The sequence below is a fragment of the Streptosporangium sp. NPDC051022 genome (genome assembly GCF_040683035.1).
In the GTDB taxonomy this organism is placed as follows: domain Bacteria; phylum Actinomycetota; class Actinomycetes; order Streptosporangiales; family Streptosporangiaceae; genus Streptosporangium.
On sequence record NZ_JBFBCF010000020.1, the window covers coordinates 74,345 to 132,015 of the forward strand.

48 protein-coding genes and 1 tRNA gene (2 of these 49 running past the window's edge) are annotated in these 57,671 nt (G+C 68.8%); 25 read left to right on the plus strand and 24 right to left on the minus strand.

Going from position 1 to position 57,671, the window contains the following annotated elements; genetic code table 11:
• Positions 1-641 carry the end of a sensor histidine kinase gene (locus AB0N02_RS28650; RefSeq protein ID WP_363952721.1) on the plus strand. It extends 733 nt beyond the left edge of the window, so only the last 641 of its 1,374 coding nucleotides appear in the window; the start codon falls outside the window, past its left edge; it ends in the stop codon at positions 639-641.
• A complete protein-coding gene (locus AB0N02_RS28655) occupies positions 638-1,336 on the plus strand; it encodes a response regulator transcription factor (protein ID WP_363952723.1) in 699 nt (232 codons plus the stop codon). The genes AB0N02_RS28650 and AB0N02_RS28655 overlap by 4 nt, the downstream gene beginning before the upstream one ends.
• A 154-nt stretch (positions 1,337-1,490) precedes the next feature.
• Here the strand turns inward: AB0N02_RS28655 and AB0N02_RS28660 are convergent, their stop codons facing one another.
• Both AB0N02_RS28660 and AB0N02_RS28665 read right to left on the minus strand, forming a co-directional pair.
• Complete coding sequence (locus AB0N02_RS28660) at positions 1,491-1,616, minus strand: hypothetical protein (protein WP_363952725.1); 126 nt, start codon at positions 1,614-1,616, stop codon at positions 1,491-1,493.
• A gap of 487 nt (positions 1,617-2,103) precedes the next feature.
• Positions 2,104-3,930 carry an alpha/beta hydrolase gene (locus tag AB0N02_RS28665; protein ID WP_363952727.1) on the minus strand — a complete coding sequence of 609 codons (1,827 nt, stop codon included), beginning with the start codon at positions 3,928-3,930 and terminating at the stop codon, positions 2,104-2,106.
• A gap of 518 nt (positions 3,931-4,448) precedes the next feature.
• On the opposite strand from AB0N02_RS28665, the gene AB0N02_RS28670 reads away from it, so the two are divergent.
• Together AB0N02_RS28670 and AB0N02_RS28675 are read left to right on the plus strand one after the other, a co-directional pair.
• Positions 4,449-4,805, plus strand: coding sequence for a nucleotide pyrophosphohydrolase (locus AB0N02_RS28670; protein ID WP_363952729.1), 357 nt, complete (start codon positions 4,449-4,451; stop codon positions 4,803-4,805).
• Between the two features lie 426 nt (positions 4,806-5,231).
• Positions 5,232-9,974 carry a histone-like nucleoid-structuring protein Lsr2 gene (locus tag AB0N02_RS28675; RefSeq protein WP_363952731.1) on the plus strand — a complete coding sequence of 1,581 codons (4,743 nt, stop codon included), beginning with the start codon at positions 5,232-5,234 and terminating at the stop codon, positions 9,972-9,974.
• Positions 9,975-10,044: 70 nt separating this feature from the next.
• Here AB0N02_RS28675 and AB0N02_RS28680 read toward each other — a convergent pair whose 3' ends face one another.
• The 3 genes from AB0N02_RS28680 to AB0N02_RS28690 form a co-directional block, all read right to left on the minus strand.
• Entirely contained in the window at positions 10,045-12,429 is a 2,385-nt protein-coding gene (locus tag AB0N02_RS28680; protein ID WP_363952733.1) for a DUF4132 domain-containing protein, read from the minus strand.
• 68 nt (positions 12,430-12,497) lie between these two features.
• The gene (locus AB0N02_RS28685; RefSeq protein WP_363952735.1) at positions 12,498-12,890 is read right to left on the minus strand and encodes a hypothetical protein; all 393 of its coding nucleotides are present in this window, start codon (positions 12,888-12,890) and stop codon (positions 12,498-12,500) included.
• A 271-nt stretch (positions 12,891-13,161) separates the two neighbouring features.
• On the minus strand, positions 13,162-13,785 hold the full coding sequence (locus tag AB0N02_RS28690) for a hypothetical protein (protein ID WP_363952737.1): 624 nt from the start codon (positions 13,783-13,785) through the stop codon (positions 13,162-13,164).
• 186 nt (positions 13,786-13,971) lie between these two features.
• Between AB0N02_RS28690 and AB0N02_RS28695 the strand changes: the two genes are divergently transcribed.
• Positions 13,972-14,937 (plus strand): D-isomer specific 2-hydroxyacid dehydrogenase family protein, encoded by a 966-nt coding sequence (locus tag AB0N02_RS28695; protein WP_363952739.1) that lies wholly within the window; start codon positions 13,972-13,974, stop codon positions 14,935-14,937.
• Positions 14,938-15,266: 329 nt separating this feature from the next.
• Here AB0N02_RS28695 and AB0N02_RS28700 read toward each other — a convergent pair whose 3' ends face one another.
• Together AB0N02_RS28700 and AB0N02_RS28705 are read right to left on the minus strand one after the other, a co-directional pair.
• Positions 15,267-15,773, minus strand: coding sequence for a hypothetical protein (locus AB0N02_RS28700; protein WP_363952741.1), 507 nt, complete (start codon positions 15,771-15,773; stop codon positions 15,267-15,269).
• A 37-nt stretch (positions 15,774-15,810) separates the two neighbouring features.
• The gene (locus tag AB0N02_RS28705; protein WP_363952743.1) at positions 15,811-17,610 is read right to left on the minus strand and encodes an alpha/beta hydrolase; all 1,800 of its coding nucleotides are present in this window, start codon (positions 17,608-17,610) and stop codon (positions 15,811-15,813) included.
• A 586-nt stretch (positions 17,611-18,196) separates the two neighbouring features.
• Here AB0N02_RS28705 and AB0N02_RS28710 point away from each other — a divergent pair.
• The 4 genes from AB0N02_RS28710 to AB0N02_RS28725 all read left to right on the plus strand — a co-directional run bounded on the left by AB0N02_RS28710 (position 18,197) and on the right by AB0N02_RS28725 (position 22,640).
• Positions 18,197-18,553, plus strand: coding sequence for a nucleotide pyrophosphohydrolase (locus AB0N02_RS28710; RefSeq protein WP_363952745.1), 357 nt, complete (start codon positions 18,197-18,199; stop codon positions 18,551-18,553).
• 126 nt (positions 18,554-18,679) lie between these two features.
• Positions 18,680-20,569, plus strand: a complete 1,890-nt coding sequence (locus AB0N02_RS28715; RefSeq protein WP_363952747.1) for a DUF2075 domain-containing protein — start codon at positions 18,680-18,682, stop codon at positions 20,567-20,569.
• A gap of 276 nt (positions 20,570-20,845) precedes the next feature.
• Positions 20,846-21,613 carry a hypothetical protein gene (locus AB0N02_RS28720; RefSeq protein ID WP_363952749.1) on the plus strand — a complete coding sequence of 256 codons (768 nt, stop codon included), beginning with the start codon at positions 20,846-20,848 and terminating at the stop codon, positions 21,611-21,613.
• 109 nt (positions 21,614-21,722) lie between these two features.
• Positions 21,723-22,640 (plus strand): D-isomer specific 2-hydroxyacid dehydrogenase family protein, encoded by a 918-nt coding sequence (locus AB0N02_RS28725; RefSeq protein ID WP_363952751.1) that lies wholly within the window; start codon positions 21,723-21,725, stop codon positions 22,638-22,640.
• Between the two features lie 50 nt (positions 22,641-22,690).
• Here the strand turns inward: AB0N02_RS28725 and AB0N02_RS28730 are convergent, their stop codons facing one another.
• Positions 22,691-24,484: a DUF2075 domain-containing protein gene (locus AB0N02_RS28730; protein WP_363952753.1), complete on the minus strand. Its 1,794-nt coding sequence runs from the start codon at positions 24,482-24,484 to the stop codon at positions 22,691-22,693.
• Positions 24,485-24,801: 317 nt separating this feature from the next.
• On the minus strand, positions 24,802-24,945 hold the full coding sequence (locus tag AB0N02_RS28735) for a hypothetical protein (RefSeq protein ID WP_363952755.1): 144 nt from the start codon (positions 24,943-24,945) through the stop codon (positions 24,802-24,804).
• A 542-nt stretch (positions 24,946-25,487) separates the two neighbouring features.
• Between AB0N02_RS28735 and AB0N02_RS28740 the strand changes: the two genes are divergently transcribed.
• The 5 genes from AB0N02_RS28740 to AB0N02_RS28760 all read left to right on the plus strand — a co-directional run bounded on the left by AB0N02_RS28740 (position 25,488) and on the right by AB0N02_RS28760 (position 32,380).
• On the plus strand, positions 25,488-26,255 hold the full coding sequence (locus AB0N02_RS28740) for a DeoR/GlpR family DNA-binding transcription regulator (RefSeq protein ID WP_363952757.1): 768 nt from the start codon (positions 25,488-25,490) through the stop codon (positions 26,253-26,255).
• Positions 26,256-26,479: 224 nt separating this feature from the next.
• The gene (locus AB0N02_RS28745) at positions 26,480-28,042 is read left to right on the plus strand and encodes an amino acid permease (protein WP_363952759.1); all 1,563 of its coding nucleotides are present in this window, start codon (positions 26,480-26,482) and stop codon (positions 28,040-28,042) included.
• The gene (locus tag AB0N02_RS28750) at positions 28,039-29,499 is read left to right on the plus strand and encodes an FGGY family carbohydrate kinase (protein ID WP_363952761.1); all 1,461 of its coding nucleotides are present in this window, start codon (positions 28,039-28,041) and stop codon (positions 29,497-29,499) included. Before AB0N02_RS28745 ends, AB0N02_RS28750 begins: the two co-directional genes overlap by 4 nt.
• Positions 29,496-30,977 carry an NAD(P)/FAD-dependent oxidoreductase gene (locus tag AB0N02_RS28755; RefSeq protein WP_363952763.1) on the plus strand — a complete coding sequence of 494 codons (1,482 nt, stop codon included), beginning with the start codon at positions 29,496-29,498 and terminating at the stop codon, positions 30,975-30,977. Before AB0N02_RS28750 ends, AB0N02_RS28755 begins: the two co-directional genes overlap by 4 nt.
• Complete coding sequence (locus tag AB0N02_RS28760) at positions 30,974-32,380, plus strand: FAD-dependent oxidoreductase (protein ID WP_363952765.1); 1,407 nt, start codon at positions 30,974-30,976, stop codon at positions 32,378-32,380. Before AB0N02_RS28755 ends, AB0N02_RS28760 begins: the two co-directional genes overlap by 4 nt.
• Before the next feature lie 326 nt (positions 32,381-32,706).
• Here the strand turns inward: AB0N02_RS28760 and AB0N02_RS28765 are convergent, their stop codons facing one another.
• A complete protein-coding gene (locus AB0N02_RS28765) occupies positions 32,707-33,915 on the minus strand; it encodes an amidohydrolase family protein (protein WP_363952767.1) in 1,209 nt (402 codons plus the stop codon).
• 376 nt (positions 33,916-34,291) lie between these two features.
• Between AB0N02_RS28765 and AB0N02_RS28770 the strand changes: the two genes are divergently transcribed.
• On the plus strand, positions 34,292-34,918 hold the full coding sequence (locus tag AB0N02_RS28770; protein WP_363952769.1) for a hypothetical protein: 627 nt from the start codon (positions 34,292-34,294) through the stop codon (positions 34,916-34,918).
• A gap of 296 nt (positions 34,919-35,214) precedes the next feature.
• Positions 35,215-36,615 (plus strand): dihydrolipoyl dehydrogenase, encoded by a 1,401-nt coding sequence (gene lpdA, locus AB0N02_RS28775; RefSeq protein ID WP_363952771.1) that lies wholly within the window; start codon positions 35,215-35,217, stop codon positions 36,613-36,615.
• Between the two features lie 143 nt (positions 36,616-36,758).
• On the opposite strand, the gene AB0N02_RS28780 is transcribed toward lpdA, so the two are convergent.
• Positions 36,759-37,847 (minus strand): hypothetical protein, encoded by a 1,089-nt coding sequence (locus AB0N02_RS28780; protein WP_363952773.1) that lies wholly within the window; start codon positions 37,845-37,847, stop codon positions 36,759-36,761.
• 561 nt (positions 37,848-38,408) lie between these two features.
• A complete protein-coding gene (locus AB0N02_RS28785) occupies positions 38,409-38,789 on the minus strand; it encodes an STAS domain-containing protein (protein ID WP_363952775.1) in 381 nt (126 codons plus the stop codon).
• A gap of 289 nt (positions 38,790-39,078) precedes the next feature.
• Between AB0N02_RS28785 and AB0N02_RS28790 the strand changes: the two genes are divergently transcribed.
• On the plus strand, positions 39,079-39,432 hold the full coding sequence (locus tag AB0N02_RS28790) for a hypothetical protein (RefSeq protein WP_363952777.1): 354 nt from the start codon (positions 39,079-39,081) through the stop codon (positions 39,430-39,432).
• Between the two features lie 191 nt (positions 39,433-39,623).
• Entirely contained in the window at positions 39,624-41,567 is a 1,944-nt protein-coding gene (locus tag AB0N02_RS28795; RefSeq protein WP_363952779.1) for a potassium transporter TrkA, read from the plus strand.
• Positions 41,568-41,660: 93 nt separating this feature from the next.
• On the opposite strand, the gene AB0N02_RS28800 is transcribed toward AB0N02_RS28795, so the two are convergent.
• Complete coding sequence (locus AB0N02_RS28800; RefSeq protein ID WP_363952781.1) at positions 41,661-41,876, minus strand: DUF2277 domain-containing protein; 216 nt, start codon at positions 41,874-41,876, stop codon at positions 41,661-41,663.
• A gap of 118 nt (positions 41,877-41,994) precedes the next feature.
• A tRNA-Lys gene (locus AB0N02_RS28805) sits at positions 41,995-42,068 on the minus strand.
• Between the two features lie 294 nt (positions 42,069-42,362).
• On the opposite strand from AB0N02_RS28805, the gene AB0N02_RS28810 reads away from it, so the two are divergent.
• Positions 42,363-42,734, plus strand: coding sequence for a PRC-barrel domain containing protein (locus tag AB0N02_RS28810; RefSeq protein WP_363952783.1), 372 nt, complete (start codon positions 42,363-42,365; stop codon positions 42,732-42,734).
• A 243-nt stretch (positions 42,735-42,977) separates the two neighbouring features.
• On the opposite strand, the gene AB0N02_RS28815 is transcribed toward AB0N02_RS28810, so the two are convergent.
• Positions 42,978-43,574: a hypothetical protein gene (locus AB0N02_RS28815; RefSeq protein ID WP_363952785.1), complete on the minus strand. Its 597-nt coding sequence runs from the start codon at positions 43,572-43,574 to the stop codon at positions 42,978-42,980.
• Between the two features lie 66 nt (positions 43,575-43,640).
• Between AB0N02_RS28815 and AB0N02_RS28820 the strand changes: the two genes are divergently transcribed.
• Both AB0N02_RS28820 and AB0N02_RS28825 read left to right on the plus strand, forming a co-directional pair.
• A complete protein-coding gene (locus AB0N02_RS28820) occupies positions 43,641-44,144 on the plus strand; it encodes a DUF6328 family protein (protein WP_363952787.1) in 504 nt (167 codons plus the stop codon).
• 22 nt (positions 44,145-44,166) lie between these two features.
• Positions 44,167-44,316, plus strand: a complete 150-nt coding sequence (locus AB0N02_RS28825) for a GPGG-motif small membrane protein (RefSeq protein ID WP_363952789.1) — start codon at positions 44,167-44,169, stop codon at positions 44,314-44,316.
• 211 nt (positions 44,317-44,527) lie between these two features.
• On the opposite strand, the gene AB0N02_RS28830 is transcribed toward AB0N02_RS28825, so the two are convergent.
• Positions 44,528-45,241, minus strand: a complete 714-nt coding sequence (locus AB0N02_RS28830; protein WP_363952791.1) for a metallophosphoesterase — start codon at positions 45,239-45,241, stop codon at positions 44,528-44,530.
• Positions 45,238-45,483: a BON domain-containing protein gene (locus tag AB0N02_RS28835; protein WP_363952793.1), complete on the minus strand. Its 246-nt coding sequence runs from the start codon at positions 45,481-45,483 to the stop codon at positions 45,238-45,240. The genes AB0N02_RS28830 and AB0N02_RS28835 overlap by 4 nt, the downstream gene beginning before the upstream one ends.
• Positions 45,484-45,718: 235 nt before the next feature.
• Here AB0N02_RS28835 and AB0N02_RS28840 point away from each other — a divergent pair, with 235 nt between their 5' ends.
• Positions 45,719-46,714 (plus strand): SDR family oxidoreductase, encoded by a 996-nt coding sequence (locus AB0N02_RS28840; RefSeq protein WP_363952795.1) that lies wholly within the window; start codon positions 45,719-45,721, stop codon positions 46,712-46,714.
• Positions 46,715-46,874: 160 nt separating this feature from the next.
• Here AB0N02_RS28840 and AB0N02_RS28845 read toward each other — a convergent pair whose 3' ends face one another.
• From AB0N02_RS28845 to AB0N02_RS28875, 7 genes are all read right to left on the minus strand, one after another.
• Positions 46,875-47,093, minus strand: coding sequence for a DUF4235 domain-containing protein (locus AB0N02_RS28845; protein ID WP_363952797.1), 219 nt, complete (start codon positions 47,091-47,093; stop codon positions 46,875-46,877).
• 187 nt (positions 47,094-47,280) lie between these two features.
• The gene (locus tag AB0N02_RS28850; protein ID WP_363952799.1) at positions 47,281-47,571 is read right to left on the minus strand and encodes a DUF6458 family protein; all 291 of its coding nucleotides are present in this window, start codon (positions 47,569-47,571) and stop codon (positions 47,281-47,283) included.
• 204 nt (positions 47,572-47,775) lie between these two features.
• Complete coding sequence (locus AB0N02_RS28855) at positions 47,776-48,612, minus strand: MetQ/NlpA family ABC transporter substrate-binding protein (RefSeq protein ID WP_363952801.1); 837 nt, start codon at positions 48,610-48,612, stop codon at positions 47,776-47,778.
• Between the two features lie 68 nt (positions 48,613-48,680).
• Complete coding sequence (locus AB0N02_RS28860; RefSeq protein ID WP_363952803.1) at positions 48,681-49,289, minus strand: DUF305 domain-containing protein; 609 nt, start codon at positions 49,287-49,289, stop codon at positions 48,681-48,683.
• A 61-nt stretch (positions 49,290-49,350) separates the two neighbouring features.
• Positions 49,351-50,259 (minus strand): lytic polysaccharide monooxygenase, encoded by a 909-nt coding sequence (locus tag AB0N02_RS28865; protein ID WP_363952805.1) that lies wholly within the window; start codon positions 50,257-50,259, stop codon positions 49,351-49,353.
• A gap of 356 nt (positions 50,260-50,615) precedes the next feature.
• Positions 50,616-51,533 (minus strand): NADP-dependent oxidoreductase, encoded by a 918-nt coding sequence (locus tag AB0N02_RS28870; RefSeq protein WP_363952807.1) that lies wholly within the window; start codon positions 51,531-51,533, stop codon positions 50,616-50,618.
• A gap of 143 nt (positions 51,534-51,676) precedes the next feature.
• Positions 51,677-53,050, minus strand: a complete 1,374-nt coding sequence (locus tag AB0N02_RS28875; RefSeq protein ID WP_363952809.1) for an aminotransferase class I/II-fold pyridoxal phosphate-dependent enzyme — start codon at positions 53,048-53,050, stop codon at positions 51,677-51,679.
• Between the two features lie 196 nt (positions 53,051-53,246).
• Between AB0N02_RS28875 and AB0N02_RS28880 the strand changes: the two genes are divergently transcribed.
• The 3 genes in view from AB0N02_RS28880 to AB0N02_RS28890 are tightly spaced (at most 52 nt apart) and all read left to right on the plus strand, a layout consistent with a single transcriptional unit that may run on beyond the window.
• Positions 53,247-54,965, plus strand: a complete 1,719-nt coding sequence (locus AB0N02_RS28880) for an ABC transporter family substrate-binding protein (protein ID WP_363952811.1) — start codon at positions 53,247-53,249, stop codon at positions 54,963-54,965.
• Positions 54,955-56,457 carry an ABC transporter substrate-binding protein gene (locus AB0N02_RS28885; protein ID WP_363952813.1) on the plus strand — a complete coding sequence of 501 codons (1,503 nt, stop codon included), beginning with the start codon at positions 54,955-54,957 and terminating at the stop codon, positions 56,455-56,457. The genes AB0N02_RS28880 and AB0N02_RS28885 overlap by 11 nt, the downstream gene beginning before the upstream one ends.
• A gap of 52 nt (positions 56,458-56,509) precedes the next feature.
• On the plus strand, positions 56,510-57,671 hold the 5' portion of the coding sequence (locus tag AB0N02_RS28890; RefSeq protein ID WP_363952815.1) for an ABC transporter substrate-binding protein. Its footprint extends 329 nt past the window's final position; the window shows 1,162 of its 1,491 coding nt (coding positions 1-1,162); it begins with the start codon at positions 56,510-56,512; the stop codon falls past the right edge of the window.

The window sequence follows — 57,671 nt, forward strand, 5'->3', positions numbered from 1 at the left end:
ATGCCCGCGACGATCCGCCGGAGTGGCACAGACATGTCACGGCGGCTACCAGGCTGGCGAAGGAGAGCCTCTCCGAGGCACGGCGCTCGGTGCACGAGCTGCGTCCGGAGCCCCTGCGGACGGCACGGCTGGGCGAGGCCCTGACCGATGTCGCCGGACGCTGGTCGGCGCTGCACGGAATCCCGGTCCAGGTCACGACGACCGGTACGGCGCGGCCGATGCGGCCGGAAACCGAGGTCGCGCTGCTGCGGACCGCGCAGGAGGCGCTGGCCAACGTGGCCAGGCACGCCCATGCGACCAGGGTCGGGGTGACACTGTCCTATATGGAACACGAGGTCGCTCTGGACGTGCGCGACGACGGCACAGGCTTCGATCCGGCCCGGCTCAGTGACGGCATCATCGGGAACATCACCGCCGCCCCAGGTGGTGACGGCAGTACCGAGAGCGGTACCGCCACCTGGGCCGATGACGGCAGCACCAGGAGCACCACCGCCGCCCCGGACGGTGGCGGCTTCGGTCTTGTCGCGATGCGGCAGCGGATCGAGGGCCTGTCGGGAACACTGCAGATCGAATCGGAACCGGGCCTCGGCACGGGGATCTCGGCCTGCGTCCCGACCCCGCCCGCGAAGGACCACGTGTGAGCCGCCCCGAGAGCGCCCCGGAGAGCGGCGGCCAGGGCGGCGAGGCCGACACCCCGATCAGGCTGCTGATCACCGATGATCACCCCGTCGTCAGGGACGGCCTCAGCAGCATGTTCGCGCGCGATCCGGGGTTCGAGGTGCTCGGCGAGGCCGCCGACGGCGCCGAGGCGGTCCGGCTCGCCCAGGAGTTGCGGCCGGATGTGATCCTGATGGACCTGCGGATGCCCGGCATGGACGGTGTGACCGCGACACGCGAGCTGGCGAGGCGAGGTATCACCGCACGCGTGCTGGTGCTGACCACCTACGACACCGACGGCCACGTACTGCCCGCGATCGAGGCGGGCGCCACCGGCTACCTGCTCAAGGACGCTCCCCGTGCCGAACTCCTGCGGGCGGTCCGGGCGGCGGCCCGAGGCGAGGCCGTACTGTCGCCGTCGGTCGCGGCCACGCTGATGGGCCGGGTCCGTACCCTCAGCGCGGGGCCGCTCAGCCGCCGAGAGCTGGAGGTCCTCGAACTGGTGGCGGCGGGGAACACCAACCGGGAGGTCGCGGCCAGACTGTTCATCACCGAGGCCACGGTCAAGACCCACCTTCTGAACATCTACGCCAAGCTCGGCGTCGGTGACCGCGCCGCCGCCGTCGCCGAGGCGTTCAACCGCGGACTGCTCACCCCGGGAACACCGGAACGACGATGACACCGGAACGGCGACGGCAGGTGCCTCGGATCAGGCCGTTACGCCGGAGGTGGAGGAGTCGTCCGCCTCTCTATCCGGCCATCGTCGCGACTCTTTCCTGGCCGCCCGGGAACCATCCGTCGAAGCCGTAAGTGGTTCCCCGGTTCTCGCGCGCTCAGGCGGCGGGCTCGGTTCTCAGGTGGTCGCGGAACTCGCGGATCGCCACGATGCCGCCGTACGGTGCCGGAACACCGGTCATGGAGAGGCCGAAGGCGAAGGCGAGGCACTGGGACGGAAGCACGGCGACTGCACCAGCAGGAGAAGTTCCATAGTGGTCGTGGTGTCAAGGGCAAGGCCGAAACCATCACTCGTCTCTCCAGAAAGACGTGGTTCCCCAGCCTCGAATCTGTGAGTCATCGTGATCCTGTGGCCGGCGTTCTCCCAGTTGTCCCGAATCTTTTCCCCGGCCGAGGAAAGGTTATCTTTGGGCAGGCCTTTCAAATAATAGGATCGCACAACGTAAATCTCTCCCGTCAGAGAACTCCCCTCGTTCGGGATGCACGGATGCTCAGCCAAGCTCGTAGGAAGGAGATCCAGCCGAGGCTTGGGGGTGATTCCGGAAACCACCTGGCGGACCAGCTCCTCGACCCGAGCCGTAGCCTGCGCCTCTGTTATCCGGGGTCCGGCATCCGTCATGGCATCATCCTTCGCGCAACCACCGAGCACTACCAGCACGACAAATGCCGCCAATATTCGACACCATCTCATCTTTCCCCTTAACCAACAGATCACTCCGAAGGAACCGGCTGCTGTAGGTATCGCTGAAGAGCCAGGTCTGGCGTTGGAGACACCTGCACCGCCTCGTATTTACCTACTACAACAGAGCTGATGTTTCGCAAAGATTCTGATTTATCATACCAATAAGCGGAATGTCCACCGGGATCGACGACAAAACTCTTGGCGCCAAATTTGGGCGCGTAGGGGCTCTCGCCGAACCATCCGGCTTCCGCCACGAAGTCGTCAGGGGCCGCACCGACCCACACATGCGCCGGATCCACTCCCAGGTCACGGGCGTGATCGACGCCGAGGCCGGGGCTGCCGACGAACACCAGATCGTCGGCGAGCTTGCCGAAAGGGCGCCGCACAGCGGCCTGACCTGTGGTCAGTGAACCATAGCTGTGCCCGACCATGGTCAGGTTGGCCGGGACGTCGGGATCGTGGGAGGCGCGCAGTCCATCGACGAAGGAGGCCAGTTCCTTCGCGCCGTTCTCAGCGGCCCCCCTGAAGAGCACCGTATGACCAGGAGTGAAAGCCTGGTCGATCTGGGGAGCGTCGTAACCGAGCCAGGCGATGGAGGCGGTCCGCTTCCCACTGTCCAGTCCATTGGCCCGGTCCCAGGTGAACAGGGCGCGCTCAAAGTCGGCTTTGCCGTCTTCGATCTTGGTGGCGAGTCCGGGTACGTACGTCGTGACGTGGTGGGCCGTGTCGGGGTCACCGTACGAGACCACCGCCCGGCCCTGCCCTGTCGTATCAAAGCCCAGCAGCAGCGCCGGAGGCCGACCGTTGCGACCCCCTTCGGCGAGGGCGGCCTTCACCGCCTCGACCCGGGCCAGCATGGTGGAGTACTCCGCAAGCTTGGGCCCGAACACACTCCCCGCTCCGAATCCCATGAAACGACCGGGCTGTCGGCTGAGTTCGTCCCTCTTCTTGAGCAACTCGGCCCTCTCGTCGCGGAGCCGCTTCTCCTCAAGGGCGAGAAAGGCCCGGTTGGCCGAGTCGCGAGTGGCGGAGGGAATGCCGTTGAGGAAGCCGACCACGCCCGGCGCCTTGTTGATCAGCCCCTGGCGGGCGGCTGGGTCCAGCATCCGCCACCAGGCACTGACCCGCCCGGCCAGATCGGCATCCTTGCCCTGCCGTTGCAGTTCCAGCACCTTGCCCAGGGATTTGGTGTCGCCCGTCCGCGCCTGGGCCAGGAGGGACCCGGCTCCATTGCCGTCCGGGGCGAAGGCGCCGAACAGCCCGTACCCCACCAGTCCTGCGGCGGCCAGGTCCGCGCCCTTGCCTCCGGCCCCACCCGCGAAGGGGTCCGGGCCCGTCCGCTTGATGACCTCCATCCGCTTGCGCAGGTCACCGGCCTGAGCAGCGGCCCATGTACCAGCCTCCCCGACCGTACGGCCCGCCGCCGCTGCCACGCACACCGCCGAGCACTCGGCGTTCAGCCTCGACCCCGCCTCCGGCAGCGCGTGACCGGCACGGTCCAGTTCCGCCGCCAAGCGCTCCATCGCTTCGACGTCCATTCCGGCGAACGCCCCGCGGGAGGCGGCGGCGACCTCGATAGGTGAGAACAAGCGGGGTGGCCGGGGCGGGTTCTCCCCTCTCCTGGCGATCAGGTCGGCGATCTCGGTAAGCGCCTGCTCGAACGCCTTCTGTAATCGCCTGCGCCGTTCCATCAGCTCATCACCGAACCGGGGTGCCCCGCCCCCCACCCAGGCGCTCACCGCCATGGTCCGGGCGGCCGTGTCCAGTGCCGGGGCGTGAGTGCCGGCGAGTTCGGCGACCGTGCGATACGCGGCGAGCAACGGCGCCGCCGTGGAGGCCGTACCCGGAGTCGTCACCGAACCATTTCACCAAAAGAAGACTAGACGATCAATAATCTGCTAACGCAAAGACAGCCCGACGCGAAAAGATACAGCAATTCTGTCACCTTCGCCCTCTTTGTCCGCTTGAACGAGCACATGAGCCCTTTTCCTCGACCGGACGGATTCCGGCGGGAAAAGGGGTCGGCCCGCCTGTACGGGAAACCAACGAAACGGAGGGTCGAACACCGCCCATTCCCTCTGGTAACCACGGCTTGCAGGTGGATCGGCGACTTGCTGCGTTCGCCGTCAACGCCGGCTGCCGGGCCCGCAATGACATCGGGTGCTCACCAGGACGCGGTTCTCCTATCACGCCACCTGGCTCTCGGCGGGCAAACCGATCATCGCCGGTCGGGCGTTCTCCTGGCTGACCGGAGCGGAGCTGACGCTGACTCACGGACCGCTCCGTTGGACGTGATACGTCCGCCACGTGTCGTGCTTTCCCTGCCGGAGTCTCAACCGGACTCCGGCAGGCCCTCTCCCTGTACCGTGCTTTCATGACGGGGCTCGAAGAACTGACCGACCGACTGCGGCGGTTCGCGCAGGACAGGGACTGGGAGCAGTTCCACACACCGAAGAACCTGGCCATGGCCCTGGCCGGAGAGGTCGGCGAGCTGCTCGCCGAGTTGCAGTGGCTGACCCCCGAGGAAACCGCGACGGTCATGGAGGACGAGGCCTCCGCCGGGCGTGTGCGGTCGGAACTGGCGGACGTCATGACCTACCTGCTCCGCCTCGCCGACGTGCTTGAGGTCGACCTCGTCGAAGCGGCCCACGCCAAACTCGACGAGAACGACAAACGCTTCCCCGTGGAGACCTATCGCGGGTCGGCCAAGAAGGCCCCACCACTCGTCTGATTTCGCCGGGTGATCGCTGTAATGTTCCTGCCATAGTGATGCGGCCCGACGGGCTTTCGCTGATCGACTAATCACGGACACGTCCCCATACCGCACGAGTCTCTCGTGCTGCCTGGGGGCAGGTCCGTGACGGCGTTTCGGCATCCCGCCGAAGTTCTGGCCAAGCCGGCGACCGACGAAGAGCCGACGAGGGTGGCCCCCGGAGCGCTGGCTCTGGCGGTGCACCGGTTGCGTCAGGCCAGAGTGACCGGAGTTCTCCCCGCTGAGCGGTGGAACCGGAAATGGATCTCATTACGGGAACGGTCCACTCCCGCGGATCTTGTGGCCACTAGCATCTCGCCTGTCACAGGCAGGGGCCTTCGGAGTTCGCCGTCGAACGGCCTCTGTTCCGTGCGGATGACCAGCCAGAAGGAGAAAGAGAGCCGCGTGAGCACGCAGCAGTCCCGGGCCCGCGACCCCCGCCTCGTCGACTCCACCACGCGGCTGGTGGAGTTTCTCCGCGATCTGGCGACCGCCCGCCGCGTCCCGGTTCGAGATCTCCGCGACCACGGCCGGGTTCTCTGGCTGGTGGACCTGCCGGAGGCGGTCGAACCGCGCCGTGACGCAGGGCTCGGCGAGGTTCTCTTCTCCGTCGACCATGTCAGGAGCGCGCCGCCCCCGGCTCCGCCGGACGTGCTCCACGGCTGGCTGCGACAGCACGAACTCGAGGATCCGGAGCTGGAGGCTCCCGCCCTGTCCGAGACCGGCCCTGACCGTATCGAGGAGATCGACGAGGACGATCGTCCGGTGTCCCGCCGGGAGACCCGGCAGGACCGGCCGGATGTGGTCGAGGCGTACGGCAGGTGGCTTCCCCGCTGGCAGGCGTGGGCCGACCAGGAACGTGAGCGGGTGCGGCAGCAGCGCTGGCACCGCGATCTCTTCTCGATCTCCAACCAGCTCGGCCAGGTCGACGACGAGTGGGAACTGGTGCTGGCGACCGGTCTGCTCTCCTGGAGGGCCCCCGGCGTCCGTGTCCGCAATCATCTGCTCACGACGCGCCTTCATCTCCGGGTCGACCGGAAAACCGAACGGATCAACGTCGTGCTGGGCGAAACGGCGCCCGTGCTCCAGGACCGCGAACTGCTGGCCGACCTCCGCGGGTTCACCCCTCAACGGACCGACCGCCTCCGCCAGCGGGCCAGGGAGGGAGAGGGCATCGGCCTGCAGGACAGCGTGACCGACCTGCTGGAATCGTGGTGCGACCGCGGGCTGGAGACCGAGCCCCGGCCTCGCTACCTGCCGGACTGGGCTCCCGGCGACGCGTCCGTGAAGCTCGCGGAAGTACGGCCGGCGCCCGCGCTGGTGCTGCGCAGGCGGGACCACGGCTCCCTGATCTCCTACTACGACGAAATGATCTCCACGCTGACCGGGCCTGACGCCCAGACGCCCCTCGGACTGGCCCAGCTCGTCAGCCCCCTCGAACCGGCGGAGCGGATGGCCTTCCTCCGGGACGGAGGCGTCAAGGCGGGAGACGCCCTCGGCCAGGATCCGCTGTTCCCGCTTCCCGCCAACCCCGAGCAGCGCACGATCATGACACGCCTGGGCGCTGACAACGGCGTCGTCGTCCAGGGGCCGCCGGGAACGGGAAAGACCCACAGCATCGCCAACCTGCTGTCGGCGCTGCTCGCCCAGGGCCAGCGGGTACTGGTCACCAGCCAGAAGGCGCAGGCGCTCCGCGTCCTGCGGGACAAGCTGCCGCCGGAGATCGCCAAGCTGTGCGTGTCCATGACCGATCTCGGCCGCGGTGGCTCCGCGGAGCTCGAGGGCGGCGTGAAGGCGCTGTCGAACCGTTTCTCCTCCTTCGATCCCGCCCGGCAGGCCAGGAGCATCACCGAGAAACGCCACCAGCTCGACTCCGCGCGCCGCGCGACCGTCGAGCTGACCGAGCGCATCCGGGCGCTGCGCGAGTCCGAGACCTACCGCCACCCCGAGATCGCGACCGGCTACTCGGGCACCCTCTCCGACATGGTCCGGCGCCTGACACGGGAGGAGACCGAATGTTCGTGGATGCCGGTTCCGCTGCCGGCCTCGGCTCCCTCCTCACCCCCGATCACGGTGGGTGAGGCCGCCGAACTCGTCCCCCTGCTCGCCGGAGAGACCCCGAACCGCAGAGCGCGGCTCTCCCAGCGCATTCCCGACGTCGCCGGGCTGCCCGGTGTGGAGAGGCTCAAAGGGCTGATCGCGGCCGAGCTCGCCGCGCAGAACATGGCCCAGCGGGCCCAGACGTACGTCTCCGAACGGCTTGAGCATCTCTCGTCTCAGCTGATCGCCCAGCTGGAGGTGATCGCGGCCGACGTCGCCCTCCGCCTTCAGGAGCTCGGCGTCCCCGAGGACGCCTCAGCCGGGGATCCGGCCGACTGGACGGTCCGGGCGCTGGCGGACGGGCTCGGCGGCCGCGAGGTGGCCGTCTGGGACCAGCTCGCCGCGCACACCGACCGTCTCGTCACGGCGCAGAACGCGATCCGCTCCGTCGGCTTCCGTAAGATCGATCATCCGGCGCTGGACTCACCGGGCGCGACGGGTTCCTACATCCAGTCCATGCGAGCGCTGCGCGACCACTTCGCGGCCGGCAACCAGCTCAAACGCGGCCTGTTCAAGCCCGCCGTGCAGAAGCAGGCCGAGCCGTGGCTGGCCGGCACGTCGGTCGACGGAATCATCCCGTCCAACGCCGAGCTCCTGTCGTTGGTCATCACCGAGTTCGAGGGCCGGGCCGCGGTCGGCGAGCTCCTGCGCGGGTGGCAGCTGGTCGGAGTGGAGTTCCCGCCGGACCAGCCCCTCCAGCGCACCGTGGCGCAGCTCGGTGACGCCTTCGACCGGCTCCACAGGGTGCGTCAGATCATGCCCGCGGTGGCGGAGACGACACGGCTGCTCGCCGGAGCGGGAATGCACGTCGGGCTCCGGAGCCACGCGGAGTGGCTGTCGTACGTGACGGCTCTGCGGGCCGTACGGCTTCGCATCGAGGCCGAGCAGGCCACCGCGGCGCTGAACGAACTCTGCTCGGCGCTCCAGCACGAAGCCTGGCTGGGCGCTCCGGCTCCCGAGCTGGTCGAGGCCGGGCGGGCGGTGGCCCTGCGGGACGGCGCCGCCTATGAGCGCTGTCTCACCGGTCTCCTGGAAGCGCACCGTGAACAGGCCGAGCAGCGACGCTGTGACGAACTTTCGGGCCGGGTCCGCGACGCCCATCCCGGCCTGCTCGGTCTTCTCACCGAGGCACGGACATGGCAGCCCCGTTTCTCCGCCTGGGACCGTGCCTGGGCGTGGGGCGGGGCTCAGACGTTCTTCACCGAACAGCGCCAGCCGGGTCTCGAACAGCGGCTGGAGGCCGAGCTCGAGGCCGCGACCGCCCGGGAGATGCGGCTGACCGCCGAACTCGCCGCCGAACAGGCCTGGCAGGCCGCCCTGGGCAGGATGACCTCCCGCCAGACGACGGCGCTGCGGGCCTACCAGGACCACATCGGCAAGTTGGGGAAGGGCACCGGACGATACGCCGGCAGGTTCCAGTCGCTCGCGCGCGAGGCCATGGCGCACGCCCGCGACGCCGTACCCGCCTGGGTCATGCCGCTCCGGCAGGTGCTGGAGACGATCCCGCCCGTCCGCGACTCCTTCGACGTCGTCATCGTCGACGAGGCCAGCCAGGCGAGCATCGAGGCGCTCTTCCTGCTCTGGCTGGCGCCCCGCGTCATCGTCGTCGGCGACGACAAACAGTGTGCGCCCTCCACCGTGAGCCACGGTGAACTGGAGCCGATCTTCGCGAAACTGTCGACCTATCTCCCGGACATGCCCGCCTACTTGCGGGACGCGTTCACCCCCAAGTCGAGCCTGTTCGACCTGCTCGCGACGAGGTTCGGCTCGGTCCTGCGGCTCAAGGAGCACTTCCGGTGCATGCCGGAGATCATCGACTTCTCCTCGCGGCAGTTCTACGCCGACGAACCGCTGGTACCGCTGCGGCAGTTCGGCTCCGACCGCCTGCCTCCGCTCCAGGTGGTGCGCGTCCCCGGCGCGTCGAGTGAGGGGTCCGCGACCCGGCTGCGCAACAAGGTGGAGGCGCAGGCGATCGTGGAGCGGATCCTCTCCTGCGAGGAGGACCCCGCCTACAGGGACAAGACCTTCGGCGTCGTCGTGCTTCAGGGGTCGGCGCAGGTCCAGCTCATCCACAACATGCTGCTCGACCGACTGGATCCGAAGGACTGGGAGAGGCGGCGGCTGCGGGTCGGCACGCCTCCCGACTTCCAGGGCGACGAACGCGACGTGGTGTTCCTCTCGATGGTGATCGCCGAGAGACGCTCGGCGGTGACGAGCACCGAGTGGCAGCGCAGGTTCAACGTGGCCGCCTCGCGGGCCAAGGACCAGATGTGGCTGTTCCACTCGGTCAGCCCCGACCTCCTCTCCCCGGCGTGCCTGCGCCGGTCGTTGCTCACCTACATGCTGAATCCACCGGCGGCACCGCTCACGACTCCGCTGGACGACGTGACCGCCGACGACTCCCACCCGGAGTTCGACTCGCTCTTCGAGCAGCGGGTCTTCCTGCGCATCCGCGAGCGCGGGTACCACGTCGTCCCGCAGGTGGAGGTCAACGGCCGCCGGATCGACCTCGTGGTGAGCGGCGCCCAGGGACGCCTCGCGGTCGAATGCGACGGTGACTTCTGGCACGGCACGCCCGAGCAGCGGGAGGCGGACCTCGACCGGGAGCGCGAGCTCAAGCGCGCGGGGTGGCGGTTCTGGCGCATCCGCGAGAGCGAGTTCTATTTCGACCCCTCGGCGGCGATGGAGCCGCTCTGGGCCGAGCTTGAGCGCAGAGGAATCCTTCCCGGCCAGGTCTCCGTCGGAGAGGAGGACGGCGTGCCCTCATCGTGGAGCGCACTGCCCCTGTCGGGCGACGAAGGCTGGGACGGCCTCGAAGACGGTTACTCCGGCGACATGAACGAGTCTCCGATCGAGGCGACGGCCGCTGCCCGTCTCACTCCCCTTCTCCCTGCCGGGGCGACCGTCGCACAGGTCCGTGCCTGGGCCCGCGAGCACGGCCATGACGTCAGTGACCGGGGCCGCCTTCCCGAACACGTGGTCACGGCGTACCAGCACGCGCATGCTCCGGGCCGAGAGGCCGGCAGGGATCCGTCCCTCACACGATGAGGGCCCCGCCTCGGAGGACCGCCTCAAGCGGGCGCCGGGCCCCCGGCGGTCAGAGGAGGCCACGGCGCGTTCAGGCGCCGAGCTGGCGGGTGATCGACGGGTCGGTGATGGAGGTGTCGTCGGCGAGCAGGAACGCCTTGGACAGGATGACCGACAGCATGCCGCCGTTCTCCTCGAAGGGCAGGAAGACGGACGCGGCGTCGCGGTCGTGCCCGGGGACGATGCAGAGATAGGCGTCGTTGGGTTCCATCAGGATGTTCCCCGACCCCAGGTGGATCTTGTAGGTCCGCCGGTCTCCGCGCACCCGCAGGAACCGGTCGGTCAGCTCCGCCCTGCCGGCGATCCTCAACCGGGGCAGGAGTCGGGCGAGCGCGTCGCGCCGGGTCTTGGCGGTCTCGGTGAGTTCGCCGAACCCGTAGGAGTTCCAGTACTCCTCGTGCCCGTGGGCCGCCTGCTGGTCGAGGCCGACCGAGGTGACGCCCACGGCCAGATCGGCGTCACGCAGCGCCTCCGACAGCACCAGCGGTGGCACTTCGGCCAGCGGAACACCCTCATGGTAGGCGTAGCCGTAGTCGTCGGTGGCGTCCTGCCCGTCCCGGTGGAAACGAATCCGCTCGCCGGCGCAGAAGGAGGCGGTTCCCCACCCGTCGGCTTCCGGGTCGCCCGTTATGCGCATGCTCCAAAAGGCCCGCCAGCCGGACAGCTCCTTGACGGCGTCGCTCTGGCCGCCGGACTCGTAGTCCCAGTGGCCGATCGACAGATCGGTCCAGCCTCGCTGGTTCAGCAGCGCCTTGGCCTGGCCGTAGCGCAGCACGTGCCCGGCGAACCGGTTGGAGTAGGTGCGGGTCCGCTCCTCGGCCGGGGTCAGCAGGTAGACCTCACGGAAGGCCTGCTTGTACGGCTGACGCACCCCGCGCTCCAGCAGGTGGTCGCGCCAGGCCCGCACCTCCTCGGCCGTCTCGCGGATCGGGTGCCACAGCAGGACCGGCGTGTCGGGGTACGGCTGGATCCTGCGGCCCCGCGGGTCGGTCAGCTCCCAGCCGGCATCGGTCCTGACGGGGATCCCTGCCGGGCCCTGGAGGATCTGCCAGATCAGGTTCCGGGCGTACAGACCGGTGACCGGGTGGTCGAGGAAGAACTCCGTCACCTGGTGCCAGCGCCAGATCCGTTCCTCGACCAGTGCCCGCTCCAGCCGGAACCGCTCGGCGGGCAGCGCCTGCTTGAGGTCCTTCAGCGTGCTCTTGAGCTCGGCGAGCGCGGGATCCCTGCGGATGGCCTGCGGGGCCGACTTGATGGCTCTTCCGGCGGCGTTGACGAACCGGAGCGCGGGGCCGTCGGCGTGGAGCCGTACGAGACAGTCGCCGATCCTCTCCTCCCGCACTCCGTCCGGGCCGATCCCGAAGGTCGGCACGGTGCGGTCCAGCAGTTGCTCTCGGCTGAGCCCGGCCTGGGCGGCCACCGCGTCCAGCGTGCGCGCCACGTTGGCCAGCACGGTCTTCTTACGGACCTTGACCTGGACCTTGGCCAGCGCCGCGACCGTGTCCAGCCCGCCTCTGCGGGCCAGGACGTTCACGGCGGCGTTGGCGAGCCTCTCGCTGCGGCAGTTGGCGCCCGACCCGCCGATCCCGGTGCCGCAGGTCAGCGCGACGTCACCGAGGAGCGAGGCCACCCACGGCTCGTCGATCAGCTCGCAGGTCCACACCATGCCACGCACCGGTACGGCGGTGCGCTCGTGCAGGAAGACGTTCTCCCTCCACTCATAGCCGTTGGCGGCCACGTGATCGATCGTCTTCTCCCGGTGGGCCGCCACCAGGGCGAGGATCTCGCGGACGAGACCGACGGCCTCGGGCGTCACCAACGTCCGGGCGGTCTTGAGCCATCTGTCGCTGGGCTTGGCGGACCGGGCGGTGTTCCAGTGGTGCAGCAGGGGCAGGACGGCGGGGTCGGCCAGGCGCGCGCCGTACTCCTCGGCCAGCGTACGGGCGACGTCGTCGCAGTCCCAGATCAGATTACGCACCACACCGGCCGGGCCGTGCTCGAGAGATTCGGTCAGCAGCTCCTTCACCTGCTCGTGCAGGGCTTCCCAGACAGGCCTGTAGTAACGGTGGAACCAGGGCAGCGTGTCTCCCAGGATGCGACGGCGATCGGTGTAGCCCAGTCGCCGGGTCGCGGCGAGCGGGATCCGGTACAGCTCCGGATAGTTCGTGTGCCGCTGGGTCATCAGCACGTTTGCGACCACCCAGAGAAAGCGGACGTCCTCGGCCGTCCACGGGACGTCACCGTCAGCGGCGAGCCTGGTCACGCGCAGAACGCGCTCGTCGTAGTCGTGGCCTCCGCCCATTCCCTTGGTAAGCCGCATCTGCGCCCAGCGGCCGAACATCCGCGGATCATCGTCCTCACCGAAGGGCTCTCGCCCCGCGTCGAAGGCCGCGTCAAAATGGGTGAAGGCCTTCATGATCAATGGATCCGGATTGTCAATGAAATAGCTGTGATACTGGGAAAAGTCGGCGATGATGCCCATGCTCAGCCCCCGACCAGTGGAACGAGCTTGATGAACGACACGACCGGGTCGACGGTCAGGTCGATCACCTCGGACAGGTCGTCGATCTGACGCTCCCCGATCAGCAGCAGAAACCCGTTGCGCTGGAACGCCCGCTCGGCGGCGTCCGCCTGACGCTCCCAGTCGATCCGCCGTCTCGCGCCCATCCGGTAACCGTTCAGCTCCACCTCGGCGTCCACCGGACGGACCAGGCCGTTGAACCGGGCGGAGGGAGCGGCGTTGTACCGGGCGACCTCCTCACGGACACGAAGCCGTACGAGCTCCCGCGCCGAGATGCTTTCCGGCAGGTCGGGGAGTGTGAACTCCTCTATCGGTTTTCCCGTCGCGGTCTCATCCCGGAACGTGACCGTCGCCATGCCGCAGCTCCACAAATCATCGGAATCACTGTGGTGATCATCAGTAGCACCCGAAGCCGACAGAAACCCGCATCACCATCTCGTCGGTGGCCCGTCCGGCTCGGCCGAACTACCGCTCGTCTGATTTCGCCGGATGGGCGCCGTAAGGAGCCCGGCACGGTGACGCTCGACAGCCGCCCCGGCCGATGGCCACCCGGGCGCGTCGTCTCCGGGACCGGCGATCACCTGGGCGCCTTGTCCCCCGGGGCCGGTGTCGACAGCGCGCCCAGGATCATCCGGTGACCTCGGGCCACGCGTCACCGGGGATCAGGTAACGCAGGTGCGCCGCATCCAGCCACTCCCGGTCGACCTGCCGTCCGACCACCCGGCCGACGAGGGTGAGCATCGACGAGATGCCGACGTCCCACGGAGTGTCGGGCCCGAGGTCGAGGTCGAGGTCGAGGCGGTACCGGTCGAGCGCGGCCGGGTCGGAGCCGTCGGTGTATCCCCACCCGTCGACGACCGTGGTCACCTCGCCGCCGACGACGTGGATCAGGGTCCTGGATCCGTCGACCACGTTCCAGTGGAGGTGGAGTAGGCGCCCGCCGCCGACCGTGAGCGCGGCCTGTACCTCAAGGGCGGAGAGCAGGAATCCGGCGAGCGGCAGGACCTGTGTCCAGCCCGTCCCGGTCTCTCCTCCCCACACCGCTCCGGCCACCGGAAGGTCTCCCGGCGAGTCCCATTCGTAGACGGAGTGGTCGCCGAGGGCGCACTCCCGCGCCGAGCCGAGATCGGCGCGCAGGAGACGCGCGACCCGCTCCAGGTCTCCGCCCTCGATCCACACCATCTGGAACAGCGGGCCCCAGCCGTAGCCCTCCAGGAGGTCGTGGAGCCGTGTGGGCAGTCCGTGCGTCATGATCGCTCCCGTACGGCGAGGCCGTCGGCCCACGGATCACGGGCCGGTGGCCGTCGCTCGCCTGGTTGGTGACCTTCACCCAGAAACCGTTGCCGTCCATCACGCGGTAGCGCGAGTGAAAGGCCAGAAGATACCAGCCATGGTTCCTGTTCGGGGTTCCGTTGACCGGCCGGAAGAATGGCCGATATGGAAGCCCGTATCGCAATCGCCCCCGCCCCCGACGAAGCCCCGGCCTACGGCCGGGCCAACTCGCCCGATCTGGACCACCTGCGCTCCCAGATCATGGAGGCCGTCTCGCGTGGCGGCGGGGTCAATGTGCCGCTCGGGGAGGCGAACGGGCTGGTGTGGCTGGTGCCCGGGGAGCCGGAGCTGCTCGGGGCGGTGCTGGAGGAGCATCCCGGGATCGGGTGGGTGCAGTTTCCGTGGGCGGGGGTGGAGAGGTTCGCGTCGTCGGGGGTCTTCCGGCGGCCGGTGACCTTCACCTGCGCCAAGGGGTCCTTCGCCGGGCAGGTGAGCGAGCACGCGCTGATGCTGACGCTGGCCTGCCTGCGGAGTGTCTCGCTGCAGGCGCGGACACCTCACTGGCGGTCGGTGGATCCCCGGTCGCTGCACGGGCTGCGGGTGACGATCCTCGGCGGGGGCGGCATCGCCACCGAGCTGGTACGGCTGCTGCGGCCGTTCGAGTGCCGGGTGACGGTGATCCGGCGGCGGCCGGAGAAGGTGGAGGGGGCGAACGAGACGCTGCCCGCCTCGGCATTGCACGACGTGCTTCCCGAGACCGACGTCCTGGTGCTGGCACTGGCGTTGACACCGGAGACGAGGCACGTCGTGGGGGCTGCCGAGCTGGGGCTGCTGCCCGCGCACGCGGTCCTGGTCAACGTCGCGCGCGGCGCGCACGTCGACACCGGCGCGCTCGTCGAGGCTCTGCGCGACGGGGCGATCTCCGCGGCCGGGCTGGACGTGACGGATCCGGAGCCGCTGCCCGAGGGGCATCCGCTCTGGGACGACCCGAGGGTCCTCATCACCTCGCACTGCGCGGACTCGGCGGAGTATGTGATGCGGATGCTCTGTGAGCGGGTCGAGCGGAACGTCCGCAACCTGCGGACGGGCCTGCCGCTGGAGGGCTTGATCGATCCCTCCGCCGGATACTGACCTCACCCCGGGGGCAGGTCCCCGGGAATGGTCACCCGGTTACCCGCCGCTCATCCGCGCCGATCCGGCCTGTTCCACCACTCGCCGTACCGGCGCCTCGAACGACCGCGAGAACGTCCAAACACCGGACCGGTGCGCCCCTCGCCGAGCATGGAGAAGTCGTCCGTCTCCCTGCCCGGCCATCATCGCAGGTCTTTCCCGGCCGGCCGGGAACCATCCGTCAAAGCCGTAAGGGGGTTTCCTCGGTACTCTCGCGCTCAAGCGGCGAGCTCGGTCCTCAGGTGGTTGCGAAACTCGCCGATCGCCACGGTGCCACCGTACGGCGCCGGTCACGGAGTGGCCGAAGGCGAAGGCGACGTGCTGGGCCGGAAACACGGCGAGACCACTGCCAGAAGAAGTTCCATGGTGGTGGTGGTATCAAGGGAAAGGCCGAAACCATCGTCCGTATCTCCGGAGAGGCGCGGCTTTCCCGCATCGAATCTGTGGGTCATCGCGATCTTATGACCGGCGCTCTCCCAGTTACCCTGAATTATCAGAGCCGCCGAAGAAAGATCCTTTTCAGGCAGGCCCTTCAAGTAATAACTCCGCACAACATAGATCTTTCCTGTCGGAACGCTCCCCTCGTTCGGAAGGCACCGATGCTCGGCCAAGCTCGTGGGGAGAAGCTCCAGCCGAGGCTTGGGGGTGATCCCGGAGACCACCTGGTGGATCAGCTCCTCGACCCGGACGGTGGCCTGAGCCTCCGTCAACTGGGAATCACCGCTCGTCATGGCATCATCCTTCGCGCAACCCCCCAGTCCACCGAGCGCCACCAGCGCGACGAGCGCCACCGACATCCGAAACCATCTCATCTTTCCCCTTAAAGCCGACCTATCACTCCGAGGGAACCGGCTGCTGCAGGTAGCGCAGAAGAGCCAGGTCCGACCTCGGAGGCTCCTTCACTTCTCCATACTGGCCAGCCACAATAGAGCCAATGTTTCGCAAAGACTCCGATCTTTCATTCCAGTAGGCGGAGTGGCCCCCGGGATCGACAGCGAAATGCCTGGCACCGAATTTGGGGGCGTAGGGGTCCTCACCGAAGCGCCCAAGGGCTGCGACTTGGTCGTCAGAGGCTGCGCCGACCCACACGTGCTCTGGGTCCACCCCCAGATCGCGGGCGTGACCGACCCCGAGGCCGGGGCTGCCGACGAACACCAGATCGTCGGCGAGCTTACCGAAGGGGCGTTGCACGGCGGCCTTGGCCGTGGTCAGCGAGCCGTAGCTGTGCCCGACCATGGTCAGGTTGGCCGGAACACCGGGATCGTGAGAGGCGCGCAGCCCGTCGACGAAGGAGACCAACTCCTTCGCACCGTTCTCAGCCGCCCCCTCGAAGCCCACCGTATGACCGGGCGTGAGAACCTGACTGATCTGGGGAGCGTCGTAGCCAAGCCAGGCGATGGACGCGGTCCGCTTCTCGGAATCCAATCCATTGGCCCGGTCCCAGGTGAACAGGGCGCGGTCGAAGTCGACGCCATCCCCCTCAACCGTGGTGGTGAAACCGGGTACGTACGTCGTGACGTGGTGAGCCGTGTCCGGGTCACCGTACGAGACCACCGCCCGGCCCTGCCCTGTCACCTCGAAGCCCAGTAACAGTGCCGGAGGCCGGCCGTTGCGGCCTCCTTCGGCGAGGGCGGCCTTCACCGCCTCGACCCGGGCCAGCATGGTGGAGTACTCCGCAAGCTTGGGCCCGAACACACTCCCCGCCCCGAATCCCATGAAACGACCGGGCTGTCGGCTGAGTTCGTCCCGCTTCTTGAGCAACTCAGCCCTCTCGTCCCGGAGACGCTTCTCCTCAAGGGCGAGAAAGGCCCGGTTGGCCGAGTCGCGAGTGGCGGAGGGAATGCCGTTGAGGAAGCCGACCACGCCCGGCGCCTTGTTGATCAGCCCCTGGCGGGCGGCTGGGTCCAGCATCCGCCACCAGGCACTGACCCGCCCGGCCAGACCGGCATCCTTACCCTGCCGTTGCAGTTCCAGCACCTTGCTCAGCGACTTGGTGTCGCCCGTCCGCGCCTGGGCCAGGAGGGACCCGGCTCCATTGCCGTCCGGGGCGAAGGCGCCGAACAGCCCGTACCCCACCAGTCCGGCGGCGGCCAGGTCCGCGCCCTTGCCTCCGCCCCCGCCCGCGAAGGGGTCCGGGCCCGTCCGCTTGATGACCTCCATGCGCTTGCGCAGGTCACCGGCCTGAGCGGCGGCCCATGTACCCGTCTCCCCGACCGTACGGCCCGCCGCCGCGGCCACGCACACCGCCGAGCACTCGGCGTTCAGCCGCGATCCCGCCTCCGGCAGCGCGTGACCGGCGCGGTCCAGTTCCGCCGCCAAGCGCTCCATCGCTTCGACGTCCATTCCGGCGAACGCGCCGCGGGTGGCGGTGGCGACCTCGATCGGCGAGAACAAGCGAGGCGGCGGGGGCGGGTTCTCCCCTCTCCTGGCGATCAAGTCGGCGATCTCGGCAAGCGCCTGCTCGAACGCCGCCTGTAATCGCCTGCGCCGTTCCATCAGCTCATCACCGAACCGGGATGCCCCGCCGCCCACCCAGGCGCTCACCGCCATGGTCCGGGCGGCCGTGTCCAGTGCCGGGGCGTGAATGCCGGCGAGTTCGGCGACCGTGCGATACGCGGCGAGCAACGGCGCCACCGTGGAGGCCGTACCCGGAGTCGTCACCGAGCCATTTCACCAAAAGAACACTAGGTGATCAATAATTCGCTAAACACAAAGACGACCTGACGCGAAAGAGAGACAGCAAAAACAGCAATGCTGTCACCTTTGCCCTCTTTGTCCGTTCAGGCAAGCAGCCGAGCTCCCCTTTTCCTTACCCGTACAAGCTCCGCCGGGAAAAGGGACCGGTCCTTCGTACGGCGAACCGACGAAGTATGGGGGCGAACCCCGCCCCTTCTCCACCGATAACCGCGAGCGAAGACCCCGGCGACGGCGCATACTCACCCGGGCGCGGGTTCTACTATCCCCCCACCCGGCACTCGGCGAGCAAACCGATCATCGCCGTGGGCGTTCTCCTGGCTGACCGCACTGGAGCTGACGACCGACTCCTGGATCACCCCACCGATCCGGCACGCGGCCTTTCCTTGATCTACTTGATCTACGAAAACCGCGGAGACGATACCACGCCGCCCCCTCCTCCCCCTATCGCCCAGTCACGTCGCGCTCCTCCCGGTCGGAGGTCTCGGCCGAACTCCGGCAGGCCCTCTCCCTGTACCGTGCTTTCATGACGGGGCTCGAAGAACTGACCGACCGACTGCGGCGGTTCGCGCAGGACAGGGACTGGGAGCAGTTCCACACACCGAAGAACCTGGCCATGGCCCTGGCCGGAGAGGTCGGCGAGCTGCTCGCCGAGTTGCAGTGGCTGACCCCCGAGGAAACCGCGGCGGTCATGGCGGACGAGGCCTCCGCCGGGCGTGTGCGGTCGGAACTGGCGGACGTCATGACCTACCTGGTCCGCCTCGCCGACGTACTGGAGGTCGACCTCGTCGAAGCGACCCACGCCAAACTCGACGAGAACGACAAACGCTTCCCCGTGGAGACCTATCGCGGGTCGGCCAGGAAGACTCCACCACTCGTCTGATTTTGTCGGATGATCGCTGTAATGTTCCTGAAGTAATGATGCGGCCCGACGGACTTCCGCCGATCGTCTGATCGCGGACACGTCCCCATACCGCACGAGTCTCTCGTGCTGCCTGGGGGTAGGTCCGTGACGGCGTTTCGGCATTCCGCCGAAAGTCTGGCCAAGCTGGTGACCGACGGATCGTTTCTGGAGAAACGGCTTGGCGACATCATCGCCGAACACCTCAGAAGGACCGTGCGCGTCAATCCCTCCCCCGCCGAACGCAGGTCGTGGGACCACAGCCTTCCCATCCTCGCCCACGACCTGGTCGACGCCGGGCTGGGCGACGTCGAGATGCTGATCGAGTATCAACTTCCGCTGACCAGCAAGCGTGCCGACGTCGTGCTGGCGGGGGTGGACCCCCGCACCGGAGGTGACACCTACGTCGTCGTCGAGTTGAAGCAGTGGAGCCAGGCAGAACTGGTAGAGAACGACTCGAATCTCGTCCTCGTCGGGGGCATGCCAGGTGGCCCCCAGTTGCACCCCGTGACCCAGGTCGAAGGCTACTGCGACTACATCGCCGACTTCGTCGGCGCCATCGAGGACCACGCCGATGCGATCAGAGGCGTGGCCTACCTGCACAATGCGGCCGACCTGGACGTCCAGGATCTCTACGCGGGCGTGCGGAGCGAGCGAACGCGCCTGTTCACCAAGAGCCGTCGCGGTGCCTTCCTCGACTACCTCCGCGAGCGGTTCACCCCCGCTTCGGGCGCGGACGCCGCCGACCGGCTGCTCACCAGCGCGATCCGCCCCTCGAAGCAGCTCCTCAAGCTCGCCGCCCAGGAGATCAGGGAGCGCGAGCAATTCGTCCTCCTCGACGAGCAGAAGCTGGCATACGAGATCGTCCTAAATTCTGTGAGCAGAGCCCGCCAAGCCGACTCCAAGGAAGTCGTCATCGTCACCGGTGGCCCTGGCAGCGGCAAGAGCGTCATCGCCTTGTCCCTGCTGGGCGAGCTGTCCCGCCAGGGCCATACCGTCATGCACGCCACCGGGTCTCGTTCCTTCACCGAGACACTGCGCCGTATCCCGGGCAAGGGCTCTTCCAAGGTGAAGAGCCTCTTCAAGTACTTCAACAGCTTCATGCAGGCTGATCGCAATGGCCTCGAGGCCCTCATCTGCGACGAGGCTCATCGCATCCGCGAGACGTCCCAGAACCGCTACACCCGAGCCGAACTGCGCAGCAACCGCCGCCAGGTCGACGAGCTGATCGACGCCGCGCGGGTGCCCGTCTTCCTGCTGGACGAGCATCAAATCGTACGGCCCGGTGAGATGGGCACCGTCGCCGAGATCAGAGGCCACGCCGAAGCCCGCGGTTTCCGCGTCCATGAGATCTCCCTCGACGGGCAGTTCCGCTGCGGCGGCAGCCGGGCGTACGAGGAGTGGGTGCTGCGGCTCCTCGGCCTCCAGGACGGCGGTCCGGTGCCCTGGCAGGGCGACGACCACTTCGAGGTCTCGCTGGTGGACTCACCGCGGGAACTCGAAGCCCTGCTGTACTCGAAGCTGGACGAGGGATATTCCGCCCGGATGACGGCCGGTTTCTGCTGGTCGTGGAGCGACCCAGGTCAGGATGACACTCTCGTCCACGACGTCCAGGTCGGCAACTGGTCCCGCCCGTGGAACGTCAAGGGTGACCGGGCCGTGGGGAGCGCCCCCGCGAGCGCCCTGTGGGCGACCCAGGAGGGTGGCTTCGAGCAGGTCGGCTGTGTCTACACCGCCCAGGGCTTCGAGTACGACTGGAACGGCGTGATCATCGGCCCGGACCTGGTCTATCGCGACGGCAAGCTCGTCGCCGTCCGAAAGGCCAGCAAGGATCCTGCCCTCACCCGGGGAACCACCGACGACCAGGCCGACCGACTGATCAGGAACACCTACAAGGTTCTGCTCACCCGCGGAATGGTCGGCACCACCCTTTTCTCGACCGACCCGGAGACGCAGCTCTTTTTCAGGGGGCTAATGAGACATATCCCTCACACGTAAAGCGATAGGCTGCAATCAAATATACCATTTTATAGCGCGATATGCTCCGTTTCGATGAAACAGGGTTCGGCGAGTTCCAGCCAGCTTGACGAGAGCAGACACAATCGCTTTCCCTTGAGCTTTCCTGCTACCGGGGGACGCATTCGTGAAGGTGGGATACCGTACATCCGCAGAAAGCCTGTTCGCCTCCCCGATAGAGTTGATCACGAGCCGACTGAAGGATCAGCTGGGAGGAGGGGCCCGCTCGGAACCAGCGTCTTGGAAACACAGCCTCCCGTGCTCGCGAAGGACCTCGTCGAGGCAGGACTCGGCAAGGCCGAAGTACTCATCGAGGTTCGGTTTCCCAGACTCAGCCGCGCCGACGTCGTCCTCGCGGGTGTGGACCACACGGGCCGTACCGCCCCCGGGCTGTTGACCTCCTCCGTCAGGGGACCGCGGTTGTTGCTCCTCGCGGGAAGGACCTGGAAGGTCGACTGGATCGACTGGAAACGACGACGGTGCTTCGTCGAACCCGTGGAGGGAACGGGAGGAGAGGCCCGTTGGACGTCGTCGGCGTTCGGCGGAACGTCCTTCGCACTGGCACGTGCCATGCGGGACGTCGCCCTGGGGATGGATCCCCCCGTACGGCTCACGCGCCGTGCTGCCGAAACGCTCGCCAAGACACGCGCAGAGATCGCTGACACGGCTCGTCCCGACGGGACCGTGATCGTGCGCGACGATGGTGACCTGTACTGGTGGACCTGGGCCGGCTACCGGGGCAACGCGACGTTGACGGCCACGCTGAGATCTTTGGCCGATCCCACCCAACGGGTAGACGACCTGCGCATCAGGCTGCGCAACGACCTCACGAGATCCATATGGCACGACGCCTTACGCGCCCTCGAACTCCGGTATCCGGAGGTGGACGACAAGGCAGTGAACGGGCTGAAGTTCAACGCCACACTTCCACGTGACCTTGCCGTCGAGACACTGGCCACCCGTCTGGCTGATTTCTCCGCGGCGGCCTCCGTTCTCGCCGAACCAACGCACCTGCTGATCCGGTGAGGCACCGTTATGGAGACCGCCGGACCAGTACCTCCTGCGGAGCAGGGCAGAATGGCGGACATGGATGCGCGTGTCGCGATTGCCCCTTTCCCGAAAGAAGTAGCGGACGATGGGCGTGCCAACCTCGCCCGACCTCGGATCGCTGCGGTCCAGGGTCGTTGAGGCCGTCATACGAGGTGGTGGGGCCGAGGTCCCACCGGGTGAGGCGAACGGGCTGGTGTGGCTGGTTCCCGGGGAGCCGGAGCGATTGGCGGCGCTGCTGGACGAGCATCCGGGAATCGGGTGGGTGCAGTTTCCGTGGGCAGGGGTGGAGAGGTTCGCAACGTCGGGGGTGTTCCGGCGGCCGGTGACCTTCACCTGCGCCAAGGGGTCGTTCGCGGGGCAGGTGAGCGAGCACGCGCTCATGTTGACATTGGCCTGCCTGCGCAGTGTCTCCCTGCAGGCACGGACACCCAGGTGGTGCTCGGTGGATCCCCGGTCGCTGCACGGGCTGCGGGTGACGGTCCTCGGCGGGGGCGGCATCGCTACCGAGTTGGTCCGGCTGCTGCGGCCGTTCGAGTGCCGGGTCACGGTGATCCGACGTCAGGCCGAAAAGCTGGAGGGGGCGGAGGAGACTCTGCCTCCCACGGCGCTGCACGCCGTACTTCCCGAAACCGACGTGCTGGTGGTGGCTCTCGCGCTGACACCGGAGACACGGCATGTCGTCGGCGCCACCGAACTGGCACTGCTGCCGGCGCACGCCGTCCTCGTCAACGTCGCGCGCGGGGCGCACGTTGACACCGGCGCGCTCGTCGAGGCTCTGCGCGACGGGAAGATTTCCGCAGCGGGGCTGGACGTGACGGATCCAGAGCCGCTGCCCGAGGGGCATCCGCTGTGGAGTGACCCAAGGGTTCTCGTCACCTCGCACTGCGCGGACTCGGCTGAATACGTCACGCGGATGCTCTGCGAGCGGGTGGAGCGGAACGTGCGCAACCTGCGGACGGGGCATCCGCTGGAGGGGATCATCGATCCCGTGGCGGGTTACTGACCCGAACCGGTTCCGTTGGGGATGAACGGTCCTCGGACACAGACAACCGGCTACTCCAGAACGGGAACCCCCAGGTCGACAAGCATGTCAATGGTGGCCGGGTCGGTCGAGTACAGGACTGCGCCGCGCATACCGCGGGTGGCCAACACGCGATAGGTGTTGCGGACAAGGCGGTCGAAGTTCTCCGAGCCTTTGGCGGCGGAGTCTTTGTTCGCTGCGGGATCGGACTTCCATGCCTGTCCTGTCCATGTGAGGTCCGGCCCGAAGATAGCGCCCGCGTAGTCGTACTCGAAGCCCTGGGCCGTGTAGATGCAGCCGATCTGGCCGAACCCGGCGCTGTCCGTCGCCCACAGGTCCGAAGGTGGAACGCCGTTGACAGCTTCCCTGGCTTTCAGGTTCCACGGCCGTCGCCAGTCGCCGATCACGATGTCGTCGACAAGGGTGCCGCGTCTGGGGTCGCTCCAGTCCCAGCAGAATCCCGCCGCGATCCGGGCGGTGCCGCCCTGCCCCTCCTTGGCACGCAGGAAGTTCTCCATGGTGGCGGGGTCGCGCGCGACGTACAGTTCGAAGGTGTCGATCGGCTGCCACGGCTGAGGGCCGGGGAACTCCGGGTCCAGTCCCAGGAGTTGCTCGACCCACCGGACGTATTCGGGACAACCTCCACACCGGAACTGGTGGCGGAGATCGATCTGGTGGACTCCCAGTCCCATCTGGGCGGCGGTTTCCCTGATGAGAGCGACGGACCCCACCTCTCCCTGGCGGACCACCTGGTGCTCGTCGAGCAGAAAAACCGGCACGCCTGCGGCATTGATCAGTTCACGGAGTTGTCCTTGTGCCAGCTCCGCGTCAGTTTGACCACGACGCGTCCGGCGTCCTTCCCGGAGGCGGTGTGCCTCATCCGCGATCAGGACTTCCAGATCGTTCTCATCGGCATGGGTGAAGCTGTTGAAGTAGCTGAAGGTCCGGCGCGTGCGTGCCTCATGCCCGCCGACCACCTCTCGGAGTGTCGTGGTGAAGGATCGACTGCCTGTCGCGTGAACAGCGTGAACACCGCTGCGACTCAGGAGGCCGAGCAGTTCGACCGCGATCACGCTCTTTCCCGTGCCGGGACCGCCCACGATCAGGACGATCTCCTTGTGATCACCCCGCCGACTCGCGGTCACTCGGGCCCTGACGTATTCGTATGCTTCCCGCTGCTCGTCCAGCAGCGGGAACATCGGCCTGTGGCGGACGCTTTCGGCGACCAGCGACATGAGGTCCTCAGCAGGCCGGACGGGCGCCTCCAGCAATTCCTGAACATGCTGGGCCGCCTCCCTCGAAGAGATGACTTTTTTCAGTAGTCGTTTGAACTCGCTCCTTCGGTCGCTTCCGTACATCCGCGCCCAAGGATGCATGTTCTTGGCTTCGCTCAACTTTTGGACGGTGGGCTGGATCGGTTCCAATCCCGCGTCGGGGGCGTTGTGCATGTTGACGAAACAGAAGACTTTTGCTGTCCGCAGCAAGGGGATGAAGTCGAGGAGGACCTGACGGTACCCCCAGGCCTGGGTCAGCGGATGAAGAGTCGGGCGGCCGGGAGACGTCACCGGCGCGTAGACCAGTTCGGAGTCCGGGACCGGCCTCGCCCACGACCATTGCTTGTTCTCGATCACTACGACCGACATGGTTCCGCTGCTGGGATGCGATCCGACAAGGACCATGTCGATCCGTACGTCGGTGATAGGCGTCTTCATCTCCAGGAGCACCTGGACGTCGTCAAGCCCGCTCTCAAGGAGGAGCTTGACGACGCTGGGGACGCTGTTGCCCCAGGACTCGACCTCCCTGAGGTGCGGCATCTCGCCGAACATTTCATGGAAACTCCGCCGGAGGAACCTGACTAGGGTGCCGCTTTCAATGAGTTCTGCCAGTTCTCGGGCGGATGCCCGGTACAGACAGCGTGATGTCACGAAAGCCCGCTCCTTTGACATCTGGTTGTCTTCCGGAAGGCGTGTCAGCTCCACAAGTAGCGGAAGACACACATGCACCGTAACGTGTCACGATATTTCTCCGCCATTCGGACAAAAAGCCCATATGTGCCATTGCATGAAACAGCTCTCCTCATCCCCATGAGAGGGAGTCGCTCTCCCCGAAGCCGCCAGAGCCTCGGCCGGCACGCCGAACTCCGTCAGAAATCCCGCGGACCGAACTCCTCGACGTCAAGCCCTGCGGAAAACGCGACGAGTCCCACAGCGCAGGACAGCAGGAATCCGCTCAAGGCCGGGCTGTTCTGGTTCTTCGCGCTCACCGGCGAGAGGACGAGCGCCTGCACACACGTTGACACGTTCGTCAGGGCCTTCCAGCTCGGCTGACGTCCTCGCCAACACCTGAATGTCGTGACCACGAACGCTCGCCGAGTCGGGCACCGTTCATCGGCGCCGACCCGCTTCGCTCCGCCGCTCGCCGTACCGGCGCTTCGAACAACCGCACATATGGTGGGGATGTCTCGCCGTATCGGCGGCCTTGCGGTGCCGGAGCCGTCAGGGCACCACGTTGGGGATGGCTCGCCGTACCAATGGGCTTCTCGTACCGGTCATCAGAGCACACGTCAGGTATGACTCGTCGCGTCGGCGGACTTTCGGGGGCGGTCAGCAGGGCGCCGGCGTGGCAAGGTGACAGGGGGAAGGGCAGTGATGGGGGTTCGCCGGGGTGGTTGGTGGGGGGCGCGCGTGTCTCTGGGGGCGCGGGACACCGGGAGTTGGTGAAGATTTGGGTAAAAAGTCCGGTTGCGTCAAGGATGCGTATTGACGCGTAAACCACACCGAACCATACTTCCCCTCATGGGAGCACAGAAGTCCACAGAAACGGGCACACATGCTGCCCGCTGAGCGGCACACGCGGATCGGAGAGGCGCTGCGAGCCTCCCGTGTGGTCAGCACGGACGAGCTCGCACGCGATCTCGGGGTGTCCGCGGAGACGATCCGCCGTGACCTCGTACTGCTGGAGCGCCGGGGCAAGCTGGCCCGTGTGCACGGGGGCGCGACGATCGCGCTGGGGCAGGCGGCCGGGGAGGAGGCTCCGTTCCCGGAGCGCGCCGGGACCGCCGCCGAGGCCAAGAAGCGCATCGGGCGCGCGGCCGCGACGCTCACGCACCCGGGACAGACGATCGTGATCGACGTGGGGACCACCGCCGTCGACGTGGCCCGTGCCCTGCCGCTGGACTTCTCCGGGACCGTGGCCACGTGTTCCCTCCTGGTCGCGGCGGAGCTCTCCGAGCGGCCCGACGTCGAGGTCCTCGTCTGCGGCGGCAGGCTGCGGGGAGGGGATCTCGCGCTCTCGAACTCGGTCGCCCAGGCGTTCTTCGCGGATCTGAACCCGGACATCGCCTTCCTCGGGTCCGGCGGCGTCGACGCCGTGACGGGCCTGACCGACTACTACCTGGACGAGATCGCCGTGCGCAGGACGATCCACAGGAACGCGGCCCGCTCCTACGTGCTGGCCGACTCGAGCAAATTCGGCAGGATCGCCCGCCACCGCGTCGCGGGTATGGACGAGTTCACGGGCCTCATCACGGAGGCCGAACCGCCCCCGAGCATTCGGGACGCCGTCACGCGCGGGGGCGGGGTGATCGTTCTGCCCTGAGAGCCTCTGCCCGAATCTGCCGGAATCTATCCGAACCGGAATCTGTCCGAACCGGAATCTGTCCGAACCGGAATCTGTCCGAATCTGCCGGAATTCGACCGAAGAGGCCTCCGAGGATTCCTGAAGGTTTCCGAGGATTCGAGGAGCCGGGCGGCGCGGCAACGCCACCCGGCTCGGACCCCCCACCGATGCGCCATCTGACAGGAAACATAGGAGTTGGATCCATGCCCCAGTATTCACCACCCGAACAGGACAACCAGACCAGCGCGAGCGTCGAGGAGTTCGGCTACAAGCAGGCGATGAAGCGCGGTACCGGCCGCTTCGCGTCGTTCGCGGTGGCGTTCGCCTTCGTCTCGATCGCCACCGGCATCTTCACCACGTACGGCTCGGTGCTGAACAGCTCGGGACCCGCCGGCATCTGGACCTGGCCGATCGTGATCGTGGGGCAGCTCGCCGTCTCGTTCATCTTCGGCTCGCTGGCCGCGCGCATCCCGGTGACCGGCTACTCCTACCAGTGGACCTCCCGCCTGGCCAACCCGCTCCTCGGCTGGATCATCGGCTGGATCTCGTTCACGTTCCTGGGGATCGTGGTGGTCGCGGTCGACTACACCATCGCCTCGACCGTGCTGCCCGTACTGCTGAAGTACGAGGGCACGGCGATGAACGCGTGGGCGATCACCGGGGTGGTCATCCTCGCCCAGGCCCTCTTCGTGGGCCTGTCGACGAAGTGGACTGAGCGGGTCAACAACTTCGCCGTCTCCGCGGAGCTCATCGGCATGATCGCCCTCGTCCTCCTGCTGCTGGGCGTGGGCTTCGTGGCCAAGGAGGTCAACTTCGCGAACCTGTTCAGCACCGGCGCGGTCCCGTCCGAGGGCTACTTCAGCTTCGGCACGCTCACCTCGGCCGGTCCCTGGATGCTGGGCTTCCTGCTGGGCGCGTTCACGATCGTCGGCTTCGAGTCGGCGGCCAACCTCGCCGAGGAGACGAAGGACCCGGCCCGCGTCGTGCCCCGCGCGATGTGGCAGGCGGTCCTCGCCTCCGGTGTGCTCGGGTTCCTGTTCCTCATCGCCGTCACCCTGCTGGCGGGCGACCCGGTCGAGCTGGCGAAGTCGGCGACGCCGATCGCGGACGTCATCAGCCGGGTTCTCGGCCCCGTCGTGGGTACGGCCCTGCTCGTCCTGGTGGTCATCGCGATCTTCGCCTGCGGCATGGTGATCCTCATGAGCGGGGTGCGCCTGGTGTGGGCGATGTCCCGTGACGAGCGCTTCCCCGGCTGGCAGGCGCTGCGGAAGGTCTCCCCGAGGTTCGGCACGCCGCTGAACGCCACCGTGTTCATGTGCGTCGTCGGCGAGCTGATCCTGGCGATCTTCTCCACCCGGACCGACGCCCTCTTCGGGCTGTTCGCCGCCGCGACCCTGCTGCCGGCGATCATCTACACCGCGACCGTCGCCCTGTACGTGGCCAAGCGGAAGTCGCTGCCGCCGAGCAAGGGGTTCGCCCTGGGCCGCTGGGAGATCCCGGTGATCGTGATCGCGGTGATCTGGCTGGTGTTCGAGTTGTCGCTGTTCCGCGACGCCTCGTTCGCCGACCCGTGGACCTACGTGCTGATCATGCTGGTGCTGGGAGCCCTCTACCTGGCCTACCTCCTGGTCACGCGGGGCGGCGCCAAGGGCCTGGCGATGCCGGACATGCACTCCATCGACGCGGAGCTGGACGCCGACGCCGAGACCGCCAGGCACGGCGCCAAGCACGCCGCCGGGAACCCGAGCCGGGCACAGGGACGATGACGACCGTACTGGCGATCGACCAGGGCACCTCCGGCACCAAGGCGGTCGTCGTCGACGGTGCCGGAAAGGTGCTCGGCCTCGCCGAGTTGCCGGTCCGCCCCGCCTACCTGCCCGGGGGCGGGGTCGAACAGGACCCGGGGGAACTGCTCGACTCGGTCCTGGAGGCGGGGCGGCAGGCCCTCGCGCGGGCCGGGGTGCCGATCGACGCCGTCACGCTGGCCAACCAGGGCGAGACCGTGCTGGCGTGGGACCCCGGCACGGGTGAGCCACTCTCCCCCGCCATCGTGTGGCAGGACCGCCGCTCCGAGGGCATCTGCGCGGAGCTCGACGGGGAGAGGGAGCGGATCGCCGAGACCACCGGCCTGATCCTGGACCCGTACTTCTCCGCGCCCAAGATGGCGTGGCTGCGCCGGAACATGACCCGGGAAGGGGTGGTCACCACCTCCGACTCCTGGCTCGTCCACCGGCTGACCGGCGAGTTCGTCACCGACGTCTCGACGGCCAGCCGGTCGCTGGTCACGCGGCTCGACGACGCCGAGTGGGACGCCGGGTTGCTGGAGCTGTTCGGGCTCGGCGGGGAGCGCCTGCCGCGCATCGTCGCGTGCGACGAGGTGGTCGGCGGTACCTCCGCCTTCGGCGGGGACGTTCCCGTCGCCGGGCTGGTGGTCGACCAGCAGGCGGCGCTGCTCGCCGAGAACTGCCTGAAGGCGGGCGAGGCGAAGTGCACGTTCGGCACCGGCGCGTTCCTGCTGGCCAACACCGGCACCTCCGCCGCGCGCTCGACCTCCGGTCTGGCGGCCTCCGTCGCCTGGCGGGTCAGGGGGGAGACCTCCTACTGCTTCGACGGCCAGGTCTACACGGCGGCCTCGGCCGTACGGTGGATGCAGGACCTGGGCCTCGTCCGCACCGCCGCCGACCTCGACGCCGTCGCGGCGGACGACAGCGAGGGCGTGCTGTGCGTCCCGGCGCTGGCGGGGCTGGCCGCCCCGTGGTGGCGGCCGGACGCCAAGGCCGCGTTCACCGGGATGACGCTCTCGACCGGGCGGGGGCACCTGGTGCTCGCCGTACTGCAGGGCATCGCGGCGCAGGTCGCCGAGCTGGGTGACCTCGTCGCGGCCGATCTCGGGCAGCCGCTGAGCACGCTCCGCGTGGACGGCGGGCTCACCCGTAGCCGCGTCCTCATGCAGGCGGTCGCCGACCTGACGCAGGTCAGGATCGACGTCTACCCGTCCGAGCACGCCACGCCGCTGGGCGCGGTGGCGCTGGCCCGCGCCTCGCTCGACCCGTCGCTCGCGCTTGAGGACGCGGTCGACGCGTGGGAGCCCAGCACGACCTACGAACCCCGGTGGCCCGCCGGCCGGGCGGCCGATTTCCGCGCCCGCTGGAGAGAGGCCGTCTCCGCCGTCACGGCACAGGGCACGGTACGGACCACCACGACACGGGAGGAAGAGCGGTGAGCACCACGGGGGAAACGGTGAACACCACGGAGGGGACCACGTTCGACGTGGTGGTGATCGGCGCCGGCATCGTCGGCTCGGCCATCGCCAGGAAGCTGGCGGGCCACGAGCTGAGCGTCGCGCTGCTGGAGGCGCGCGACGACGTCGGAGACGGCACCAGCAAGGCGAACACCGCCATCCTGCACACCGGTTTCGACGCCAAGCCCGGCACCCTGGAGTCCCGCCTGGTGCGGGAGGGATACCACCTGCTGTCCGCCTACGCCGAGCGGACGGGCATCCCGGTCGAGCGCACCGGCGCCCTGCTGGTCGCCTGGGACGACGAGGAGCTCGCCGCCCTGCCGGGCCTGAAGGAGAAGGCGGAGCGGAACGGGTACGGCGAGACGGAGATCGTCGGCCCCGACGAGGTGTACCGGCAGGTGCCCCACCTCGGGCCGGGGGCGCTGGGCGGTCTGACCGTTCCCGGCGAGTCCATCATCTGCACCTGGACCACCAACCTCGCGCTGGCCACGGAGGCCGTACTGCGCGGCGCGACACTGCTGACGGGCCGGAGGGTCCAGTCGGTCGAGGAACGCGGCGAGACGACCGTGCTGCGCACCTCGGCCGGAGACGTCAGCGCCCGCTGGGTCGTCAACGCGGCCGGGCTGGGCGCCGACGTCGTCGACCGGCTGTTCGGCCACGACCGGTTCACCGTCACGCCGAGGCGCGGCGAGCTGCTCGTGTACGACAAGCTCGCCCGCCCGCTGGTCAACAGGATCGTCCTGCCGGTGCCCACCTCGCGCGGCAAGGGCGTCCTGGTCAGCCCGACCGTCTACGGCAACGTCCTGCTCGGCCCGACCGCGGAGGACCTCACCGACCGCACCGACACCGGGACCTCGGAGCAGGGGCTGGAGTTCCTGCTGGGCAAGGGGGAGAAACTCATGCCCGACCTGCTGCGGGAGGAGGTCACGGCGACCTACGCGGGCCTGCGCGCGGCGAGCGACCACCCGGACTACCTCATCGAGGCCGACGAGCGGCGGCGCTACGTCCTCGTCGGCGGGATCCGCTCCACCGGCCTCACCGCCGGCATCGCCATCGCCGAGTACGTCGCCGAGCTCGCCGGGAAGGCCGGGCTGCCGCTCGTGCCGCGCGACGACCTGCCGGAGCCGCCCCGCATGCCCAACATCGGGGAGGCCTACCTCCGTCCCTACCAGGACGCCGCCCGGATCGCCGCCGACCCCGCCTACGGGAAGGTGGTCTGCTTCTGCGAGCGGGTGACCGCGGGTGAGATCCGCGACGCCTTCCGGTCGCCGATCCCGCCGACCGGCCTGGAGGGGCTGCGCCGCCGTACCCGGGCGATGAACGGCCGCTGCCAGGGCTTCTTCTGCGGCGCGGAGGTCACGAAACTGCTGGAGACCAGGGGCGAGGCCGCGAACCCGCCGGAGACAGGGGACGGGGACGCCGCCGGGCGGTGCCGCTCCGCGCTGGAGACCAACCGATGAGCAACGACACCACCACCGACAGCACCGACAGCACCGGCACCGCCGTCACCGTCCTGAGGCCCGCCGTCGTCATCGTCGGCGCCGGTCCGTCCGGGCTGAGCGCCGCCCGCGAACTCGCACCGAGGCTCGACGGTGACGTCCTCGTCCTCGACCGGGAGAGTACGGCCGGCGGCATCCCCCGCCACAGCGACCATCCCGGCTACGGGATCAGGGACATGGGACGCTTCATGAGCGGGCCCGCCTACGCCCGCAGACTCGTCCGGCAGGCCGAGGCGGCCGGGGCGACGATCCGTACGGACGCCACCGTGACCGGCTGGGCCGGTGAGCGCACGATCGAGGCGACCACCCCGCAGGGCCGCATCCGCGTCGAGGCCGGGGCCGTCGTCCTGGCCACCGGCGCCCGTGAACGCCCCCGTCCGGCCCGGCTCATCCCCGGTGACCGGCCTCACGGCGTCTACACCACCGGGCACCTGCAGAACCTCGTCCACCTCAAGCACGGCAGGGTGGGCGAGCGGGCGGTCATCGTGGGCGCCGAACTGGTCAGCTGGTCGGCGGCGCTGACGTTGCGGGAGGCGGGCTGCCGTACCGTCCTGATGACCACCGAGTATCCCCGCGCCGACTCCTACGCCCTGTTCAGCGTCCCCGGCAGGATCCTGTTCGGGACGAAGGTCGCCACCCGCACCCGCGTGGCGCGGATCATCGGCAGGCCGGAGCTCAGGGCCGTCGAGATCGAGAACGTCGACACCGGCGAGAGAAGGGTCGTCGAGTGCGACACGCTCGTCCTCACCGGTGACTGGATCCCCGACCACGAGCTCGTGCGCGCCGCCGGGATCGCCATGGACCCCGGTACGCAGGGCCCGCTGGTCGACAGCGCGATGCGCACGGACCGGCCCGGCGTGTTCGCCGTGGGCAACATGCTCCACCCGGTCGACACGGCCGACATCGCGGCGATCGACGGCGCCCACGTGGCGCGTTCGGTCATGGCGTGGCTGAACGGCACCGCACGGTCGAAGCCCGGGACATGGCCGGACCACGGGACGGCGCGGGCCGACACCGACAGTGAAACGCGGACCGTCGAGGAAACGCGGACCGGCGGGGGGACACCGGCCGGCGGGGAGGCGTCCGCCGGGCAGGTGCGCCTGATCGCCGATCCGCCCTTCCGGTGGGTCTCGCCGGAGATCCTTCGCCCCGGTGACCCCGTACCCGCCCGTCGCCGCCTGCTGCTGTGGAGCGACCGGTACATCCCGTTCCCGCACGTCGTTCTCAGACAGGGAGGAAAGGTCGTGGCGCGCAGGCGGGTGTGGTGGCCCGTGGCCCCCGGCCGGGTGTTCCGCGTCCCGACGGACGTCCTGTCCTCGGTCGACCCCGGGGGCGGCCCCGTGCACATCACCGCGGAACCCTGACGGCCCCGGACGGCCCCTGACGGCCGCTGACGGCCGCTGACGGCCGCTGACGGCCGCTGACGGCCGCTGACGGCCCCGGACGATCACGAACGCGGCGAAGGCTAGTGGTCGCCGCCTGCCGGGGCACGTACGGCCGGGCGCTCTCCTCCTCGATCACCCGGGCGGCGGCCGGGTAGGCGGCCAGGAGGCTCTCGGCGACCACCGCCACCGTCTCGCCACCGTCTCGCCGCCGGGCAGGAACCGGGCAGGAACGCGGGGGTGTGCGGTCCCGACGAGGTGTCCGTGGTGGCCCACGACACGTCCCTCCCCGCCGCGGTGATCGCCCGTCACACGTCCTCCCCCAGGCCGTAGACGCGGCGGGCGTTCCCGGCGCCGATCATCGTGGCGACCCGTACGGCCTGCGCCTCACTCCACTCCCCGTCCGCCACGAAACCGGACAGCACCCGGGTCGTCGCCCGCCGCCAGAGCAGGGCGCCCAGGTGGTGCAGCTCGGCGGGTCCCCAGGCGTCGGAGGAGAAGAGGATCTTCGCGAACGGGGCCGGCTCCAGGCTCTCGGCCACGACGGCCACGCTGCGCGCCCCGGTGTAGTTCACGCCCAGCCCGACGTCGAAGTAGACGTTCGGGTAGACGTGGGCGAGGAAGCCCGCGTTGCGGTGGAACGGGTAGCAGTGCAGCAACAGCAGCGGGACCCCGCTGGGTTCGGCCAGCTCGATGAGGCCGCGCAGCAGCAGCGGATCGGAGCGGCGCAGGTCCACGTCGGGGTCGCCGTAGCCGATGTGGAACTGCAGCGGCAGACCCCGTTCGACGCCCTTCCAGATCAGGTGGCGCAGCAGCACCGGGTCGTCGACGCGGATCGTCCCGGTCAGATCCGTCTCCCGCAGCCAGCGTCCCGCCGCCGCCGTCACCTCGCCGGGGGCCGGCGGGCGGGGGTCGATGTCGAGCCCGTACCGGTAGGCGACGATCGTCTTCAGACCGCGGGCCGTACGGCTGCGCTCCCACAGCGCCGCCTCGAAGCGGGCCGCGAACCCGGTGGCGTCGGTCCCGTCGGCGACGACGCGTTCGGCGACCGCCTCCAGACGGACGACCTCGTCGGCGGGGCGCCCCGACACCGCCGCCATCCCGGCCGGGTCGAGGATCTCCTCCCCCCGGTAGCCGGTCTCGACCAGGAAGTGGCCGATCCCGCTGGCGGCGAGCAGGCGCCTGTTGACCTCCTCGGCCCCCAGCTCGCCGCGGCGGGCGAGATAGGTCTCGGGGTCGGTGTGCGGGTCGAGGCCGAGCACGGGCGCGCAGTGCCGCAGGACGGCGAAGCCGATCTGGGAGTCGAACTGGGTCATCCAGCCGGGCACCGGCCGGTCGGACTCGGTGATCAGCTCCTCGAACCGCCGCCGGGACACGTTCTCGGCCAGGGCTCCGTGCACGTGGTGGTCGACCAGCGGGATCGCCTCGACCGCCCGTTCCAGGGACTCGAGGGGCTCCCGTCTCCCCATCCGGCACGGGGCCGTCGTCCCGCCCGCGTTCCCGTCCTCGCCGGTCATCGCGCCCCCTCTCGGCCGTCCCGGGTCGCCCAAAGCCTCATTCTGACCGGTCGGCATGGGTGAGCGGGGCTCCGTATCGGGGAACGTGACGGTCACGCCCGCCGTACGGAAAACATCTTCGGATGTGATATTCCCCCACAACTGCCGCCCATCAATCAACTGCACTCCAGCGACACAACTCCAAATATGATTAGGTAGCGAAAACCATTTAATATGATGGGAAAAATGCTATTGTTCGGCACACGGCCGTGCGTTGGCGCAATCGGGGATCCCCAACGCGGCTTGGCGACAGGGCGACAGCGTCGAAAGCCAGAGCGGTCACACCGCTTGTCGAAACGTCCGCCGCTCTCGCGGACGCCTGGGGGAGAAGCCGTCGATGCTCCAGACCATCCTGCTCGTGCTCGGCCTGCTCGCCGTCCTCGTGAGCATGGTGAGCCTCGTGGAAGGCGTCTCGGTGCCCGGACTCGTCTCGGATCTCCGCGCCAAGACCCTGCGCGCGCGCCGCGTCCGCCGTAACCGCCGCGACCACGCCGTCTACCCGTACTTCTACGACATCGGCCTGCAGAGCAGGGTGGACGGCCAGCCGTGCGGGCACCACTTCGCGGTGACCGAGGGCCGGATCAGCGTGGGCAGCTACAAGCTGAACACCACGCCCATGCCCGAGGGGATGTGCCCGGTCTACACCCTGCGCCGCCACGGCGCCGGGCACAGGGTGTCGTGCAGCGGCGAGGAGGCCCGGCTGTGGCGGGACGCCGCGATCGGCTACGTGGCGGCGCTGCGGGAGGCGGGCACGACACTGCGCGCCGCGCACGAGCGCACGAGACTGCGGTTCGTACGGCTGCTGCCCGGCGGGCGACGCAGGATCGCCGCCGAGCTCCAGGAGGCCCGAGGGCGCTTCCGGGAACAGGCTCTGACGGCCGCCGCGACCTACCGGCCCGTACACGACGAGATCGAGCGCCGGATCGGACGGCAGTGCCTCGAGCACGCGCGCCGGGGCGGCTGACAGGACCTCCGGAAACGCCCACCGGGCCGAGCACCGCTCATCGGCGCCGATCCGCCCCGCTTCCCTGCCCGCCGTACCGGCGCCCGGACGGTCACAGACCCGGTGAAGGCAGGTGGTCACCGCTCCCCCTGGACGGCGCGCGCGAAGGCGCCCCCCAAGGCAGGTGGTCACCGTTCCCGCCGGACGGCGTGCGCGAAGGCGCCTCCCAAGGCAAGTGGTCCCCCCCTCCCGCCGGACGGCGTGTGAAGGCGCCCCCCTTCGAACACGGCGCCCGCGCATTCAATAGTGTCCGACCCATGAGCACTCACTATGACGTCGTAGTCCTCGGTGCGGGCCCCGGGGGATACGTGGCCGCGATCCGGGCCGCCCAGCTGGGCCTGAGCACCGCGATCGTCGAAGAGCGTTACTGGGGTGGCGTCTGCCTCAATGTGGGGTGCATCCCCTCCAAGGCGCTGCTGCGCAACGCCGAGCTCGCCCACATCTTCAGCCACGAGGCCAAGACATTCGGCATCCGGGTCGACGGGACGGTCACCTTCGACTACGGCGAGGCGTTCAAACGCAGCCGTAAGGTCGCCGACAGGCACGTCAAGGGCGTGCACTTCCTGATGAAGAAGAACGGCATCGTCGAGTACGAGGGACGGGGCACGTTCGCCGACGCCAACACGCTCCGGGTGACCGGCGCCGACGGCGGTGAGCAGACGGTGACGTTCGACCACTGCATCATCGCGACGGGCGCGACCACGAAGCTGCTGCCGGGGACCTCGGTGAGCGAACGGGTCGTGACGTACGAGGAGCAGATCCTCAGTGACGAGCTGCCCGGCAGCATCGTCATCGCGGGTGCGGGCGCGATCGGCGTCGAGTTCGCGTACGTGCTGCAGAACTACGGCGTCAAGGTGACGATCGTGGAGTTCCTCGACCGCATCGTCCCGCTGGAGGACGAGGAGGTCTCGGCCGAGCTGGCGCGGCACTACAAGCGGCTGGGCGTCGAGGTCCTGACCTCGACGCGCGTGGAGTCCATCGACGACTCGGGCGCCAAGGTGCGCGTGACGGTCTCCCGGGACGGGCAGCGGCAGGTCCTCGAAGCCGACAAGGTGCTGCAGGCCATCGGATTCCAGCCTCGGGTGGAGGGGTACGGGCTGGAGAACGCCGGGGTCGCCCTGACCGACCGGGGCGCCATCGCCGTCGACGGCCGGTGCCGTACGAACGTGCCGCACATCTTCGCCATCGGCGACGTGACCGCCAAGCTGATGCTCGCGCACGCGGCGGAGGCCATGGGGATCATCGCGGCGGAGACCATCGCGGACGCCGAGACGATGGAGCTCGACTACGTGATGATCCCGAGGGCGACGTACTGCCAGCCCCAGGTCGCGAGCTTCGGCTACACCGAGGCGCAGGCACGGGACCTGGGCTTCGACGTCCAGGTGGCCAAGTTCCCGTTCAGCGCGAACGGCAAGGCCCACGGGCTGGGGGACGCGGTCGGCTTCGTGAAGGTCATCAGCGACGGCGAGCACGGCGAGCTGATCGGCGCCCACCTGATCGGCCCCGAGGTCACCGAGCTGCTGCCGGAGCTGACGCTGGCCCAGAAGTGGGACCTGACGGTCAGCGAGGTCGCCCGTAACGTGCACGCTCACCCCACGCTCGGCGAGGCGATCCAGGAGGCGATCCACGGGCTGGCGGGACACATGATCAACATGTGACGGCGGCCCCGGCGGGAACGCCGGAGACCACGACTCCGGCGACTCCGGCGGCTCCGGCGACCCCGGCGGCCTCGGGTGGCCCGGCCGCCCCGGCGCGCGTCCCACGGACACGCGCCGGGCCGCCCGGCTCGCGCCTGAGGACGTCAGCGCGCCGAGGTGTAGGTGACCAGGGAGGCCCGGTTCACCCGGGTGGAGCCGTTGTAGCAGGCGACGTCACGGACCGTCGCGGTGAGCCCGCCGGTGTTCCACGGGGCCAGCAGGTTGCAGTGCTCCGGCCCCGGTCCGTAGGCGGTGACCTGGACGTTGTCGGGCAGCACACCGACGTTCGGGAAGGTCACCAGGCGAAGGCCGAGCCCGGCGGAACGCACGGTGTTCACGCCGCCCTGGGAGTTGTAGTTGATCGCGGGCGGCAGCGGGGCGTAGGGCCCGGGGTTGGCCGGGGTGACGTCGAAGGTGTAGGCGAAGTTCTTCGGCGGAAGCGCCGCCCCGGTGATCGCCCGCTCCCGCTGGTAGGTGAGCGTCCAGCCGCTGTTGACCGGTACTCCGGCGGCGTCGTGGCAGCGCACCCGGACCGTCTGGGCGGCGGGCGTGGAGACCCACCCGCCGACCTTGCAGCGGGCGGCCTGGGAGGGATTGACCGCGGTCACCTGGACGCCGCCCGTTCTGCCCGCCGATCCGAGACCGGGCAGGACGACGTTCCACACTCCCACCGGCCCGGCGGCGACGGTGTTCACCGCGCCGGAGGAGTTGAACTGGTCGGCGATCACCGCGCCGTTGTGGTGGACGTAGCCGAACGCCTTGGGCGCGGGCAGCAGGCCGCTGCTCTGCTCGAAGACGATCGTGAACGGGACGGTCGCCGGGAAACCGCCGGGCCGGAAGCAGCGCACCGCCACGCGCAGGTCGAGGCCCAGGGGGCCCCAGCTCAGGACCTGGCACCAGTGGGCGCCCTGGGAGACGGCCGTGACGTGCACGACGCCGTCGCTGCTCGCGATCTGCGGGAACCGTACGTATGTCGGTCCCCCCGGCGGGGTCGTGACCGAGACCGTGGGACCGGGCGTCCAGCTTCCCGCCTGGCGGGCGAGGTCGGGGACGCCGTTGAAGACATCGACGTAGGCGAATCCCCAACGGTTGGGGACCGTGGTCCCCGCCCTGGCGGCCATGGCGGCGAAGGTGGCCGCGAGCGTGACGAGGACGCAGAGGATTCCCGTGATTGCCTTTCGTGACTTAAGCATGCCGTTCTCCATCGGCTGGGGGGACGAACGGCCAGACACGATCGCGACCCCGCGCGACAGGCAGAACAAGGTCGAGAGAGAACCGCGAGAGATGTCTGGTTCGAGCCGTTTTTCAAGCTCTCGACAACGCACGCCGTTCGCAGAGGGCTCGGCCTCCCCGATCGCGTCGGCGGCGCGTGCGGCGCAGGAGTCAGTGAGTCGACGGCCCCCGCCGAACGCCCGCGAGCGATCGGACGCGCTCCGCGCCCCGGCGGTCGACCACCGGATGCGGCCACACCCTCATCTGATCACAAAGCGTTAATCATCGATTACTTTATGTCATAGTACGGCTACGGCCCGTTCCGTCAACCCCCTGCTCAGAGCATGTGAGGAGACACGCGGGAGTACGGCGGCGGCCAGAGCCCCCGGAGCGGCCGACCGGGGGCCGACCCGGGGACCGGCCGGGGGGCCGAAAGAACACGGGGGAACGCCGGAAGAGGCCACAAGAGGCCCTAGGAGACCACAGGAGGCCGGTAGGCCACGGGGAGGGGGCCGGGAACGCGCGCCGGGACGTCGCCCGCCTCACTCCCGGGCCGAGGTCCCGTCGCCGCCGGAGGCGTGTTGCAGGGAGCCGACCACGTCGGGGTCGATGGCGAAGAAACCGTAGAGGTCGGTCATCCGCAGGAGCCGCTCGAAGTGCCCCCGCACGCCCGCCAGCCGCATCCACCCGCCCGCGTCGAAGGCCAGGGCCATCCCGCTGAGAAAGGTCCGCAGGCCGTTCGAGTCACAGAAGGTGATCCCCTCGACGTCGAGGACCAGCCGGACGTGACGGTTCGCGACCAGCTCGTGGATGGTGTTCCTCAGCAACGGACTGGAGGTCCGGTCGATGTCACCCGTGACCGTGAGCACGGCGCACCCCGCCTCCTCGTGGTGGGTGACGTGGACGAACAGCTCCTCGCTCATCGCCCGTTTCTCCCTCCCCCCTCACCGATGGCGCGGCCCGCCCCGGCGGTCCCACGACCCGATCACAAGGTATACCCGTCCTCCGCGGGCGATCGGGCGACGACCTGGAGACATGTGCATAACGTCTCTCGACGCCGGGGCGGGAGGAGCCGGCGGGGCGGGAGGACCCTGCGGGGCGGATCTCCCGGCGCAAGTCACCGCGAGGCCACAAAACCCGGTCTGGACACTTTACGTGTCCATGTGTTTACTTTACGTGATCACAGCAGCACCATCCGACCCAGGAGAGAGCATGCGCCCCAACAAGCTCACGACTGTCGCCCTGGCCGCCCTCGTCGGGTGCGCCGGTCTGACGGCGGTGTCCGTCGCGCCGGCCACGGCCTCCGCCCGCGCGGCCGCCGACTTCAGCGAGTACCAGGTCGTCACCCTTCCCAACGCCAACGTCCCCAACTTCACCCGCCGCACGGTCAAGTGCCCCGCTGGCAAGCGGGCCACCGGGGGCGGCGCCGAGGCCCGCGGCAACGACGCGATCCTCGTCGGCTCCTTCCCCACCGATGACGGCACCGGCTGGATCGGCCTCGGCCGCCAGCCCGGGCACAACGACGTCGGCATCAGCGTCTTCGTGATCTGCGCCAAGGTGGGCTGACCATCCCGAGGGGCCCGCGGGCCCCACAAGTCCCGGCCGGACTCCCGAAGCTCCGGCCGGGACCCCCTCCGCTCTCGGCGGGCATCGGGAGCCCCAGGCACCCACCCGCCTTCCCCTCCCCTCGATGGCGAGCCATAATCACCTTCAGTGTCTATAAAGTCACTCAAAGTCAGAAGGTGGAGGGCTCCCCGTTGAGGCGTCTGCGGTACGGCTTCGACAACCTCGTCGCCCGGGGGACCTGGGCGATGATCGGCCTGCTCGCCGTCGCGGCGCTCGCCATGACGGTCGTCGGGGCGACGGCCGTCCTCGCCCTCGCCCCGGGTGCCACGGATCTGCCCTCCGCTCTCTGGTCGGGCCTCATGCGCACGATGTCACCGGGGATGGTGACCCAGGACAGCGGCTCACCGGCGTTCCTGGGAAGCATGCTGGTGCTCGCCCTGACGGGGATCGTGATCTTCAGTACGCTCATCGGGCTGATCAAGACGGGGCTCGACCACAAGCTGGCCAGCCTGCGCAAGGGCAGGTCGCTGGTGATCGAGCGTGATCACACGGTGGTGCTCGGCTGGTCGGAGCAGGTCTTCCTGATCCTGTCCGAGCTCTCCGTCGCCCGCGTCGGCAGGAGCGGAGGCAGGGGCAGGACCTGCGTGGCGATCCTCGCCGACAAGGACCGGGTCTCCATGGAGGAGGCCATCAGGGACAGGGTCGCCCTTCCCCGCCGTCTGCGCGTCGTGTGCCGTACCGGGAGCCCGACCGATCCGGCGGACGTGGCCATCGTCAACCCCGGGCGGGCGCGGGCGGTCATCGTGCTCGGTTCGGAGGACGCCGACTCCGACGCGAGGACCATCAAGAGCCTCCTGGCCCTCGACGCCGCTGGGGTGCGGCCGAGGGGCCGGCTGGTCGCGGGCATCCGGGATCCGGACAATCTCATCGCCGCCCGTCTCGCCGGCGGGGGAAACGCGCTGATCGTCGACGTCGACGAGGTCTCGGCGCGGGTCATGGTCCAGACCTGCCTGCACGCCGGCCTGTCCACGGTCTACAACGACCTGCTCGGCTTCCAGGGCAACGAGATCTACTACCGGCAGCCGGGAGAGCTGACGGGCGAGCGTTTCGGCGACGTCCTGCCGACGCTGGAGAACTGCTCGCTCATCGGCCTGGAGCGGGAGGGCAGGGTGCTGCTCAACCCGCCCGGGGAGACCGCGATCGACGCGGGCGACCGGCTCATCCTGCTCGCGGACACCGAGGGCACGAAGCCGGTCCGCACCTCCGCCGGGGTGGACGGGGAGATGATCGTCGCCACCGGCGCGCACGCCCCCGTCGCACGCCGTGTCCTGGTGCTCGGCTGGAACGACTGCGGTGCCGCGATCGTCACCGAGTTCGACCGCTACATCCCGCGGGGCTCGCAGGTGAAGATCGTCACCAACGACTCCCGGATGACGTCCCAGGCCGCCGCCCTCTCCGCCGGGGTCGCCCGCCTGACCCTCACCCACGAGGCCGGGGACATCACGCGGTACCGCACCCTGGAGGCGCTGAACATCGGCGCCTACGACCACGTCCTGATCCTGGCCGACGACCGGCTCAGCCCGCACGTGGCCGACTCGCGCACGCTTCTCACCCTCCTGCACGTCAGGGAGATGAGCAGGAGCAACGGGTGGCGGCACACCCTGGTGACCGAGATCGCGAAGGATCGCGACCGGCGTCTCGTGGAGGTCACCGAGGTCGACGACTTCATCGTCAGCTCCAAGATCACCAGCCTGCTGATGATCCAGGTCGCCGAGAACCCCCGGCGCCATGACGTGTTCACCGATCTGTTCGACGCCGGAGGCCAGGAGATCTACATCAGGCCCGCCGACGCCTACGTGCGGCTGTCGGTCCCGGTCGACTACGCGACCGTGGTGGCCGCCGCGCAGGCGTACGGCGAGGTCGCGCTCGGCTACCGCATGGACTGCACGGCCACCGCCCACTCCGGCGGCGGCATCGTCCTGAACCCGCCCAAGAGCAGACGCCTGACGTTCGAGCCCGGTGACAGCGTGATCGTGCTCGCCGGCGGCGCCCTCCGGCAGACGGGCGACATCCCGCTCCCGGTGGCTCAGGGGAGGACGGCTCAGGGAAGGTCACCGACCGGCGGAAACGCCTGAGACCGTCATGGGAACCCGGCGGAGGGCCGTGACCGGACCGAGCGATCGGCGGAAAGCCGCGCCCACCGCCCCCCTCTCACCAGGTCGGGTGTCTCACCGGGCGGGATGCCTCACCTGGAGGTCGTCGAGAAGGACCTGCGTCGCGGCGGCGATGACGTCCACGGCCCGCTCGAAGGCCTCGGCGTTACGCGTGGACGGCGCCCGGAAGCCGGAGACCTTACGGACATACTGCAGCGCGGCGGCTCGCACGTCCTCGTCGGTCACGTCACTGGCGTAGGGCTCCCGAAGGGTTTTGATGCTCCGGCACATGACAGGGACCATATTCCACCCCACCGACAAAAGACGGCACCTGGCAGCGGGGAACGTGAACCGGCCGGGATGGAAGAACGAAGGCCCGGAGCGAATCCGCTCCGGGCCTTCGTGTCGGTGCGCCGCCAGGGACTCGAACCCCGGACCCGCTGATTAAGAGTCAGCTGCTCTAACCAACTGAGCTAGCGGCGCTTGACCTCGACAAGACTACCGGATCCGAAACCCTGGTCTGTACATGGGACGCCGCAGGACGGCGTGTGACGAAACCCGGAGCAGCCCCGGGCTCGCGGTCGTGGGGCGTCGGCGGACGCGGGACGTCTGGGAGCGTTCCCGGCGGAGTCCATGATTTTTTCCGCTCGCTCCCGCCAGGCCACGGCCTTGATCACGGCGTGGACCACGGCAGGGGCCGGGCGGGCGCCGTTTAGTCCCGCCCTCCCGGGCAGTGGGAGCAGGCCCGAAGAATCAACCCAGAGGGAGATGTACACCATGCAGCCTGAGCTGTGGAGCTACCGAGATGATGTCTATGACGTCAACAAGAGCCTCGACGTCGCGGGCTACCATGTGGAGGCTGCCGACGGGAAGATCGGTTCGGTCGACGAGGCGACCTACGAGGTCGGCGAGAGCTACATCGTCGTCGACACCGGCCCCTGGATCTTCGGTAAGAAGGTCCTGCTTCCGGCCAGCACGGTGATCCGGATCGACCCCCAGGAGCGCAGGGTCCACCTCTCGCGCACCAAGGACGAGATCAAGAACGCCCCCGAGTTCGACGAGTCGAACTTCAAGGAGCGCGTCTACCGGGACACCGTCGGCGATTACTACGGCCGTTTCCCCTACGGCGGCGGTCCGAGCGTCTACTGATGTCGGCGTCTCGAACAGCGATGACGGGAAGGGCCCCGCTTCGGCGGGGTCCTTCCCGCGTCTCCCCCTTCTTTCCGTCCTCCGTCCTTCTTTCCGGCTTCCGTCCTCGCGGTCTTCCCGCCGGGAACGGCCGGGGCGGAGGGAGGCCCGCCGTACCGGGCCCCGGGAGTTTCCCCCTCGGCCGCCCGGCACGCGGGACCGGGCGGCGCTCCGGGCCGGAGCACGCAGGGCTCCGGGAGGCGTTCAGGGCCAGGACGACTCGCCCTCGGGGATGACGGGCCCAGAGAGCACGTCCAGCCGTTCCAGCAGGGTCAGGAAGGTGAGCGCGTACGGCGAGTCCTGGGCGACGGCCGCGACCCGCTTCCAGTCGACCTGCTCGCGCAGCGCCCTGACCTGGGGCAGCAGAGAGCCGTAGTCGCAGCTGTGCTCGGAGAGCGGCAGCAGCCAGGTGATGACCAGGTCGGTCGCCTCGAGGACGGGCAGGATCACCGCGGAGGCCTTCATCGGCTCGGCCCTCGCCAGCAGTTTCGGGGTGATGGGATGGTCACAGATGCTGAAGATCAGGTCCACCAGCCTGCCCTCGTCGTAGGCCTTCACCAGCCAGTCCTCCGGCGGCTTGACCGTCACGAACCCGAGGCCCCGCAGCGTCTCCAGCGCGGCCGGCACGTCCTCCTGGGGAAGGACGAAGTCCACGTCGTGCAGCGAGGGCGCGGCCCCGCGCGCGTAGGCGGCGCATCCCCCGGCGAGCGCGAACCGGACACCGGCGTCCTTGAGCCCGCTGCCCGCCCGTTTCAGCGTTTCCAGGATCGCGTCGGTTACCTCGTGGCTGTGACTTCCCATACCTCCCGCGTACCCCACAGATTCCCGGATAGGCATGGCGAACTTTGACTCGGGTAATGCCTCCTCATGATTCAGGTGGAGCAGACGCACAACGCAGAACCGGAGCCCGGCGAGACACACAAAGAACGGGTCGATCGAGAGCTGGGCGAGCTGTTACAGGGCCTGCGGGTCGCCGTTACCGGCGTGCAGGTCCTTTTCGCGTTCCTGCTCACGCTGCCGTTCTCGGCGGGATTCCACAAGGTGGACACCCTGGGCCGCTGGTTGTTCTTCATCGCGTTGCTGAGCGCCGCCCTGGCGTCGGTCTGCTTCATCACCCCCGCCGCCCAGCACCGCCTGCTGTTCCGGACCCCGCTGAAGGAGAAGATGCTGCACAGGGCCAACGAACTGGGCGTCGCCGGAGCCGTCGGGCTGGCGGTCGCGATGACCAGCGCGGTGGCCCTCGTCGCGGAAACGGTCATCAACGCGTGGCCCGCCGCCCTGTTCGGCGGTGCGATCGCCCTGGCAAGCACATGGCTATGGATTCTTCAGCCAATTGTCGATCTCTACCGGATCAAAGATGTTAAATCATGAATTGTGAGGGCAGAGGCCTGTCATGGCTACCTTGCTCTGGATCATCGCAGTCGTTCTCGTCATCTCCGGGATCTACGTGATCCTGGCTCGTCGTGATCTCCTCTGGGGGATCGTCCTCATCGTCCTCGGCTTCCTCATCGGGCCCGGGGGTGTGAGCATCTTCAACGTATGACGCGGGCGGATGCCCGCGCGAAACCATATTCGGCGCCGAACACAGATCGTCCCGAACTCTCACCAGAAGCATCAGCGGGCCGGGTTTCCACCCGGCCCGCTTCTTCATGGCTTTTCGTTTTCTCTTTTTCCGTCTCCGTCACCTTTTCTTTTCTTCTTGGTGACCTTTCTCGCCGGCCGCCGTTCCGGGGTCGCAGGTGCACCCGTGGGCGTCAGAGGCAGTACACCCCGTAGGCCCGCCTGAGCACCGGCAGCGCCACGTTGCGGACCCGGATGCCGCCCGGGGTCACGCCCTTCTCCGTTCCCGCGTGCGCGTGACCGTGGATGATCAGGTCGGCGCCCTCGGCGTCCGCCGCCTCGGCCAGCAGGTAGCTGCCGAGGAAGGGGTAGATCTCCAGCGGCTCCCCGGCGAGGGTGTCGTTGACCGGGGAGTAGTGCGACAGCACGATCCTGCGGTCGGCCTGGAGTTCCTTGAGCGCCACCCGCCAGCGGTCCGCGATCCGTTTCGTGTGCCCGATGAAGGCCTTGATCTCCGGCTCGCCGAAGTCGCTGGCGCACTTGCCCGCGTATCCCCCGCCGAAGCCCTTGCCGCCGACCACGCCCAGCCGTACTCCGTCGACGCTGAGCACGGTCGCGTCGTCGTGCAGGACCCTGATCCCCACGTCGGACAGCATGGCCGCGATCTCCCCGGGGTGGTTGGAGTGGTGGTCGTGGTTGCCGAGGACGGCGATCACCGGGACCGGCAGATCGCGGAACTCGTCGGCGACCACCGCCGCCTCCTCGAGCGTGCCGTGCCGGGTCAGGTCCCCGGCGAGCAGCAGCACGTCGGCGTGCTCCCCGATGTCGGCCAGCCGTTCGCGGTAACGCCCCCTGAGACTCTCGTCCAGGTGGACGTCCCCGACCGCCGCGATCCGCAGCTGCCTCACAGTTGCTCCTCCTCTCCCGGTTCCCGGACGTCGATGACGCTGATCTCGTTGCGGACCGTCAGCCCGGGAGCCGCCTCGCGGGCCACGTCGGCGATGAGCAGGCGGCGCTCGGTGCCGGTCACCTGTCCGCGTAGGAAGAGCTGCTCGCCCTTGACGTCCACCTTGATGCCGAGTTCATTGGTTCTCTCGTCCTCGGCCAGCGCGCGCTGGACACGCGCGGCGACATATTGCGGAGCCTCCACCGTCGACCTCCTTTGGCTGCGAAATACCGCGTTCCCACGAAACACCGGGCGAAACGCGTTTAAAGGGCCCCCGGGGGGAGAGCGGGCCCTCGGACGGATCTCGGTCCGGGCCCGATCCTGCTCTCGATCGGCAGGGCGGTACCGCGTGAGGGAGGGGAGAGCACGATCCGGGCGCCGGGCATGACCGGCACACGCTCGGGTACGGGAGCCGCCTGCCCCATCGGAGGAGGAGATCATGAAGGACAAGGTCGTCGTGGTGACCGGAGCCAGCGGCGGGGTCGGACGGGCGGTGGTCCAGGAGCTGGGTGCCCGCGACGCCACCGTCGCACTGATCGCCAGAGGCACGACCGGGCTGAGCTCCGCCGCGGTCGACGTCGGCGCGGCCGGTGGCTCCGGGCTGGTCTACGAGGCCGACGTGGCCGACTACGAGCAGGTCAGGGATGCCGCGGAGCGGATCGAGCGGGAGATCGGGCCGATCGACGTGTGGATCAACGTCGCCTTCTCCTCCGTCTTCGCCCCCTTCACCGAGATCACGCCCGAGGAGTACGAGCGGACCACCCGCGTCACCTACCTCGGTTACGTCTGGGGTACCCGGGTGGCGCTGGACCTGATGCGTCCCCGCGATCGGGGAGTGATCGTCCAGACCGGGTCGGCCCTGGCCTACCGGGGCATCCCGCTGCAGGCGGCCTACTGCGGCGCCAAGCACGCGATCAAGGGGTTCACCGAAACGGTCAGGACCGAGCTGATGAGCGACGGGAGCGGGATCCAGATCACCATGGTGCAGCTTCCCGCGCTGAACACCCCGCAGTTCTCCTGGGTGCTGTCCAAGCTCGGCCGTCATCCGCAGCCGGTGCCGCCGATCTATCAACCGGAGGTGGCCGCCAGGGCACTGGTCTTCGCCGCCGAGCACCCGCAGCGGCGCGAGTACTGGGTCGGGGCCCCGACGGCCGCGACCATGATCGCGCAGCGGCTGGCTCCCGGGCTGGTCGACCGCTATCTCGCCCGTTCGGGCCGGGAGAGTCAGCAGACGAAGGAGCTGCCTCCCAACGACGTGGCCAACCTGTGGGAGCCCGCCGACGAGAACAAGGACTACGGTGCCCACGGCACCTTCGACGAACGTTCCCACCCGCGCAGCCTGCAGGCCTGGCTCTCCCGGCACCGGGGCCTGGCCGCCCTCACCCTGGCGGGTGGGGCGATCGCCGTGGCGGCCCTGCGGCGCGCGCGAAGCTGAGACGCGCGGCGAAGCAGCGGGGGGAAGCCGCGGTTGGCGGGAACGGCGCTCGGGAACGGCACTCGGGGACGGTGTCGGGCGGCGGTGGTGAGAACCACCGCCGCCCGCCGGTTCGGGGTGCCCGTCCCGGCCTCCGGCAGTCCCGGCCTCCGGGCAGGGGTCACTTGCCGGTGGCCCGGTGGATGCTCCCGGCGGCCGAGCGGTCGATCGCGGCCTTGACCACACCGAAGATCGCACCCTGAATCGCCGCGGCGACCAGGATCTCGCCCCAGCCGTACTCGGCGGACGTCGCCTGGGGCGCGTCCTCCTTGCCCGACGCGAACTTCCACACCTGCTTGAAAATGGCACCCGCGACGGCGCCGCCGAGCATTCCGCTCACGGCGCTCGCTCCCCGGGATACGACCCTGCTCAACGTTCCGCTCTCCATTCACAGTCGACGTTCACCACCGATCGGGCGGCGGCACCCGCCCGGCCCGCCCCGGTACCGGTTGGCCCGTACCGGCCGCGGGGCGGTCGTGGGCGGGTGGGGCCGTGGATCCTCCGCGCCCCGTAAGGGCGGGGAAGGATCACACGACCGGCGGGTCGTCGTAGTGACGCTCCTCGTAGACGCGGCGCTGGGTCACCGGCTCCTCATAGACGCGGCGCTGGGTCACCGGGTCCTCGACGACGGTGGCGGTGGAGGCCACCGCCCGGCGGGCGATCCTGAGCCGATAGAGCGCGAACAGCAGCCACGCCAGACCGCCGAGCATCAGAATGACGCCGACGATGTTGATGTCGAAGCCGGCGATGTCGAATTCGACCGCCCACGTGAGGATGGCGCCGAGCATGATGAGGACGATGCCGCCTGCGATGGTCATGGGGAACTCCCTCCTTCGAGCCAACGCCCCATCACCTATCCCCCGTGCGAATCTCAAACGTCACGTTCCCCGGACGCCTCACCCCTGCCGTCGCCACGGCCTCGATGAGCAGGCGAAAGTCGTCCAGGTCCCGTTGCCCGCCGGGAGTCGGACGCGGAGGCGGAGGAAACACTCCGCCTCTACGGAGCGCTTCCCGGGGATGGGTCACCCGCCGGCGGGCAGGACGGCGCCCTTGTAGGTGTCCTGGATGAACTTCTTGACCTCGGGTCCCCGCAGGAGTTCGGCGAGCTTCTTGATGCGGGGGTCGTTCACCTTGGCGGGCACGGTCACCAGGCCGTTGGCGTAGGGGTTGCCCTCGCCCTTCTCCAGGATCAGCGCGTCGGTCGCGGGCTGGAGCCCGGCCTCCAGGGCGTAGTTGCCGTTGATGATCGCGGCGTCCACGTCCTCGAGCGAGCGGGGCAGCTGAGCCGCCTCCAGGGGCTTGAAACGCAGGTTCTTGGGGTTGCCCGCCACGTCGCGCTCGGTGGCCTTGACGCCGACGCCCTCCTTGAGGGTGATCACTCCGTTGTCGGCGAGTAGCTTGAGCGAGCGGCCCAGGTTGCTCACGTCGTTGGGCAGTGCGACCGAGGCTCCCTCGGCCAGCTCGGAGATGTTCTCGATCTTCTTGGAGTACAGGCCGAGCGGCTCGATGTGGACCGGCGCGACCCAGCTGAGCGTGATGTTCTTGCCCTTGGAGAACTCCTCAAGGTAGGGGATGTGCTGGAAGTAGTTGGCGTCCAGCTGTCCCTCGGCCAGTTGGACGTTGGGCTGGACGTAGTCGGTGAACTCGACGATCTCCAGGTTCAGCCCGGCCTTGGCCGCGAGGGTGTCCTTGACGAACTTCAGGACCTCGCCGTGGGGCACGGGGTTCACCCCCACCTTGAGCGGGGCGTCGGCCTTCGGCGCGGCGGCGGGCGCGGTCGTGGTGGCCGACGACCCGCCGCACGCGGTGAGGGCTCCGGCCAGGATCACTCCGGCCACGATCCCGAGCAACTTGCGCATGACTTTCCCCCTTTTCCCGCATGTTTAGTGGGAAATATGTCACAGGGGAGAGTCCGCGGACAAATCGGTTACTGGCCCAGCATCGCCAGCAGCTGCTTGACCTGGGCGGAGCGCGAGGCCTCGATCCGGTCCGCCAGGGCCTTGGTCGCGGCGTTCCCGCCGGCCATCTTCTCTATCTTGGCCATCTGGACGGCGTCGTCCTGCTGGGCGATCAGCGCGTTGATGAACTTCTTCTCGAAGTCCGCCGGGGCCGTCTTCTCAAGCGCGTCGAACTGCGCCTTGGTCAGCCCCGACCCACCGTGGGAGGCGTGCGCGTTGGAGGCCGAGCCCGCCGTGGGCTGGTTCCAGCCCTTCAGCCAGGCCACCATCGAGGCGGTCTCCGCCTCCTGGGTGGTGGCGATGGCCGCGGCCAGGACCTTGAGGTCGGACCGGACGTTCCGGCTCTCGGCCATCCGTACCAGCTTCACGACCTGGGTGTTGTGCGGCGCCATCATCTGCAGGAACGTCACGTCGGCCGGGTTGTGCTCCGGACCGGCGTCGGCCGCCGGCGCCGCGACGGGCGCACCGGGAGGGGTGTAGGTCAGCTGACCTCCGCCCTGCAACTCCTGGATGCTGTGCGCGCCGCAGCCCGTGAGAAGGAAGGCGCCCAGGACGATCGGGACCGCGCGTTTCATCATTGGTACTCCTGTGGGGGGGTGCTCTGATCGGGACGGCGGGCGCCGTCCCGATCAGGCCAGGTCAGACACGCTGCCAGAGCGAGGGAACGTTCGACGGCTCCCAGCCCGCCAGCGCGGTGTGCGCCTGCAGGCACCGGTAGGTCGCCCCGTTGTAGGTCACCAGGGTGCCCGCGCTGTAGACGGTGCCCGCCTTCCAGGCGTTGCCCGACTGGGTCGGCGTCACCGTGGGAGTCACGGTCGGCGTCACCGTGGGGGTCACCGTGGGGGTCACCGTGGGGGTCACGGTCGAGGTCGGCGTCACCGTCGGCGTCACCGTGGGCGTCGCGGTCGGGGTGCTCCCGCCGCCGAAGTCCACGTCCGAGCAGGTGTAGAAGGCCTCGGTGCTGCCCCACATGCGCTGCCAGATCGAGTAGATGAGCTGGCGGCCCTTCCGCTGCGGAAGGTTGATCGTCCAGTTCGTGAACGTCGTGGGGTTCTGGTGGGCGAACGTGGTGATGGGCTCCAGGTCCGACCACTTCAGCGGCTGGGTCGGGTCCCAGCTCTGCTTGGTGATGTAGAACTCGAAGTTGCCGTCCCCGTGGGGCGCGGTCGCGTGGTAGGTGACCGTCAGCGGCCCCGGCGAGACCTGGGTCGCGGGCCAGTCGGCCCTGACGAGGTCGAGGCCACGGTATTTGTCACGCCCGGCGCTGCAGAGCTTGCCGTCCGGGATGAGCGCGCGGTGGTTGCCGCCCGCCTCCAGGATGGAGACTCCGTTCCAGTCGTAGAAGGCCTGGGTGCCGCCGGCCGCGACGGCCGCCTTGCACGCGTCCGACTTGGGCGTCTCGGGCCCCTCGTTCTTGCAGACGTAGGCACGGCTGGGCGGGTTCGACAGGCTCCCGTGGGCATCCGCCGCCGTCATGGGGAGCAGTGCGAGCAGGGAACCGATGGTGAGTGCGGCGGCACCGGTTGCCACCTTGTGTCGCAGGTGCACGTGGACTCCTCCTGGAAGGGGGGATGGAGGTAGGACATGTCCAACGGCCGACGGATAGCGCGTTATTAACAAGAAACCTTACTAAAAATTCATTCGGTGCGGCTACATACCGGCCGCATATTCACCTGGCCGGAAGGCCCCTTCCCCGCCGGCCACCTCGAAGGCCTTCCCCTCCGCGCCACGAGCAGGCCCTCCGCGCCACGAACGGACGCTCACCGCCGTGAACGGGGCGTCCGCCGCATCGCGATCATCGTACGGGCGCCGGTCAGGCCGGCGCCACCGCTCACCGTACGGCGTCGCGAGAGGCTCCGGGCGCGAACGCGCGGGGGCGGGTCCCCGGATCGCCCGGACACGGATCACTCGATCACGAGGACGACCTTGCCCCGGCCGTGCCGCGCCTCGACCTCGCGGTGGGCGTCGGCGGCCCGGTCCAGCGGGTAGGTCCGGCGCACGTGGAAGGCGAGCTCCCCCCTGGCGTGGAGATCGGCCAGCTCGGCGAGGCGGGAGGCGAGGCGCACTCCCCTGGTCACCTGGACGCCCAGTTCCTCGGCCCTGTCGTGCTCGACCAGGGTGACGACTCGCTCTCCCTTCACCAGCCGCAGTGAGACGTCCAGGGCGTCGCCGCCCGCGCCGTCCAGGACCATGTCCACCCCGCCGGGGGCGAGGGCGCGCACCCGCTCCAGCAGGCCCTCGCCGTACGCGACGGGGATCGCGCCGAGCGAGCGCAGGTAGTCGTGGTTCTCCTCGCGCGCGGTGCCGATGGCCGTGGCCCCCCACAGCCGGGCCAGCTGTACCGCGGCACTGCCGACCGCGCCCGCGGCGGCGTGGACCAGGATCGTGTCGCCCGGCCCGACGCCGAGTTGCCTGAGGGCGATGTGGGCGGTCTGCGTGCCCGCCGTGAAGCCGCCCGCCACCTCCCAGGACATGTTCGCGGGTTTGGCGGTGACGTTCTCGGCGGGCACCACCACGTATTCGGCGTAGCAGTTCAGCAGGCTGAAGCCCAGCACCTCGTCGCCCACGGCCACCCCGGCGGTTCCGGGCACCCCCGGCCCGACCTGGTCGACGACCCCGGCGAACTCGTTGCCGGGAACACGGGGCAGATCCCCCTCCACGCCCGCGGGCAGCCACCCCTGGCGCACGCCCACGTCGAACGGCTGCACGCCCGCGGCCCTGACCCGGACCCGGATCTGTCCCTCACCCGCCTCCGGCACCGGCAGGTCCGTCACCTTGAGCACCTCGGGTCCACCGAACTCGGAAAACGCAGCGGCCTTCATCGAAAGCTCCCTCACTCGTCGCCGTCAGCCACCACCCTGCAACCCCAACCAAGGTTTAGGTCAACCGGTCGACCCGATCGTCCCGCCACACTCCGCGCAGGCCGTCGGAGTGCCCGGCGAATGGCGTGGCGGCACGGTACAGCTCATTTACTCCGGCGTCCGGAGAACACAGGGCCCGTCAGCCCGAAATCGGAGGCACCGGCGATCGCGTCCGCGAAGAAGTCGGCGGACCGGGCGGCCACGGCGCCGTTCACGTGAATGTGTCCCGGAGCGACCGGCTGCCTGCGGAACAGAAATCCAGGGAGTACGGAGACGCCCTCTCGGGCCAAGCGTGTGCAGACCGAGTGCTCGTCGGGAACCGGCACCCAGACGCTGATGCCGGCGTTACTTCCGATGTCGAATCCACGCCGCTTCAGCGCGTCGACGAAATCGGCGTGCCGTTGCCGGTATGTGGTGGCGGCAGCGGCGACGGCCGCCGTGGACGCGGCATCGGTGAGGTGAAACGCGAGGGAGTTCTGCAGGATTCGGCTCACCCACCTGCTGGAGTAGGTGATCTTGAACCACATCCGCTCGATGTGGTCGTGGGCACCCCCGACGACCGCGACTCGCAGGTCGGTTCCATGCGAGAAGAGGAAGTTCTGGATCTGGACGAGTTGCGCGCCCAGGTAAGGACCCAACGACGGTATGCCGTCCTCCGCGAGGAAGGGAATGACGACGACCTCGATGACGGTGACGGACGATCCCGCGAGCAACGCGGCCGCTTTCTCTATCCAGGCAGGGGTGACCGACCGTCCCATCGGAATATGCCCGAAGGGTTGGTAGAGGAACGCACTCGGCTTGTCAGCCAGAGCCCTCGCGAGAACATCGAGGTCCGGTCCGTCAGGACCGCAAGGAATGGAGACAGGGGTGGCGCCGACGGATTCGACGATATCGAAGAGACGGGGAAACGACGGTTCCTCGACCATGACGCGATCACCCGCCTTGATCGACGCGCCAAGGGCGAGATCGACGCCGTCCATTCCGCCGTGTACGACCAGGAAGTCCTCCGCACGGAACGGCCAAGTCTGTTCGACGGCGCCGCGAAGCTCGGGAGTGATCAATTCCGGGTCGAGTGAGTGTAGTCCGGGCCTTCGTATCGCCGCGAGCAGCGCCGGCTGCGGGTCGGGAAGCAACTGCGGATCGTAGTTGAGGTTCCCCAGGTCCACGGGCGTTCCGGTGCTCGCCCGCAGCATGCGTTCGAGTCTCGACGCGCGAGGCGTCGGCGGCGGTCCGGTGACGATGGTGCCGCCCCTTCGCCGCGTCTCGACGACGCGACGGTCGGCGAGGATGCGCCAGGCCTGGGCGACGGCCGACGGACTCATTCTCAGCTCATGGGCCAACTCACGGATGGTGGGGAGTCGTGTCGCCGTCGGGATCTCACCCGAGGCGATGAGCTCCAGCACGGTCCGTGCCAGTACGTCGGTGCTGTGCAGCGGCGTTCGAGTCGCGATGAGCCGGCGAAGCTGGTCAGGCTCCACACTCCCCCCGTTCGTTCCAGATCGGGCCATCGCTTATATGCCGATATGTACGTGTACATAAGTGCATTGACGTGCAGTGTGTACGTTCCGTACGGTCCGAGCTTACTCCGAGTTGGCCCCGCCCCTACCGCGGTGGCCGACGACTGGCTCACGGCCGGCGACGTTTGCCGGCGAAGCGCATGAGGGAGAGCGCGCGATGACACGGATCAAGGGTGCACGGATCAAGTGCGGTGCGGTACTGACCGTGATCGCTGTGCTTGCCGGGTGCGGTACCGGCGCCGACGCCGGCGGCGAAAGCGAGGACGTGACGGGCGGCATCAAGGCCGGCCAGATCGACGCCAACCAGGCCACGGTCCAGGACGGCGGCACGGTCACCTACTCGATAGAGGTCGATGTCAAGAACTGGAACATCCTGCACGCCACCGGTGACGTCTTCGGCTACCGGCAGGCACTCAACCCGGTCCTGCCACATGCGATGATCTCCATGCCGGACTTCACGATGGCGAAGAACGACGCGCTGCTGCTGGACGCCAGGATCGTGAAGGAGTCGCCGCAGACCGTCGAGTACAAGATCCGGCCGGAGGCGACCTGGTCGGACGGCACGCCGATCACGGCTGAGGACTTCAAGTACACCTGGCAGGTCCAGGACCCGAAGCAGTGCCCGGCCTGCCAGCCGGCCAGCACGGCCGGGTACGACCAGGTGGCCTCGGTCACCGGCGGCGACGACGGCAAGACCGTCACGGTCACGTTCAAGAAGACGTACCAGCCGTGGCGGCTGATGTTCCCGCACCTGCTGCCGGCGCACATCGCCACCCAGCACGGCGACCTGGCGGCCTCGTTCAACGACTTCCTCACCGCCACCGTGCCGACCTGGTCCGGCGGCCCGTACCTCATCGACCAGTACGTGCCGAACCAATCGGTCACGATGAAGAAGAACCCGAAGTGGTACGGCGACGGCCCACGCCTCGACCAGCTCATCTTCCGGATCCTCACCGACGAGCGACAGGCCGTGACAGCCATGGCCAACAACGAGATCCAGGTTGTCGTGCCGCGCCCCACCCTCGACCTCGTCGATCAGCTCAAGGGCATCGGCAGCGTCACCACGACGCTGGCCTCCGGGCTGCTCTACGAGCACCTGGACATCAACACGGCGCAGCCGGCTCTGTCCGACCCGGCGCTGCGCCGCGCCGTCTTCACCGCGGTCGACCGGCAGGCGATCGTCGACAAGACGATCGGGCAATTCGCCGCGAACATCAAGCCGCTGGGCAACCGCAACTTCATGCCGGAGCAGATGCTCGACGGCGTCGACGCCTACGTGGACAACGTGACCGACAAGGGCCTGGGCGGCGGGGAGATCGACGCGGCGAAGAAGATCCTCACCGACGCCGGGTACGTCATCGGGAACGGCGGGCTCACCGACCCCAAGGGCCGGCCGGTCCCCACGCTGCGGATGCGGTACAGCAAAGGCAACCAGCTCCGGCTGGACACCTCGGTACTCGTGCAGAACCAGCTCAAGCAACTGGGCATCACGCTCCAGCTCCAGGAGACCGACAGCCTCGGTACCACGGTGAACACCGGTGACTACGACCTGATCGTCTTCGGGACCAACCTCGACGTCATCCCCACCGCGACCGCTCAGTCGGTGTTCGGCTCCAAGGGAAGCCACACCGGGTACAAGGATCCGGAGATCGACGGCTGGCTCTCCGACGCGGCCCAGACGTTGGACCCGAAGCAGGTCGTCGACCTGCTGAACAAGGTGGACGCGCGGATCAGCGACCAGGCTGTGACCCTTCCGCTGTACCAGATGCCGACGCTGCTGGCCTATCGCAGCGATCTGGGCAACATCCGGGTCAACCCAACCCGTTTCGGCACCAGTTACAACGTCCAGGACTGGGGTGTCAAAAATGCCGACTGACCGTCGGCCGAGCCGGGAGTTCGTCGTCGAAGTCCCGGCCCCGGCCGTGGAATTCAACGAGGTGTACCGCAACTTCGTCGGTTCGGCCGGTTACTTCGTCGCCAACAACATCTACAGCCGGCTGGTCGTGTACGACACCGGTTCGCCCGCCGCGTTCCCGGACCTGGCCGAGCACTGGGAGATGGCGCCGGACGCCCGTACCCTGCGTTTCCATCTCAACCGCCACGCGCGCTGGCACGACGGCCGGCCGGTGACCGCGCACGACGTCGCCTACACCCACCTCACCGCGCTGGCCGAGGGGTACCACGCGGCGGCGTTCCTGCGCGATGTGGAGGACATCGAGGTGCTCGGCGAGCACACCCTGCGGTACGTGCTGCGCCGGCCCAACGCCGGGTTCCTCGCCCAGCTCGGGAACCTGGTGTTCGCCCACGTCCTGCCCCGGCACCTGTACGAGGGCACCGACTGGGCCACCAACCCGCACAACCAGCGGCCGATCGGGTCTGGACCGTTCCGTTTCGCGGAGCACATACCCGGAGAGCGGGTCGTGCTGGAGGCGTGGAAGGACTACTGGGGTCCGCGCCCGCAGCTCGACCGGGTGGTGCTGGACATCGAACCCGACCTCGACGAGGCGGTCCGCAAGGTGGCCGACGGCCGGGCACACTACCTGGTCCAGGACGTGCTCACCTTCCCCCGGCTGCACCTGGCGGAAGGCAGCACGACCGCGTCGGTGTGGCGTAAGCGAGGCCCCGGCATCGCGGTGCTCGGCTTCAACCACACCCGGGAGCGCTGGCGCGACCGGCGGGCGCGGGCCGGCGTGGCGCACGCCGTGGACCGGCGCCGGCTGGAGCCGCTGGCCGATCCCGGCTGGTCCGAGCCGTACGCGCACTTCCTGCCGCGCAGCGCCGACTGGGCGTACGCCGCCGACGCGACCGCGCCCGGCTTCGACCCGGCGCTGGCCGGCCGGTTGCTGCGCGAGTCCGGGATCGTACCCGCCGACGGCGGCCCGCCGGTGTTGCGGCTGGTGTACATGAAAACCTTCACCGGGCACGCCGGTATCGCCGCCGCACTGGCCGAGGACCTGCGCGCGGTGGGCGTGGACGTGGAGGTCGCCGGGCTCGACTCGCCGACCTGGTCGCGCGAGGTGGCCCGGGACGCGGACTTCGACCTGGCGATCAGCGGCGGCAACATGATCCCGGACCCGGAGATCACCGCGAGCCGGTTCGAGACCGGCGGCGGGCGCAACCACACCCGGCTGTCCGACCCCGAGGCCGACGCCTGCTACGCCGCCGCCCGGGCCACCCCCGACCAGGCACGGCGCGGTGAGCACTACCGGGAACTGCAACGGGTCTGGGCGCGCAACGTGGACTGGGTACCGCTGTTCTGGTACGCGGCCTACTACCTGCGCAGCGACAGCTTCTTCGGCTGGCCCGACCAGGTCGGCTTCCGGGTGCCGTTCTGGCACTGGGGCCGCATCCGGCCTATCACCCACTGACCGCCGTTTCCCATCCGAGATCCGGACACCCCATAAGTAAGAGGAGAGGGACTTGGACGAGTACATCGTCGTCGTACCCGTGGACGCGACCGAGATCAACGAGTCGTACCGCAACGTCGTCGGAGGCGCCGGCTACTTCGTCGCCAACAACATCTACAGCCGGCTGGTCGTCACCGAGGTCGGCGGTGCCGCGTCCTACCCGGACCTCGCCGAGCACTGGGAGTGCCTGGACGGCGGGCAGCGCTGGCGGTTCACACTCAACCGGCACGCCCGCTGGCACGACGGCCGGCCGGTCACCGCGCACGACGTCGCCTACACCCACCTCACCGCGCTGGCCAACGGATACCACGCCGCCTCGTTCCTGCACGGCATCGCGAGCATCACGGTGCTCGACGACCACCTGGTCGAGTACGTGCTGGAGGAGCCCAACGCCGCGTTCCTCACCCAGCTGGGCAACTTCGCCGCCACCCACGTGCTGCCCAAGCATCTGTACGAGGGCACCGACTGGGCTCTCAACCCGTACAACCAGCGGCCCGTCGGGTCCGGGCCGCTGCGGTTCGCCGAGCACGTACCGGGCGAGCGGATCGTACTGGAGAAGTGGGACGACTACTGGGGTCCGCCGGCCGGCGTCGACCGTGTCACCCTGCTCATCCAGCCGGACCTCGACGAGTGCGTCCGGATGATCGCGGACGGCCGGGCGCACTACGCGCCGCAGGACGTGCTGACCATGAAGCGGCTGCCGCTGGCCGGGGGTTCGGCACACGCCACGGTGTACCGCGAGCGTGGTCCGGGTGTCGCGCTGTTGAGCTTCAACTACCGTCAGGAGCGGTGGTCCGACCGCCGGCTGCGGCTGGCCCTGGCTCACGCGGTGGACCGCGAGCGGCTGCGCCGCTTCGCCGAGCCGGGCTGGTCGGAACCGTGGGCGAACTTCTTCCCGGGCAGCAGCTTCGCCGTGGCCCGGGACGTGACCGCGGTGGGACATGACGCCGCGCAGGCCGAGAAGCTGCTCGACGAGGCCGGATACCCGCGCGACGCGGACGGCCGGCGGATGTCGCTGAAGCTGTACTACATGGCCACCTTCGACGGGCACGGCGGCCTCGCGGCCAGCGTCGCGGAGGATCTCGCGGCGATCGGCGTGCACGTCGAGTTCGCCAGCCTCGACTCCGAAACGTGGAGCCGTCAGATCGCCCAGGCGGGCGACTTCGACCTGACGA

Bases quoted from the DNA above. Each gene is read 5' to 3' on its own strand.
- AB0N02_RS28730 (WP_363952753.1), bottom strand. From the start codon at position 24,484: ATGTTCGGCGAGATGCCGCACCTCAGGGAGGTCGAGTCCTGGGGCAAC.
- AB0N02_RS28750 (WP_363952761.1), top strand. From the start codon at position 28,039: ATGACGACCGTACTGGCGATCGACCAGGGCACCTCCGGCACCAAGGCG.
- AB0N02_RS28810 (WP_363952783.1), top strand. From the start codon at position 42,363: ATGCAGCCTGAGCTGTGGAGCTACCGAGATGATGTCTATGACGTCAAC.
- AB0N02_RS28855 (WP_363952801.1), bottom strand. From the start codon at position 48,612: ATGCGCAAGTTGCTCGGGATCGTGGCCGGAGTGATCCTGGCCGGAGCC.
- AB0N02_RS28685 (WP_363952735.1), bottom strand. From the start codon at position 12,890: ATGGCGACGGTCACGTTCCGGGATGAGACCGCGACGGGAAAACCGATA.
- AB0N02_RS28690 (WP_363952737.1), bottom strand. From the start codon at position 13,785: ATGACGCACGGACTGCCCACACGGCTCCACGACCTCCTGGAGGGCTAC.
- AB0N02_RS28710 (WP_363952745.1), top strand. From the start codon at position 18,197: ATGACGGGGCTCGAAGAACTGACCGACCGACTGCGGCGGTTCGCGCAG.
- AB0N02_RS28800 (WP_363952781.1), bottom strand. From the start codon at position 41,876: ATGTGCCGGAGCATCAAAACCCTTCGGGAGCCCTACGCCAGTGACGTG.
- AB0N02_RS28680 (WP_363952733.1), bottom strand. From the start codon at position 12,429: ATGAAGGCCTTCACCCATTTTGACGCGGCCTTCGACGCGGGGCGAGAG.
- AB0N02_RS28745 (WP_363952759.1), top strand. From the start codon at position 26,480: ATGCCCCAGTATTCACCACCCGAACAGGACAACCAGACCAGCGCGAGC.
- AB0N02_RS28860 (WP_363952803.1), bottom strand. From the start codon at position 49,289: ATGATGAAACGCGCGGTCCCGATCGTCCTGGGCGCCTTCCTTCTCACG.
- AB0N02_RS28780 (WP_363952773.1), bottom strand. From the start codon at position 37,847: ATGCTTAAGTCACGAAAGGCAATCACGGGAATCCTCTGCGTCCTCGTC.
- AB0N02_RS28870 (WP_363952807.1), bottom strand. From the start codon at position 51,533: ATGAAGGCCGCTGCGTTTTCCGAGTTCGGTGGACCCGAGGTGCTCAAG.
- AB0N02_RS28820 (WP_363952787.1), top strand. From the start codon at position 43,641: ATGATTCAGGTGGAGCAGACGCACAACGCAGAACCGGAGCCCGGCGAG.
- AB0N02_RS28840 (WP_363952795.1), top strand. From the start codon at position 45,719: ATGAAGGACAAGGTCGTCGTGGTGACCGGAGCCAGCGGCGGGGTCGGA.
- AB0N02_RS28850 (WP_363952799.1), bottom strand. From the start codon at position 47,571: ATGACCATCGCAGGCGGCATCGTCCTCATCATGCTCGGCGCCATCCTC.
- AB0N02_RS28825 (WP_363952789.1), top strand. From the start codon at position 44,167: ATGGCTACCTTGCTCTGGATCATCGCAGTCGTTCTCGTCATCTCCGGG.
- AB0N02_RS28770 (WP_363952769.1), top strand. From the start codon at position 34,292: ATGCTCCAGACCATCCTGCTCGTGCTCGGCCTGCTCGCCGTCCTCGTG.
- AB0N02_RS28700 (WP_363952741.1), bottom strand. From the start codon at position 15,773: ATGTCGGTGGCGCTCGTCGCGCTGGTGGCGCTCGGTGGACTGGGGGGT.
- AB0N02_RS28885 (WP_363952813.1), top strand. From the start codon at position 54,955: ATGCCGACTGACCGTCGGCCGAGCCGGGAGTTCGTCGTCGAAGTCCCG.
- AB0N02_RS28785 (WP_363952775.1), bottom strand. From the start codon at position 38,789: ATGAGCGAGGAGCTGTTCGTCCACGTCACCCACCACGAGGAGGCGGGG.
- AB0N02_RS28815 (WP_363952785.1), bottom strand. From the start codon at position 43,574: ATGGGAAGTCACAGCCACGAGGTAACCGACGCGATCCTGGAAACGCTG.
- lpdA (WP_363952771.1), top strand. From the start codon at position 35,215: ATGAGCACTCACTATGACGTCGTAGTCCTCGGTGCGGGCCCCGGGGGA.
- AB0N02_RS28880 (WP_363952811.1), top strand. From the start codon at position 53,247: ATGACACGGATCAAGGGTGCACGGATCAAGTGCGGTGCGGTACTGACC.
- AB0N02_RS28670 (WP_363952729.1), top strand. From the start codon at position 4,449: ATGACGGGGCTCGAAGAACTGACCGACCGACTGCGGCGGTTCGCGCAG.
- AB0N02_RS28695 (WP_363952739.1), top strand. From the start codon at position 13,972: ATGGAAGCCCGTATCGCAATCGCCCCCGCCCCCGACGAAGCCCCGGCC.
- AB0N02_RS28790 (WP_363952777.1), top strand. From the start codon at position 39,079: ATGCGCCCCAACAAGCTCACGACTGTCGCCCTGGCCGCCCTCGTCGGG.
- AB0N02_RS28725 (WP_363952751.1), top strand. From the start codon at position 21,723: ATGGGCGTGCCAACCTCGCCCGACCTCGGATCGCTGCGGTCCAGGGTC.
- AB0N02_RS28760 (WP_363952765.1), top strand. From the start codon at position 30,974: ATGAGCAACGACACCACCACCGACAGCACCGACAGCACCGGCACCGCC.
- AB0N02_RS28765 (WP_363952767.1), bottom strand. From the start codon at position 33,915: ATGACCGGCGAGGACGGGAACGCGGGCGGGACGACGGCCCCGTGCCGG.
- AB0N02_RS28740 (WP_363952757.1), top strand. From the start codon at position 25,488: ATGCTGCCCGCTGAGCGGCACACGCGGATCGGAGAGGCGCTGCGAGCC.